Source organism: Acinetobacter sp. GWC1_38_13 (genome assembly GCF_001767535.1).
In the GTDB taxonomy this organism is placed as follows: domain Bacteria; phylum Pseudomonadota; class Gammaproteobacteria; order Pseudomonadales; family Moraxellaceae; genus Acinetobacter; species Acinetobacter junii.
The window spans coordinates 1-53,853 of the sequence record NZ_MELG01000032.1 but is presented as its reverse complement, the minus strand read 5'-3'; the positions used below and the strand labels follow the sequence as shown (position 1 = coordinate 53,853).

45 protein-coding genes and 7 pseudogenes are annotated in these 53,853 nt (G+C 40.4%); 18 read left to right on the top strand and 34 right to left on the bottom strand.

Going from position 1 to position 53,853, the window contains the following annotated elements:
* From A2003_RS03225 to A2003_RS03215, 3 genes and pseudogenes are all read right to left on the bottom strand, one after another.
* The coding region (locus A2003_RS03225; RefSeq protein ID WP_286686786.1) for a glycine betaine transporter at nucleotides 1–1,924 on the bottom strand (1,924 nt) is incomplete at its 3' end.
* A gap of 159 nt (nucleotides 1,925–2,083) precedes the next feature.
* Nucleotides 2,084–2,773: an ion channel gene (locus tag A2003_RS03220; RefSeq protein WP_286686785.1), complete on the bottom strand. Its 690-nt coding sequence runs from the start codon at nucleotides 2,771–2,773 to the stop codon at nucleotides 2,084–2,086.
* 35 nt (nucleotides 2,774–2,808) lie between these two features.
* Nucleotides 2,809–2,907, bottom strand: a pseudogene (locus tag A2003_RS03215) (TetR/AcrR family transcriptional regulator); the annotation flags it as partial.
* Here A2003_RS03215 and A2003_RS03210 point away from each other — a divergent pair.
* On the top strand, nucleotides 2,907–3,287 hold the full coding sequence (locus A2003_RS03210; RefSeq protein WP_353743755.1) for a tyrosine-type recombinase/integrase: 381 nt from the start codon (nucleotides 2,907–2,909) through the stop codon (nucleotides 3,285–3,287). The pseudogene A2003_RS03215 and the gene A2003_RS03210 sit on opposite strands and share 1 nt — an antisense overlap.
* Before the next feature lie 176 nt (nucleotides 3,288–3,463).
* Here the strand turns inward: A2003_RS03210 and A2003_RS03205 are convergent.
* The 5 genes and pseudogenes from A2003_RS03205 to A2003_RS03185 form a co-directional block, all read right to left on the bottom strand.
* A pseudogene (locus A2003_RS03205) lies at nucleotides 3,464–3,616 on the bottom strand (IS982 family transposase); the annotation flags it as partial.
* Between the two features lie 12 nt (nucleotides 3,617–3,628).
* Nucleotides 3,629–3,819: pseudogene (locus tag A2003_RS03200) on the bottom strand (IS982 family transposase); the annotation flags it as partial.
* 9 nt (nucleotides 3,820–3,828) lie between these two features.
* On the bottom strand, nucleotides 3,829–4,299 hold the full coding sequence (locus tag A2003_RS03195) for a transposase family protein (RefSeq protein ID WP_243308838.1): 471 nt from the start codon (nucleotides 4,297–4,299) through the stop codon (nucleotides 3,829–3,831).
* Entirely contained in the window at nucleotides 4,247–4,642 is a 396-nt protein-coding gene (locus A2003_RS03190; RefSeq protein ID WP_243308839.1) for a transposase family protein, read from the bottom strand. The genes A2003_RS03195 and A2003_RS03190 overlap by 53 nt, the downstream gene beginning before the upstream one ends.
* A gap of 86 nt (nucleotides 4,643–4,728) precedes the next feature.
* Nucleotides 4,729–5,416: pseudogene (locus tag A2003_RS03185) on the bottom strand (IS982 family transposase); the annotation flags it as partial.
* 221 nt (nucleotides 5,417–5,637) lie between these two features.
* On the opposite strand from A2003_RS03185, the pseudogene A2003_RS03180 reads away from it, so the two are divergent.
* Nucleotides 5,638–6,555 (top strand): annotated as a pseudogene (locus A2003_RS03180) (IS5 family transposase).
* Nucleotides 6,556–6,862: 307 nt separating this feature from the next.
* On the opposite strand, the gene A2003_RS03175 reads toward A2003_RS03180, so the two are convergent.
* The 4 genes from A2003_RS03175 to A2003_RS03160 form a co-directional block, all read right to left on the bottom strand.
* The gene (locus A2003_RS03175) at nucleotides 6,863–7,672 is read right to left on the bottom strand and encodes a DUF6671 family protein (protein ID WP_108675646.1); all 810 of its coding nucleotides are present in this window, start codon (nucleotides 7,670–7,672) and stop codon (nucleotides 6,863–6,865) included.
* Nucleotide 7,673: 1 nt separating this feature from the next.
* Nucleotides 7,674–8,594, bottom strand: a complete 921-nt coding sequence (gene cysD, locus A2003_RS03170; RefSeq protein ID WP_228206856.1) for a sulfate adenylyltransferase subunit CysD — start codon at nucleotides 8,592–8,594, stop codon at nucleotides 7,674–7,676.
* Nucleotides 8,595–8,707: 113 nt separating this feature from the next.
* Nucleotides 8,708–11,155 carry a YbcC family protein gene (locus A2003_RS03165; protein WP_157980307.1) on the bottom strand — a complete coding sequence of 816 codons (2,448 nt, stop codon included), beginning with the start codon at nucleotides 11,153–11,155 and terminating at the stop codon, nucleotides 8,708–8,710.
* Nucleotides 11,139–12,839 carry an NADH-quinone oxidoreductase subunit L gene (locus A2003_RS03160; protein ID WP_108675648.1) on the bottom strand — a complete coding sequence of 567 codons (1,701 nt, stop codon included), beginning with the start codon at nucleotides 12,837–12,839 and terminating at the stop codon, nucleotides 11,139–11,141. The genes A2003_RS03165 and A2003_RS03160 overlap by 17 nt, the downstream gene beginning before the upstream one ends.
* Before the next feature lie 110 nt (nucleotides 12,840–12,949).
* On the opposite strand from A2003_RS03160, the gene A2003_RS03155 reads away from it, so the two are divergent.
* Nucleotides 12,950–13,843 carry a LysR family transcriptional regulator gene (locus A2003_RS03155; protein WP_108675649.1) on the top strand — a complete coding sequence of 298 codons (894 nt, stop codon included), beginning with the start codon at nucleotides 12,950–12,952 and terminating at the stop codon, nucleotides 13,841–13,843.
* A gap of 114 nt (nucleotides 13,844–13,957) precedes the next feature.
* Here A2003_RS03155 and A2003_RS03150 read toward each other — a convergent pair whose 3' ends face one another.
* A complete protein-coding gene (locus A2003_RS03150; protein ID WP_108675650.1) occupies nucleotides 13,958–16,795 on the bottom strand; it encodes a DEAD/DEAH box helicase family protein in 2,838 nt (945 codons plus the stop codon).
* On the bottom strand, nucleotides 16,788–17,846 hold the full coding sequence (locus tag A2003_RS03145; protein WP_286686784.1) for a DNA methyltransferase: 1,059 nt from the start codon (nucleotides 17,844–17,846) through the stop codon (nucleotides 16,788–16,790). The genes A2003_RS03150 and A2003_RS03145 overlap by 8 nt, the downstream gene beginning before the upstream one ends.
* Nucleotides 17,847–17,922: 76 nt before the next feature.
* On the opposite strand from A2003_RS03145, the pseudogene A2003_RS03140 reads away from it, so the two are divergent.
* Nucleotides 17,923–18,489 (top strand): annotated as a pseudogene (locus A2003_RS03140) (IS30-like element ISAba125 family transposase); the annotation flags it as partial.
* Here the strand turns inward: A2003_RS03140 and A2003_RS03135 are convergent.
* Nucleotides 18,489–18,989: pseudogene (locus tag A2003_RS03135) on the bottom strand (TetR/AcrR family transcriptional regulator); the annotation flags it as partial. The pseudogenes A2003_RS03140 and A2003_RS03135 overlap by 1 nt on opposite strands.
* Nucleotides 18,990–19,074: 85 nt before the next feature.
* Between A2003_RS03135 and A2003_RS03130 the strand changes: the two are divergent.
* Nucleotides 19,075–20,280: an oxygenase MpaB family protein gene (locus A2003_RS03130; protein ID WP_286686783.1), complete on the top strand. Its 1,206-nt coding sequence runs from the start codon at nucleotides 19,075–19,077 to the stop codon at nucleotides 20,278–20,280.
* Nucleotides 20,281–20,332: 52 nt separating this feature from the next.
* Here A2003_RS03130 and A2003_RS03125 read toward each other — a convergent pair whose 3' ends face one another.
* Together A2003_RS03125 and A2003_RS03120 are read right to left on the bottom strand one after the other, a co-directional pair.
* Entirely contained in the window at nucleotides 20,333–22,048 is a 1,716-nt protein-coding gene (locus A2003_RS03125; protein WP_004905491.1) for a cation acetate symporter, read from the bottom strand.
* 1 nt (nucleotide 22,049) lies between these two features.
* Nucleotides 22,050–22,382, bottom strand: a complete 333-nt coding sequence (locus A2003_RS03120) for a DUF485 domain-containing protein (protein ID WP_004956538.1) — start codon at nucleotides 22,380–22,382, stop codon at nucleotides 22,050–22,052.
* 185 nt (nucleotides 22,383–22,567) lie between these two features.
* Here A2003_RS03120 and A2003_RS03115 point away from each other — a divergent pair, with 185 nt between their 5' ends.
* Both A2003_RS03115 and A2003_RS03110 read left to right on the top strand, forming a co-directional pair.
* On the top strand, nucleotides 22,568–26,068 hold the full coding sequence (locus tag A2003_RS03115; protein WP_171488078.1) for a hybrid sensor histidine kinase/response regulator: 3,501 nt from the start codon (nucleotides 22,568–22,570) through the stop codon (nucleotides 26,066–26,068).
* A gap of 345 nt (nucleotides 26,069–26,413) precedes the next feature.
* On the top strand, nucleotides 26,414–27,175 hold the full coding sequence (locus tag A2003_RS03110) for a hypothetical protein (protein ID WP_004905498.1): 762 nt from the start codon (nucleotides 26,414–26,416) through the stop codon (nucleotides 27,173–27,175).
* Between the two features lie 46 nt (nucleotides 27,176–27,221).
* Here the strand turns inward: A2003_RS03110 and A2003_RS03105 are convergent, their stop codons facing one another.
* From A2003_RS03105 to def, 3 genes are all read right to left on the bottom strand, one after another.
* Nucleotides 27,222–29,318: a TonB-dependent copper receptor gene (locus A2003_RS03105; RefSeq protein ID WP_286686782.1), complete on the bottom strand. Its 2,097-nt coding sequence runs from the start codon at nucleotides 29,316–29,318 to the stop codon at nucleotides 27,222–27,224.
* Nucleotides 29,319–29,391: 73 nt separating this feature from the next.
* Nucleotides 29,392–29,829, bottom strand: coding sequence for a DUF2946 family protein (locus A2003_RS03100; RefSeq protein ID WP_004967052.1), 438 nt, complete (start codon nucleotides 29,827–29,829; stop codon nucleotides 29,392–29,394).
* Nucleotides 29,830–29,850: 21 nt separating this feature from the next.
* The gene (gene def / locus A2003_RS03095; RefSeq protein ID WP_004905508.1) at nucleotides 29,851–30,381 is read right to left on the bottom strand and encodes a peptide deformylase; all 531 of its coding nucleotides are present in this window, start codon (nucleotides 30,379–30,381) and stop codon (nucleotides 29,851–29,853) included.
* A gap of 120 nt (nucleotides 30,382–30,501) precedes the next feature.
* On the opposite strand from def, the gene A2003_RS03090 reads away from it, so the two are divergent.
* The 3 genes from A2003_RS03090 to tsaC are packed head-to-tail and all read left to right on the top strand — an operon-like array spanning nucleotide 30,502 to nucleotide 33,397.
* A complete protein-coding gene (locus A2003_RS03090; protein WP_004905510.1) occupies nucleotides 30,502–31,653 on the top strand; it encodes a LysM peptidoglycan-binding domain-containing protein in 1,152 nt (383 codons plus the stop codon).
* Nucleotides 31,654–31,662: 9 nt separating this feature from the next.
* Nucleotides 31,663–32,790: a DNA-processing protein DprA gene (gene dprA / locus A2003_RS03085; RefSeq protein ID WP_199956056.1), complete on the top strand. Its 1,128-nt coding sequence runs from the start codon at nucleotides 31,663–31,665 to the stop codon at nucleotides 32,788–32,790.
* A 37-nt stretch (nucleotides 32,791–32,827) separates the two neighbouring features.
* The gene (tsaC, locus tag A2003_RS03080; protein WP_004967050.1) at nucleotides 32,828–33,397 is read left to right on the top strand and encodes an L-threonylcarbamoyladenylate synthase type 1 TsaC; all 570 of its coding nucleotides are present in this window, start codon (nucleotides 32,828–32,830) and stop codon (nucleotides 33,395–33,397) included.
* Nucleotides 33,398–33,791: 394 nt separating this feature from the next.
* On the opposite strand, the gene A2003_RS03075 is transcribed toward tsaC, so the two are convergent.
* Nucleotides 33,792–34,712 (bottom strand): DMT family transporter, encoded by a 921-nt coding sequence (locus A2003_RS03075; protein ID WP_004905522.1) that lies wholly within the window; start codon nucleotides 34,710–34,712, stop codon nucleotides 33,792–33,794.
* 103 nt (nucleotides 34,713–34,815) lie between these two features.
* Nucleotides 34,816–35,481 (bottom strand): TetR/AcrR family transcriptional regulator, encoded by a 666-nt coding sequence (locus A2003_RS03070; protein ID WP_004967048.1) that lies wholly within the window; start codon nucleotides 35,479–35,481, stop codon nucleotides 34,816–34,818.
* A gap of 116 nt (nucleotides 35,482–35,597) precedes the next feature.
* On the opposite strand from A2003_RS03070, the gene A2003_RS03065 reads away from it, so the two are divergent.
* The 4 genes from A2003_RS03065 (at nucleotide 35,598) to A2003_RS03050 (ending at nucleotide 39,014) form a co-directional block, all read left to right on the top strand.
* Nucleotides 35,598–36,818, top strand: coding sequence for an MFS transporter (locus A2003_RS03065; protein ID WP_112986696.1), 1,221 nt, complete (start codon nucleotides 35,598–35,600; stop codon nucleotides 36,816–36,818).
* A 15-nt stretch (nucleotides 36,819–36,833) separates the two neighbouring features.
* Nucleotides 36,834–37,607, top strand: coding sequence for an AraC family transcriptional regulator (locus A2003_RS03060; protein WP_004967045.1), 774 nt, complete (start codon nucleotides 36,834–36,836; stop codon nucleotides 37,605–37,607).
* 118 nt (nucleotides 37,608–37,725) lie between these two features.
* The gene (locus A2003_RS03055) at nucleotides 37,726–38,271 is read left to right on the top strand and encodes a glutathione peroxidase (RefSeq protein WP_004956561.1); all 546 of its coding nucleotides are present in this window, start codon (nucleotides 37,726–37,728) and stop codon (nucleotides 38,269–38,271) included.
* A 104-nt stretch (nucleotides 38,272–38,375) separates the two neighbouring features.
* On the top strand, nucleotides 38,376–39,014 hold the full coding sequence (locus A2003_RS03050) for a phospholipase D family protein (protein WP_286686781.1): 639 nt from the start codon (nucleotides 38,376–38,378) through the stop codon (nucleotides 39,012–39,014).
* 137 nt (nucleotides 39,015–39,151) lie between these two features.
* On the opposite strand, the gene A2003_RS03045 is transcribed toward A2003_RS03050, so the two are convergent.
* The 11 genes from A2003_RS03045 to A2003_RS02995 all read right to left on the bottom strand — a co-directional run bounded on the left by A2003_RS03045 (nucleotide 39,152) and on the right by A2003_RS02995 (nucleotide 49,820).
* Nucleotides 39,152–41,329 carry a hypothetical protein gene (locus A2003_RS03045; RefSeq protein WP_112987356.1) on the bottom strand — a complete coding sequence of 726 codons (2,178 nt, stop codon included), beginning with the start codon at nucleotides 41,327–41,329 and terminating at the stop codon, nucleotides 39,152–39,154.
* A 324-nt stretch (nucleotides 41,330–41,653) separates the two neighbouring features.
* Nucleotides 41,654–42,073, bottom strand: coding sequence for a F0F1 ATP synthase subunit epsilon (locus A2003_RS03040; RefSeq protein WP_004905537.1), 420 nt, complete (start codon nucleotides 42,071–42,073; stop codon nucleotides 41,654–41,656).
* Nucleotides 42,074–42,090: 17 nt separating this feature from the next.
* The gene (gene atpD, locus A2003_RS03035; protein ID WP_004798063.1) at nucleotides 42,091–43,485 is read right to left on the bottom strand and encodes a F0F1 ATP synthase subunit beta; all 1,395 of its coding nucleotides are present in this window, start codon (nucleotides 43,483–43,485) and stop codon (nucleotides 42,091–42,093) included.
* A gap of 30 nt (nucleotides 43,486–43,515) precedes the next feature.
* Entirely contained in the window at nucleotides 43,516–44,385 is an 870-nt protein-coding gene (gene atpG, locus A2003_RS03030) for a F0F1 ATP synthase subunit gamma (RefSeq protein ID WP_004905540.1), read from the bottom strand.
* A 77-nt stretch (nucleotides 44,386–44,462) separates the two neighbouring features.
* Nucleotides 44,463–46,007: a F0F1 ATP synthase subunit alpha gene (gene atpA, locus A2003_RS03025; RefSeq protein WP_004777723.1), complete on the bottom strand. Its 1,545-nt coding sequence runs from the start codon at nucleotides 46,005–46,007 to the stop codon at nucleotides 44,463–44,465.
* Nucleotides 46,008–46,049: 42 nt separating this feature from the next.
* A complete protein-coding gene (locus tag A2003_RS03020) occupies nucleotides 46,050–46,586 on the bottom strand; it encodes a F0F1 ATP synthase subunit delta (protein ID WP_004905545.1) in 537 nt (178 codons plus the stop codon).
* Nucleotides 46,587–46,598: 12 nt separating this feature from the next.
* Nucleotides 46,599–47,069, bottom strand: coding sequence for a F0F1 ATP synthase subunit B (locus tag A2003_RS03015; RefSeq protein WP_004905548.1), 471 nt, complete (start codon nucleotides 47,067–47,069; stop codon nucleotides 46,599–46,601).
* A gap of 39 nt (nucleotides 47,070–47,108) precedes the next feature.
* On the bottom strand, nucleotides 47,109–47,354 hold the full coding sequence (gene atpE / locus A2003_RS03010) for a F0F1 ATP synthase subunit C (RefSeq protein ID WP_000424060.1): 246 nt from the start codon (nucleotides 47,352–47,354) through the stop codon (nucleotides 47,109–47,111).
* A gap of 82 nt (nucleotides 47,355–47,436) precedes the next feature.
* On the bottom strand, nucleotides 47,437–48,312 hold the full coding sequence (atpB, locus tag A2003_RS03005; protein WP_004905552.1) for a F0F1 ATP synthase subunit A: 876 nt from the start codon (nucleotides 48,310–48,312) through the stop codon (nucleotides 47,437–47,439).
* A 99-nt stretch (nucleotides 48,313–48,411) separates the two neighbouring features.
* Complete coding sequence (locus A2003_RS03000; RefSeq protein ID WP_112987355.1) at nucleotides 48,412–48,810, bottom strand: ATP synthase subunit I; 399 nt, start codon at nucleotides 48,808–48,810, stop codon at nucleotides 48,412–48,414.
* Between the two features lie 170 nt (nucleotides 48,811–48,980).
* Nucleotides 48,981–49,820, bottom strand: a complete 840-nt coding sequence (locus A2003_RS02995; protein ID WP_112987354.1) for a metal ABC transporter substrate-binding protein — start codon at nucleotides 49,818–49,820, stop codon at nucleotides 48,981–48,983.
* 165 nt (nucleotides 49,821–49,985) lie between these two features.
* Between A2003_RS02995 and A2003_RS02990 the strand changes: the two genes are divergently transcribed.
* Genes A2003_RS02990 through znuB form a run of 3 tightly spaced genes read left to right on the top strand, consistent with a single transcriptional unit; the run spans nucleotide 49,986 to nucleotide 52,066 of the window.
* Nucleotides 49,986–50,483, top strand: coding sequence for a transcriptional repressor (locus A2003_RS02990; RefSeq protein ID WP_004905556.1), 498 nt, complete (start codon nucleotides 49,986–49,988; stop codon nucleotides 50,481–50,483).
* On the top strand, nucleotides 50,456–51,244 hold the full coding sequence (gene znuC / locus A2003_RS02985; protein WP_004956570.1) for a zinc ABC transporter ATP-binding protein ZnuC: 789 nt from the start codon (nucleotides 50,456–50,458) through the stop codon (nucleotides 51,242–51,244). The genes A2003_RS02990 and znuC overlap by 28 nt, the downstream gene beginning before the upstream one ends.
* A 3-nt stretch (nucleotides 51,245–51,247) precedes the next feature.
* Nucleotides 51,248–52,066, top strand: coding sequence for a zinc ABC transporter permease subunit ZnuB (gene znuB / locus A2003_RS02980; RefSeq protein ID WP_004905559.1), 819 nt, complete (start codon nucleotides 51,248–51,250; stop codon nucleotides 52,064–52,066).
* Here the strand turns inward: znuB and A2003_RS02975 are convergent.
* Nucleotides 52,063–52,689 (bottom strand): LysE family transporter, encoded by a 627-nt coding sequence (locus tag A2003_RS02975; protein ID WP_004956574.1) that lies wholly within the window; start codon nucleotides 52,687–52,689, stop codon nucleotides 52,063–52,065. The genes znuB and A2003_RS02975 overlap by 4 nt on opposite strands.
* A gap of 158 nt (nucleotides 52,690–52,847) precedes the next feature.
* Between A2003_RS02975 and A2003_RS02970 the strand changes: the two genes are divergently transcribed.
* Nucleotides 52,848–53,768: a Dyp-type peroxidase gene (locus tag A2003_RS02970; RefSeq protein ID WP_112987353.1), complete on the top strand. Its 921-nt coding sequence runs from the start codon at nucleotides 52,848–52,850 to the stop codon at nucleotides 53,766–53,768.
* The last annotated feature ends 85 nt before the right edge of the window (nucleotides 53,769–53,853 follow it).

The window sequence follows — 53,853 nt, the reverse complement described above, 5'->3', positions numbered from 1 at the left end:
GATCAATAATGTCCTGAATTAAATCTTCTTGCGTCCAATCCATTACATCATAGTTTTGACCACCCTCTCGCAAAAACACTTCGGCTTGGAAATATGAAGAATCGTCGATCTCAGATCGACCGAGCATAAAACTCGGTGGAAGCGTTGCATGTGATATGACTTTATAAATAAAGTTAATTTCATGCTGATGGTCAACATGTAGCTGCAAACCCTGTTCAGTCTCCTGAATGTCAACTTCTAAATGTCGACGTTTGAATTCTCGTTGAATGCTTTCAAAGGCATTGCGAACATCATTAGCAATATAATTTTTCACCTCTTGTTCTGTATGTGGATAATGCATAATCAATCCTAAACGTTGCTGCCAACTTCGTGGGTTGTTGATTGCGCGTGGTGTGATACGTGCCTCTTGGATAGCTCGAGTTTTGGTTACATCCAAATTCAATGCTTTTAAAAGCCCCCAACTCATCAACAACATCACAATCGTAAAAGGCAATGCACTCATAATAATGGATGACTGTAATGCGGCTAGACCACCGACGAGTAAAAGCGTAATCGCCAATAGCGCCATCAAGATAGTCCAAAACAAACGTTGCCAAGTCGGTGAATTTTCGGTTTTTGAGGTGAGATAATCCGTCACCAATGCACCCGAATCAGCTGAGGTAACGAAAAAAAGTATCACTAAAAGCGTGGCAACAGAACTTAAAACTCCTGAGAATGGAAGATGATTTAAAAATTCGAATAATGCGACCGAAGAGTCTAACTGTACCGCCTGAATTAAATTGGTATTGCTTTCTTGCATGATGCTAAAAAGTGCCGCATTTCCTAAAAAGCCCATCCAAATAATAGTAAAGCCTGTAGGAATCAGTAATACACCAACAATAAACTCACGAATTGTTCGTCCTCTTGATACTCGTGCGATAAACATTCCCACGAATGGAGACCATGAAATCCACCATGCCCAATAAAGGATTGTCCATCCTCCAATCCAACCATTGGGTTGATAGGCATAAAGATTAAAAGTCATCGCAAATAAATTTGAGATGTAAGAACCTGTATTTTGAATCGTGGTCTGTAACAGATAGATACTCGGCCCTGCAATAAATACAAAAGCAAGAAGGGTTAAAGCGAGAATTAGATTTAATTCAGAAAGGCGTTTCACTCCTTTATCGAGTCCTAGAAAAACAGATAAAGATGCCAAAATACTGACAAATATAATAAGTCCAACTTGGATATTTGTACTTTGTTCTATCCCAAATAAATAATGCAAGCCTGAATTAATTTGCGTTACCCCAAAACCTAATGAAGTCGCGACACCAAATACAGTTCCAATCGTTGCAAAAGTATCAATACTATCGCCCAAAGGGCCATGAATCCGTTCACCGATAATAGGATAAAGTGCTGAACGTGTTTTTAAAGGCAAATTATGTCGATACGCAAAATACGCTAGAGCTAAACCCACCAAGGCATAAATTGCCCATGCATGAAGCCCCCAATGGAAAAAGGTAATTCTTAATGCTTGTTGAGCTGAGGCGACACTTTCAGGATCACCACTCGGCGGACTGACATAGTGCATGACAGGTTCAGCCACACCAAAAAACATCAAACCAATCCCCATACCTGCCGTAAATAGCATGGCAAACCACGAACCATTTTTATATTCAGGTTGGCTGTGATCAGGTCCGAGTTTGATTTTCCCACTGTCCGAACAGGCGATGTAAATCAGTAGAATAAGGAAAACGGCGACTGATAATACATAGAACCAACTAAACGAGTCAGTGATCCACTGTTTCAGTTGTTGAGTTAAAAACTCAAACGAGCTTGGGGCAATTATCACAATTGCTAAGAAAATTGCGATAATAATGACTGTGCTAAAAAACACATTTGGATTCACATTCGCAAACTGCGAAGGAGTCTTGGAAGACATAATTCACCCATATTATTTTAATGATCATGACAGACCTATAGGTCAAATAAGACATTCACTTAATGTGAACAAAAGCGAGTTCAAAACAAGAAAAACTCAAACAAAAGTATATAAAACGTGAAAAATAACGCAGTTGTAATGCTGTAACAGGATTAAAGATTAATCTTGTGAATTTTTCGGTGCATGAGGAATATATTGCAGCGCAATTAATCTCGAAACAATCACTGCAAAATACATCACACCACCAAACATCTGTAGCATGGTTAATACTCGAGCGGCTGGACTGAGTGGCATAAGATCAGATAATCCTGTGGCTGATTGCAAACTAAAACTCAAAAAGAGTAGGTCTAACCAACGTTGTAAGGCTTCAGGATGGTTTGGATTTTGAAAACTATTCGGCAAAATAATCTGACAAATACTATATAAAAAAGCGAATGCCCAAGCGATCAAAGTAAATACGGCACCAGCCGCAAATAATTCGTCTTTTGTGAGATAACGATCTGAAAACATATACTTTAGTAAACCATACGCTGCATAAAAATAGGCTAAGGCTTCAAAACTGTATGCCGTAATCTGTATTGTATGATTGTCAAAACCGACAAAGATCAAAATAGAAAATATAAATGCACCACTGACAAAGAATAGTCCCCAAAATGCAAATACTGGGGTTTGTCGAATGACTTTTGCAATAATAAGTAAGGCCAAAACACCTAATGACCAGGTTAATGCACGATAGGCACTATCGTCATAAGTGATTGTGGCTAAAATTAATAAAGCCAATTGCACCAATAAGAGCCAAGCTGATGGCAACAATCTAAATCCATTCCAAAACTGTTTTATTGTTTGCATTACTTTTCCATGTCCAAATTATTGTTTTTCTGAACTCATGATACGGCATCTAAATAAGAAATAATCATATTGGTGAGTTCTTGTTGTAAGCGTTGTTCTTCGATTAAAAACGTATTCTTACTGGCATAACGCCATCGTACCGATTGGCTCGAAAGCAATACAAGCCTTAGAATTATGGCTACTTGAACGTAATCATATAATGCAAAAGAATTTAAGCCAGAATCATGATTATGTCTTTACAACTACTACAGGTAAGCAACTTTCTCGAACCCAAATCAATGAACGTGTAAAGAAGTTATTTAGGGATAAAGGCATAACTCAGAAATCAAATCCTCATACCTTAAGACATACATTTGCCACACATTTACTGTCATCTAAAGTAGGTATTCGGGATATTCAGGAAATGCTAGGCCATGCGGATCTCAATACTACGCAGATATACACTTATGTCGATGAAACAACCATGAAAGAGGAATACAACAATAGTCATCCAAGAGCAAAAAGCCGAACTTGATAAACCGTAAAGTAGGCTAATTATGTTAAATAAAATATCTAAGATTGTGATCTACACAATACTGTCGTTCATCATACTAAACTTGTTATTACTTTCTTACTCAACTTGTAAAAGACATAAAATATTAAATTATTAACTCAACACTCTTTGTATTTTCTAATTGACCCGAATCCTGTTTAAGCCAATGATTCCACAACTCGAATGATTGGCTTGTTTTGATGACATAATTGGTAAGCACATAAAGAGGCATAAATACCAGCTAAATAGCCTTCAACACTTCTCGCGTTACTTGTTACCAAATTATATTTCCCTTTGAGCAAACTAAATAACCGGAATCCTGTTTAAGCTAGCGCTTCACTCACTTGAATTGTTGGCTTATTTTGATGCCAAAGCTGATAAGCACATAATAATGCATAAATCCCTGCAAAATATCCTGAGACACTTCGAGCTTTACTTGTTAATAGATTGTATGTTCCTTTGAGCAAGCTCTAAATAAAGTTTCTATTTTATTCCGTTGTTTTAAGTAGACCTCTTTCATAAATCATTTTTTACTCAACTCTAAGTTATAGATTCCTGCGATTAAATTGAACCTCAAACCGAGTCTCTTACCTCTATTTCGGTAACGTTCAGCAATGATTTTAAAGGTTTTAAGACGACTAAACACATGCTCAATCCTGATTCTTCTTTTGTTGATTTCCTGATTATAGATTTTCAGTTCAGGATCTAGTTTACAGCGTCTTTTGGCTTTTAATGGTGATAGACTATTGGGATACATAGCATAAATTCCCTGATAGCCTTTATCCGTAAGGATAAAAGCACCAGGTGGAATCTGCTTTAAATTGCGTTTGAATAGTTCGAAATCATGTACCGCACCAAGATCAGCACATAAACTCAGAATTTGCTGAGTTTTGTAATGGATGATGGCTTGTACTTTAAAGGTATGAGTCTTTTTCTTGCCGCTATAGCTTTTCTTCTGTTTTTTTAGGTCGTTGAATTGGAATTTCTGTGGCATCCACGATTACCACATGCCAGTCGATTCCTTCACCTTCAGGCAAATTCTTCGATAAATTAAATAGTTTGGACTGAATCAGGCAATCTTCGACATGACGTACAATTCTTGAGGCCGTTGGCTCTGAAACCCCATAACTTGTAGCAACGTGAAATAAGGTTCGGTATTCTCGCCAATAACTTACACATAGCAGAACTTGATCCTCCGCACTTAACTTGGGTGGTCTACCTTTCGCTGGAACATGCTTCTGCAATTGTGCAACCATTAAATAAAAGGTTGACCATGAGATGCCTGTATATCGCTTAAACTGTGTTTCAGAAAGCTTTTTTGAATCGATGTATTTCATCCAAAAATTATGCACGAATGCAAAGAAAATTAGAGCAGAAATATCAATCAAAGATTGGTTGTTTTTTGATTTATGAAAGAGGTCTAGTGATATTCATCTTCTTTTGATAATTGAACCAACTGCATGTTTTACGATGATATGTAATCAAATCAATGTATTGATCCTTCAGTTTTAATTTGAGTTCTTGACTGATATATCCACGATCAGCATAGAGTTTTTCTTTTAGTCTTTCGAGTAACTGCTCAACCATTTTGATATCTGCTGTATGCCCATTCGATAAAGCTATACTCACAATGTCACCTGACTAATTCATTATTAAATGTAACTTACAGCCAAAGAACCAGCCCATTGAACTTTTACCGCGCGTTGCAATCAATATCATAGATTTATGTCTTTGAATCCGCTGATTTTTGCAAACAGGTAATGTTGTTGAATCAATCCATAGATAATGACTTTTATGCTTTTTCATCAAAGCATAATGCAAGGCATGTAAAGCCAGTTGATGTGTATTGATCAGATGAATCATACCTTGGTAACAAGGTAGGCTTTTGAATAAATGGGAATAATATGCTTCAGCGCTGTAAAGAATGCTTTGAAGTTATTGAAGTGAGAGCATTTATACCAAATTGCAATAAAGACAATTTCAGAAATACTGAGCCGTGCGGAGCGAATTCTTAAGCATCTAAAGTTCTGCTTTAAGAATTTCCAATAAATAGGTTCAAATTTTAGAAAGAAATCATCAATTAGACAGAATAATTGGGTACTATCGAACATAAGGACTAGGGTTGTGAGTTTTGTGAGGTAACTCAACTGATGGCTCTAGTCCTCTTTTTTTTTCAAGTCAATTTAGTATCCGCGATTCAAGTTATTACTGCAAGAAAAAATTTGAGTTGTGGTGGCATATTAAAAACATCTCAGATTTTCCATTTTGACTTTTTCATGGATTTGTTGCACAAAACTATTCTTGAAGACTTCTTCAGCAATATAATTTCAAGATGAAGAAGCCTGCACCTAAAATTTACCGTACAACCAATTGGTCCTCGTATAACCAAGTTTTAATTTAGGGAGGGAATATTTCAATCTAGTTTGATCCTAAGACCCGATGGTATGCACAAGCACGAACGAAATCAAACTTATTCCGATACAGCGATTGAATGCTGTTTAATGATCAAATCTCTATTCCGTCTTTCTTTACGTATGGTCACTGGCTATGCTCAAAGCCTGATTAAACTCAGTGACTTAAATTGGACATCATCAGATTACTCCACCCTCTGTAGACGACAAAAGCATATTGATATTGCGATAAGCTATCAGAAAAGTCGTGATGGGTTACACCTACTCGTCAACTCTACGGGTTTAAAATTTTTAGGTGAAGGCGAATGGAAGCGTAAGAAACATCAGCCTGAATATCGTCGGCAATGGCGTAAGCTGTATATTGATATAGATGCTGAAACACTGCAAATACCTGCCGTTCAGCTTACGAAAAATAATGTCAGGGATTCACAATTACTAGGTGATTTACTGGATCAGATCCCACCAGATGAGCGAATCTGTATATACCGATGGGGCGTACGACACGAAGTGCTGCAGACAAGTGATTTTTAGATCATCAAGCACATGCAGTAATTCCTCCCAGAAAGAATGCCAAGCACTGGAAAGATTCTAAAATCAGTTCAATAGAACGAAATGAGTTACGTGAAACGGTTAAACATTTAGGCAGAACACTATGGAAAAAATGGTCGGGCTATCACTGTCGAAGTTTGATGGAAACCAAAATGCATTGCATCAAATTATTAGGAGATAAGCTGACGGCAAGACCTTTTCAAAGTCAGGTCAATAAAATTCATGCGCGTGTGGCAGTTCTGAATAGGTTTACGGAATTAGGTAGATCTCATACCCAAGTTGTCACTTAAATTTGAATAGATTGGAGAAAACTCAGCTTTTGAATGTTTATGCATCAAAGCCACACTCATTCATGATAATAAACTATGGATAGGTCATAAAAGTGGCAATATTAAATTCAAAGTACCTAGTCACTATGAATTTGAAGAAACATGCTACTAGCAGGACCATACTGGACAAAAATGACCTAGTTTTGGAATTCTTTATTGGTGTCACAATCTTGAACATGCCAAACGGTATGAAGAATTGATCTTGTACTGTAATTATAATTAGCAAGATTCTCCCAAATATAACAATTATGATGCAATTGACATCTACTTAGGGATTACAATATTGACATTGCCCCTGCGTCGCTCTGGTATCGATAGTTTGAATCTGCTCAAACTGGCAAAGTGGACAATGCCACACCGAGGCTTTGGGCATGGTGGTGGGCAGGTGACAATATTCACAGAGTGCGCCTGCAATATGCTTTGTGATCGCAAATCCCGCGGCATGGCATTGTGGACAGGCACAATTTAATTTTTGTGCCAGTGCCTCGGCACAGCGTGCAAGCATTAGTCTGCGTGTAGGGTTACGGTTGGCACGCATGTCCGTGTTTAAGTCAATAGGATCGCCGCTTAGTAATAATGGGGTCAGATAGGCTGCTAACGCTGCATCGCTATTGAGGTCTTTATTAAAGATGGGTTGGTTAGCCTGACCCACAATAATACCATGCAAGGGAAAACCGATCCTGTTGGCAAACTGCTGTGCCTGCTGCATGGTGGTTACTGTGGTATGGTTATAGTTTGTTTGTGCACCCTGCACCCAGCCATAAATCGCATAGTTGAGTTCTGCATCCCAAAATGCGAGCACTTCAGTACCCCACGGTAGCATCCCCAGCATGGGGTCAGCACCAAAACAGCCTTCACTGCCTAGTCCAAAACGGTTGCCACTAAGCTCACAGGCCATCTGTGCTTTTTTAAGTGCCGTGTCTGATTGCGAGTCAAGCCGTGCAATTTCGCCAGTAAAAGTACCAAATGTATCAGTATCAAAATCGTCAACCTCATACACCAGATACCCCGTATTAGCCAGTGCAATAGCCACCGCCTGCTGTTTACGGTGCTGAGTTAAAAACGCTAGAGAAAGCATATTAAAAGTACCCCTCTTGTTTTTTCTTTTCCATGGAACCAGCCTGATCATGGTCAATCATGCGGTTTTGTCTTTCACTGGTGGTACTTTGCAGCATTTCACAAATAATTTTAGGCAAGGTATCTGCGCTGCTGTCCACCGCACCCGTCAGCGGATAACAGCCCAAAGTACGAAAGCGGACTGAGCGGGTTTGAATGGTCTGCTGCTCTTTAGGACTTAAATGGCTTAGAATCCGCTCGTCATCAATACAAATCCAGGTATCATCCTTCCATACCACTTGCCGAGGTTTGGCAAAATACAGTGGCACTATGTCAATATTTTCCAACATGATGTATTGCCAGATATCAAGTTCTGTCCAGTTGGATAAAGGAAACACGCGAATATTTTCACCTTTGTTCAGCTTGCCGTTATAAATATTCCATAATTCTGGACGCTGGTTTTTGGGGTCCCAGCGCTGTCTATTATCCCGAAAGGAAAAAATACGCTCTTTTGCACGGCTTTTTTCTTCGTCACGGCGGCCACCACCAAAACAGGCATCAAACTGATAGAGGTCAAGTGCCTGTTTTAATGCTACCGTTTTCATCATGTCGGTGTATTTGCTGGAGCCATGTTCAAAGGGGTGAATATTTTGTGCAAGGGCTTCGGTATTGACGTGCACCAGAATATCAAGCCCCAGCGTTGCGGCAAGGCGGTCACGAAACTGTGCCATTTCAGCAAATTCCCAAGTTGTATCCACATGCAGCAAGGGAAAGGGAACTTTGGCGGGGAAAAAGGCTTTGCGTGCCAAATGCAGCATTACGGTAGAGTCTTTGCCGATAGAATAAAACATGCACGGATTACTAAATTCGGCGACTACTTCACGCATGATAAAAATAGCTTCTGCTTCAAGCTGACGTAAGCACGACAGCCGATGAAGGTCAATAGGTGCCAAGTCTGGAGCGCGTGGTGCGGGTTGCTTTAAATTCATCATTCATTGTCCTAAAGCAGAGTTTTAAATAATCAATATATTAGTGTGTTAGACAGCGCTTCATAGTCTCATACCACAAGATGATGTTGCGTATGCCATTGCCATGTATGATTTTCAAACATCAAACGGTCAATTTGACCGCCATCAGGGTCAATAGCGTTTAGATAGAGCCACTCACCCGCCACCAGTTGCTGTAGGCTGGTATGCTGTTGCACAACTTCCAAAATGTTGGTTTTAGGGGCTTCCACCCACACGCATAGGCGCTGCGGCGTATGTATCCACTGTTCGCCATCATGTAGTGATTGCATGGGCAACCCAAGGCGCAAATCGCCGCCATTGCCTTCAAATACCCCAATATTACCGCCAACAATGTTGTGCAATACCTTATTGCCGCTGCCCCAGTGCTGGTTATCCACGGTTGAGGTGTAATACTGCATGTTGATCCAGTGCGCCACGATCATGGGTGCGGTTAAAATCAGCTCAAGCAGTTTTAAATCGCTATCGGTTTGATAATTATAGTCATGTAAAAAGCAGCGACCTTGTAGGTCAATATGCTTGCTACGCTGACGTGGTGCGGCAATAAAGCCTGCATTGTTAGCCAGCCCCCATTCTGGTCTTACCTGTGCCCAGTCCTTTGCCCGTTGTTGCAACTGCGGTAGCAATGACGTACCTGTTTTTAATTTAAGCTCACTGCTACGTTCTATCCGTACCAGCTCGCACGCCTGATCAAGCCAGCCAAGCAGTTGTTGTAACTGTTGCTGGGGAAATTCGGCTGGCACATCAAAAAGCTGGATATGATCGGTGGTGGTGTCGTGCAAGGCAGCAATAAACTGCGTTGAAGCCGGAATGTTGATGTGATGATTGTATTTCAGCGTCACCTGAATATCGGGATGATTGAGCAAACTGGCCAGCAAGCGTACGTTGACTTCACCACTATGACCACAACATGCTCCGCAATCCAGTCCGGCAGCATGCGGGTTGTTGGTGCTGCTGCTGGCATGTGCCGTTAATAATACCACAGGCGCAAGCTGATGGTTTAAGCCCATGGCGACCAGAATATTGGCACATAAAGCCGCTTTATCCTTTAGATCAAGGTCATTGAGTGCAGGTGCAGTTGCCGGATTGCTGATGGAAGCTAATGACTGAGCCGATTGTCTGGAAATGCTGCGTTGAATTAGTTTGAACGCATAACCCAACCCCAGCGTTTCTACAAAGCCAAAACCGCTACTGGCAGATTGCTTAAACTGCCGTAACAGAGCAAGCTGGCTGGCTTGAGTTTCTCTATACTGCGACAAGTCATGCAGGTGTGTCACTGAGGTGCTATGTTCCTTCACCTGAAGGCTTGCGCTCAACAAACCTGGCAGTTGCGGGCTAAACTGGCTGGCACCTGCTGCCTTGTATTCAATCGGCAAACCAAAAAAACCAGCAAAACCATGAGTACTAATCGCAGATGATTGTTGTTCAAGTGCACGCCGTACCCGCTCAGAGCGCACATCAATACAGAATACGGCTTGCAGTGCGACTGCTGTGTTAGCCTGTAGCGTACTGGTTGGCGCCAACAGTTGCAAATTGATGTCCTGCTGCCAGCTTAATTCCAGTGCGGTCTGGTATAACCACTGGGTTTTTGCCTGATCGACAGGTGGGCAAGACAGCTGATCGTACCACTGTTGTAATAGTGGCTCGCTGGCGAGCTGCTGTGACAAAATCCAGTCCCATGCCAGCCGCATCGCCAGTAAATCAATTAACGTCGATGGTGGCAAATTTGATGGTTGCAGATGGTCTAATGGTAAATTCCCGATTACATTACCTGCCTGCTGATCGTGATAAGCGGCAAAACTGGCCCAACCCTTAATACTCAGCAATAACGCCATAAAATAAGGCATTAGCTGGTCGGTATTGAGTTTTAGCTGCTGAATCACGCTAACAATCAGGCTGCCCGGTTGTTGGGGTAAATGAGCAATGCATTGACCAAGATCATCTATGCCAGTGCTTAGGGCCAGACCTGCATCATGCTGTGCGGTGACTTGCCACGCCTGATACAGTGAAAGATGCGCATTATTTTTCCACAATGCCTGCCCTTGATCAAACCATGAACCACAGTGCTGGCCAATATGCTGTAAACCCAACTCGGTTAAGGTGCTTAAGCGCTTATGTGGGCTGTTTTGATCCAGCCACTGGCTGATCAGCAAGTTTGACAATGGATTAACATTTTCAGGGTATGGATAGTTGTCCTGCTGTTGCTGTAGTCTGGCAACAATGGCTGGTTTAATTTTTCCTTTACGCATAGCCTGCTGATACCATTCAGGCGACATGGTGCATTGCCCTCCATTCCACTGCATCAGATTTGTTGCAGCCTGCGTGAGTGGCTGGTCAATCAGTCCCCACCAGGGGTTAACCGCAATAAAGCGGTCAAGTGGCCAGGTGGGTGCAATCCGTGCACAGGCTTGATAGGCGTGCTGTAAAATCTCATGGGCACTTACACAAATATTGGCTTGCAGGTTAACAGTCGTATTCATGTGAGCACTCCATTTTTTGCTGAATAGTGTTTTGCTTAGGATCATTTGGCTTAGGGCTGGTTTGTTTAACGCTTAACCCATACAGGCTGTAGCGAATAATCGGCGAGATGATTCGGGTGATGTATTCATCCAGATAAAATCCTGCAAAGGCATGTGGATGTAACCAGCTTGCTAGCTTACCCTGCGTGCGTAGTAATACACTTTGTTGTAACCAGAGCAAAATGCCAAAACCAATCAATGGCAACACCAGATGAATGATAGGTGGTGTAAGGGTTGAAGATGTAACTACTTCGGCAAAGATAAAATGCAGCAAACCATAACCGATGATGGCAACAACTGCCACGAGGATAACAGTTTGCATGGTGATCTGGTGCTTGGCATGGCGGCTATGCTGGCTGGTCAGTACCGAAACTAGACCTGCCGCAAAACACAGACCAAGTACCTGACTGGCTGCACTGATAGGTAAGTACCAGATAAGCAAGCCTGCCACCAGCAGAACAATCAGGCTGCCTGCAAATGTCTGTAACTCTGTCTTTAACTGGCTCTGTACCTGTAAAGGTGACTGGTTTAAAGGTGCACCAGAATCACGTTTTTGATAATTGTTTAAATGGCTGACCTGCTGGCTGGTTTGACCTGCATCCAAAAATGTATAAGCCTTATAAAGTGCATGAGCAATCAGGTGTAGTAGTGCCAGTGAATAAGCACCCAGCCCGATTTCCAGTAGCATAAATCCCATTTGCGCACAGGTTGACCATGCCAGCATGACTTTGACGCTGATGCGCGTCATCATGACCAGACTGGCAATACATGCCGTTAGCGTTCCACTGGCTACCAGCAACAACTGCACATCAGGCAAATGATCAAGCACGCTGCTTAAGCGCAACAACAAAAAACCGCTTAAATTAATAATACCCGCATGCAGTAGTGCCGATACAGGAGTTGGTGCTTCCATTACCTGTAACAGCCAACCATGCAAAGGCAACGGTGCACTTTTAAGCACCATGCCAGCAAATAATGCGAACAATCCGATATGCGTGCCAAGCGATAAGTGAGGCAAGCCTTGCAACTGCTGCAACAATACATCAATGTGCAGGGATAAGCCTTGCTGAAGCAGCAACAAAGCGCCACCAAGCATCAAAGCATTGGCAAACATGCAAAATATAAGGCGCTTGGCAGCCGCCACAGCCGCCGCTTGACGTTGGCGATAAAAGGTCAGTAGCCGATGCAGCGCCAGATCATTGACCAGCCATAACAACACCAGCACTAGCACATGATTACTGATAACAATTAACCAGATACTTAGCAAAGTCAGGGTTAAGGCATTTAAGTACTGTTCAAGCTGTTTTTCACCCTGCAAATAATGATCAGAAAATCTGGTAATCACCCAGCCAATTAAACTGGTTAGCGCCAGCATTAGAGAGCTTAATGTATTTAACTGAACCAATTGCAGCCAGAGGTCAACTGGCGCTAAAACATGCGCTGCACGACCAAAAAACAACGATACGATGGCAAGCCCAAACATGCTGAGGCAAAACACCGATAACACATGGCATTTTTGGGCAAAACCTATACCGCGTTTGGCACTTAAACCAATGCTTATGGCGCATAGCAACACGATTACCAGTGCGCCATAAGCCAGGAGTTGACTGGATATAAATAACTCATGTGGCACAATGCTTAGCATGATCAACTTCCTATTCTTGACATTTGATTAGTTTGAGATCATTTTTTTATTCTGTAAAATTCATAATAAAGACCAAAACGTTCTTTTTATTAGAACAATTAGGAGACCGCATGGCTTACTTAAATTATCATCACTTAAATTATTTTCGTGTTGTGGCAAAAACAGGGCACTTGAGCCGTGCTGCACAGCAATTACATATTGCCCAATCGGCACTATCGAGTCAGATTAAACAGCTTGAGCAGCAACTAGGACAGGCTTTATTTTTACGTCAAGGCAGACGGCTGGAACTTACCGAAGCTGGACGGATTGCGCTAAGTTACGCCGAAAATATTAACGCGCAAGGCAGTGAACTATTATCCCTGTTTCAGGAGGGTGATGCAGTCACGCGGCAAATCCTGCGTATTGGTGCTGTTGCCACCTTAAGCCGCAATTTTCAGGAAAGTTTCATTGAACCTTTATTGCACCGGCAGGATGTCAGGCTGGTCATGCAATCAGGCGGCATAACTGACTTGTTAAATCGTCTTGCTGCCCACCAGCTTGATGTTGTGTTATCCAATCGGGAGGAGTATGCCAGTAGTGTGCAGGCGTGGCGTTGCCAGCGTATTGCCAGACAAACCGTTAGCCTGATTGGCAAACCTCGATCGGTTAAAACTCCATTTTGCATCACCAGTGATCTACAACATACAACATTGATTGTGCCGGGTCATGAGAACGCCCTGCGCGGTCATTTTGATTTAATGTGTGAAAAATTGCAGGTTAAACCAACCATTTTGGCGGAAGTGGATGATATGGCCATGATGCGGGTGCTGGCACGCGCCAGTACTGCCGCCATCTTGGTACCCCCTGTGGTAGTACGTGATGAACTCAAACAGGGGGCTTTACAAGAGTACACTGTGTTTCCTGATTTATATGAAGATTTTTTTGCTATTACTATACAGCGCCAATACCAGCATCCGCTGCTGACCGACCTACTAGCACGCAGCGAAAAAGATATATTTGGTTAGATGGGTACAATCATGCTATCTATTGATATTTGCACTTTACTGATATTAACGATATTAAATCGTAACCGCACAAAAATATAATAATCAATCACTTATAGCTAGAAAAAGCCGAGATTAACTCGGCATTCTTGTACAGAAATCAATAGCGAAATCAGATTCATCTCTAGGATCAGTATTATAAAATTTAAATCCTAAACATTTAATCTCTTTATAACCATGCGATTTGACTTCATTTAAGAACTCAACGTAGTTTTGTGAATCATCTTGTTCTGCATCAAAAGCAATTTGGCTTTCATCATCCAAACTAATCAATACTTCCTCTTTCCATGTATCCTTTTCAAGTAAATGACCGCCTTTAGGCTCAATTAAGCATTGATAGTACATTTCACTATTTTCAGCATCATTAATGATCAGCATGTAGTCAGGGCTGAATCTTCGGCCATCTTTAGGACTAAACAACCAATAATCGAGTTCATTGCGAATAAGGTAAATCTCTGCACCCTTGTAGCGTGATTTAAGCTCATCAATTTGAGTTGCAACAAACTTAACAAAGCGTTTTTCTTCACTTGTGCCATAGTTTTCACTGTAGGCATACCAATCGGCAGTTTCAACATCAAACTGTAGATCTGGATTGTCATGGCTTGACTGTGGTTTTGCACGTTCATCAGGTGCATGATCACTTGTTTCGCTATCTAAGTCTTGGATAGGGAAGGAAACCAAGTAGATGTTCTTTTCTTGCTGAAAGATGGACGATAGTGATTTGGGTTTAAAAATATGACTACCTGTAATCTTCGGCATGTGCCGATCTATGGCTTTACGTACTTCGGGTAGAATCACACCGACCAATAATTGCAGTTTTTCATGCGCTTCAAGTTGATGAATGTCCTTGCCTTCTGAATAAGAATATTTAATTTCATATAAAGGGAGGTATTTTTCAATCAATTCATCAATGCTTTTTATCCCGACAATATGATTTTTCAGATGGTTAAATCGAAAGAAATTATTTTCCGCTGACATTAATGCCTTACGGATAATCAACGGTGAAAAGTATTCATCGGTTAAATGAATGGTTTTATACTGAATCCCTGCCTGAATTTTATTTTGCTCTTTGTCCGTTAAACTTCTTGTGTGAAGTCGGTAGGTACTGGCTTTGATTTCCTTTTTAAAAGTGGCATCAATTTCTGTATCCGTTGTTTTACTGCGGTATAGTTGCTGATTCACCAATACAAAACCTTTTTTATAGGTTTCACTATTGAGGAATTCGGACTTGAGCTTAATCGTCCGTTTTTCCATACTTTTATTGACAATTCCCTCATCGAGTAAGGCATATTGCAAGTTATCTAAGAACGTACCTGTTTTAACAAAGTGGTAGAAGAAAGTTTCTAAAATACGTCCATGCTCATGCGGTGCATTATCAAATTTACGTTTGAATGGATCGAACTCATAACTATGTTCTTCATCAAATAGCCCTCCACTTTGAGATATCTTATAAGCTCTTGGCAGTTTGTATGGACACAATCTTGCACCACGACCAATCAACTGAATATCTTGTAGCGATACTTTTTTTGTTTCTGAAATATCAAAATGAATAATGTCAAATAGGCTAAGTACATCCCAACCTTCATTAAGGGCATTAACAGAAAAGATTGCCCGAATGACATTTCTTGGGCTATCTAATAAAGGTAGTAAATCGGCTTTCTCTTTTTTCTGACTGTTATACGTCATACTGTTGTCTTCACGGAAACGCATCTTAATTTCCGCAATAAATGCATTTAAACCATTAGGGTCTTGAGTTGATACCAATCCTGATTTTCGTGAAGCAAGCCAACTGAACATTTGAGAGATAAATCGGTTTCGATCTTCTTCTATGAGGGATTGCTGTGTGCCTGAACTTAAGTTTTTTAAATGATCTAAATCACTTACTTTGAGTGAACTAATCACTTTATGGAAAAACGCCCGATCTTCCTCACTCTTGGCAATTTTGGTTGATTTAATCAAAATAATAGGATTAACCTGAACATTCATTTCTCGTTCAGCTAGTAATCTACGGTATTCACTCATCACGACTGCATTGATAACCAATAAACGCTTTTGATCTTCAATCTGTGTTTCTTCGTTATAGAGGAAGCCGACTTCTTTACTGTATCCATCCTTATTGAATTGCAGAAAATCGTAACGATGAATCAACTTATCACGGTATTTTTTATGAATGAGTGGATTTTCTAAATCTACGGTAGCGGTAAACTCTAACAGTAAATTATCGGGACGAGCATAGATTGCAGATTGAACAGCCGTTTCCCAATTGCGAATATCTTCGTCTTCGGTTTTCTTGAGTTTTTTACGGGTATCCACATTTAAACGGTGTGCTTCATCGGCAATAACAACAACAGCATTGTCCGCAAAATCCTGGGAAGTCAGGCTATTTTCATTGTATTCTGTCAGGCGATTATATAAAAGTGCTGTGCTGAAAAACATGAAGTTAATCGCATCTTTTTGGGCATCTTGAAACCGATCAATCGCACGAATATTAATGGTTTTACCGTTTAATTTAACCCCTTTAGGATTAAATAGATATTTGGCAAACTTATAATCTGTGAAGTTTTTTACCGCCTGATTTTTAATTTGCAACTGGTGTACCAGGAACACAAAATTGCGATAGCCTTTTTGATATAGATACAGGATAGCAGCAGCCATTGTGAGCGTTTTACCTGTACCTGTCGCCATATTAAACAACAAATGCTTAGCTTGACTTGGGTCTTGCTCAAATAGCCAAATAAAGTGCTTGATGGCAACTTCCTGATAATCTCGTAATGTCTTTGAAAGATTATCGGTGATGTAAGTCGGGAGTTGATAATCTCTGACCCACTCCTGATATTCAGGATTCGATTCAATTTGATTAAACAAGAACTGCGACAATGTATCCTTGACTTTGGTTTTTGTGCTTTTAGTCATTGTTCGCCCCATAGAATAGATCGGTTAAAGCCATTTCTTCATCTGTGACATGGTAACGGCTATCACGCATATCTGCATGATTCAGATAAAGTTGGTTTTCATCCAAAATGCCAATCAGTAATTCTTTGCGTTGATCTAAATCTAGTGAACGGAAGTTTTCATCTTTTTCAAATTCGTTTTTCTCGAACCAAAACTTCAAGAAGGCATTTTTAGCCATTTCATTGTAGACTTCATCTAGCTCACCTTTACTATTGGCAATCATGATTTTATCTAAAAAGTCTTGGTTATATTTTTTAAGCTCAAAATAAACAAATGAACCACCACCTTGCCAATTCAAGGCCTTAGAAATACCGCTTTGCTCACCGTCAATAACTTTTGTTAATCGCTGTAATGTAGTGTCTTCGATATAGTCCATTTGTTCAATGCCAATCCAGCGACGATTCATTTTGTGGGCGACAGCACACGTTGTTCCTGAACCTAAATGGTAGTCAAGAACGATATCGCCTTCATCAGTTGCTAGTTCTATTATTTTCTTAAGTAATTGCTCTGGTTTCTTTCCATTAGGGAAAAGAACGTCACCTTCTTTTGTTAGGTTATTTAGTGGAAATCCATCCCAATAAGTTCCTAATTTTTCTAATTTGATAAGTTGTCCATTTTTCTTAACAGCTACATCTTTAAGCCATGCAATGAGGTCACAATTATTTCCTTTATAATATAGAGTTGTTCTTTTTCCTTTACTTTTCCCTGATATTGGAGTGTAGTCAATACTTACGAAATCATATTCACCATTAATAGCATCCATTACTCTTGTTCTAATAGAGCTTTGAGCATTTGTATCACGGAATATAAAATCAAAATATTTCAAATAACATTCTTCTTCTGAAATATTTTCTTCTTTACTTATTTTAGATATTGGTTCAATAACAACATTATCGTGTGTGTATAAATCAATAGGTTGACCTGAACCATCATGGATGGTCTTTAAGAGTTTTCTAGTTCCTAAGCTCTTTATTACTCTGGTATATTTCCAACTTTTACCTTCATCACGCATTTGCTTAATTACGCTAAAGAGGGGCAGAGTAAAACTTGAAGTGCGACATAAACCACCTAATTAATTTAAAGGGTTTATGGAGTATATAAAATTGTCATACCATCATCTTAACTTTGAAGATCGTACTGCATTAATGCTTGAGTCAAGAAAAGAAGGCTTTTCAGCCAGAAAATTTGCTGAACTCATTAAAAGACATCCTAGTACGATCTATCGTGAGCTTAAAAGAAATAGCATCAATGACGTTTATCAAGCTCAATATGCTTCTGATAACACCTTCGCTAGACGTAGACGTGGTCACAGAAAACTCAAAATCGATTCAATCCTCTGGAAATTTATTGTTGAAGCGATCCGTTGTTTATGGTCTCCTCAGCAAATAGCAAAACGTTTAAAGACATTTCCTGATTTGGATCAAACAATGAATGTAAGCCATACAACGATTTATTCAACGATACGAGCATTACCAAAGGGTGAGTTGAAAAAAGACTTATTATCCTGTCTGCGTCATGAAAATAAAAAGCGAAAAGCTAACGGTGAACCTAAAAAAGATTCTATATTACAGGATATTAAAACTATTCATGAGCGCCCAGCCGAAGTTCAAGAAAGAAAAATACCGGGTCATTGGGAAGCTGATTTAATTAAAGGTATTGTAAATAATGTACTATTAATAATCACAAAGGACTTATGTTTTAAAGTTTCAAAATCCCAATGCGGATAATAACGCCCAAATAAATACATCCCTATTTCTAAAAAATGCTGTTCTAAAACTTGCGCTGCATCTGAATCACTATAAGCATGCCAGTTTTTTAAAATTTCAATGAAAAAACCTTGATCGGATTTTAGGGACTCAAAACCAAATGCAATACTCAATCTGATGATATCTTGAATCGCAGTCTGTTGTTGAAGCATCACCAGCTGTTTCAGTGCTTGTCCTAAATTTTCACTTTTTCTTAACAGCAGTTCAGAAACGATCTGATCTTTATTTTCAAAGTATTGATAAATCGAACCAACGCTTACACCTGATTTTTCTGAAATTTTTGGTGTTGTGAGTTGCAGAATCCCCTGTTCGGAAATGCATTTTTGCGTACCTTCCAAAATACTTTCAACGATCATTTTGGCGCGTTGTTGTTGTGGGCGTTTTCTCATCAAGAGGCTCTGTTGAAATGCGAATTGAATGCGAATAAATATTCATATTATGCTTTGATTAAATAACAATCAAAGGTGTTTTGCAATGCTAAGCATCCCTAAGCCAAGTCGTTTAGCTGCATTTGAAACTATGGTGCAGTCCAATTTAAAAACCAAAATCTTGGGTTATATGACCAATCAACATCTACAACCAAGCTATGCTGAATATTTACAACTCAATGAAGCGCTTCAAGCAGGTGATGAGCCGATGGATCAGGTGATGCGATGGGTATTACAAAATCCCAAACTTCATCGAAAATACTTTGAGACGGCGTTATATGAAGGTTTAGATAAACTGCCTCATGACGTTCCTGAACTGACACAATTTTTTAGCTTAGTTGAACGAAAACCCACTTGGTATGACCAAGTCAAAATAGATAAAGCTCTGCAATTCACTTATCGATTGGGAGCAAATAATGGTCTGATTCTTAGAGATCTCTCTTTAATGGCGGGCTATATGTATCCTGGTTTTAACCAACCGCTAATCCTCACAGGTGCATTAAAAAAACAAGCAGCTACGCGCCTTGCAGAAACCACAAAATGGTGGGTTGATATCACAGAGAAAGAGGGCTTTGAACGTTATAACAAGGGCTTTTGTTCCACAATTTATGTTCGTTTCATTCATTCTTTAGTACGGCATCAGCTACAAAAATCAGAAAAATGGGATGCTGAAACATGGGGCTTACCAATTAATCAATATGATCAAGCCATGACGAATATTGCCTTTAGTGGTGTGGTGCTATTAGGAATTCGAGCCTTAGGTATCTTTCCAAGTGCGGAGGAAGTCGACAGCTTTTTACACTTTTGGAAATATGCAGGTTGGTTGATGGGAATTGAGGAAAAATGGTTGGTGGATCAGGAATCTGAAGGATGGAAACTCATCTACTGGATGCAATTCGCGCATCCAAAATCGGATGCAAGTAGTATTTCACTTGGCTCAAGTCTTTCCAAAGAACCTTTTGAACGAAAATATCGTTATTTGCGCACTTTTCAACAAAAATTGGCATATAAACAACACTTAGAACTGACTCAGTTCTTTGTAGGACGTAAGAAGATGAAATTGTTGGGCTTAACCCCTCAGTCAGCCTCTTGGTTTGCCTATTATTTGATTGGCCGAAACTTGGCACTTTACTCATGTGCTAAGCATATTCCACGATTGAATCAGTTTCTTGAACTTAATGGACGCCATCTGCAAAAACTTGGCTTGTCTCTTTATCGCAATCAAGCACAACAACTGGCCAGTATGCATTAGCAATTAAAAAGCCCTCAATGATGAGGGCTTTTTAATAAAGCGTAGAATCTACTTAGTGATCAGATGCACCTGAGATTCCAATACCTGTTTGTGAGCGAACAAACTGTGCGTCGAATGCTTTGCGTTCTTTTTGAGCGCGTGCCGACTTGTCTGTTACAGAGAAGAACCAGCAGCATAAGAACGATAATGGCATAGCAAATAATGCAGGACCATTAAATGGGTTTGGTGCTGTTTCTGAGATCGCAAGCGTATCTACCCAAACTGCTTTTGATAAGATAATCAGAGTCACTGCACCAACTAAACCAACAACACCACCGATAACCGCACCACGAGTCGTTAAGCCTTTCCAGAACATTGATAAAACAAGGACTGGGAAGTTTGCACAACATGCTACAGAGAATGCTAAACCAACCATGAAGGCAACGTTTTGTTTCTCGAACAAAATCCCCAAGATCATTGCAAAGATTGCTAAGCCTAAAGTTGCAATTTTAGACATACGCAATTCTGATTGTGGAGTCGTTTTACCTTTTTTGAATACGTTTGCATAAAGGTCATGAGAAATTGCTGAAGCACCTGAGAGTGTCAAACCAGCAACAACCGCCAAGATTGTTGCGAAAGCCACTGCTGAGATGAAGCCCATGAATAGGTCACCACCCACAGCATCACTAAGGTGAACCGCAGCCATGTTGTTACCGCCGACCAACTCTAATTTTCCTGTCATAGCAGCTTTTGCAACATCAAGGAATTGAGGGTTGTTTGCAACAAACAAGATTGCACCGAAACCAATGATGAAAGTTAAAAGATAGAAGTAACCAATAAAACCAGTTGCTACAACTACAGATTTACGTGCTTCTTTTGCATCTTTAACTGTGAAGAAACGCATTAAGATATGTGGTAAACCAGCAGTACCAAACATCAAAGCAAGGCCTAATGACAGTGCATCAATTGGGTTTGCAGCGAGTTTGCCTGGCCCCATGATTTTTGCAGCTTCTTCCCAGCTCATACCATGCGCTTGGCTATAAACACCAATCGCTTGGTTAAACATATTCGTGAAACTAAATCCAACGGCTTTCATTACCATAAATGCCATGAAAGTCGCACCACTGAGTAACATCACCGCTTTGATGATTTGTACCCAAGTGGTCGCCAACATACCACCGAAGATTACGTATGCCATCATCAATAAGCCAACGATCACAACAGCGATGTTATAGTTCAGACCAAACAATAATTTGATTAACTGACCTGCACCCACCATTTGAGCAATCAAATAGAATGCAACAACAACCAATGAACTAAATGCTGCTAAGGTACGGACTGGCTTCTCATCTAAGCGGAAAGAAACCACGTCAGATAAATTGTATTTACCCAAGTTACGTAAACGCTCTGCAACTAAGAATAATACAATTGGCCAACCCACCATGAAACCAAGTGAGTAGAGTAAGCCATCAAAACCTGAACTAAAAACAAGTGCGGAAATACCCAAGAACGATGCTGCCGACATATAGTCACCCGCAATCGCCAAACCATTTTGGAAACCGCTGATACCACCGCCTGCCGTATAGAAATCACTAGCATTTGTTGTCTGTTTTGCTGCCCATTTAGTAATAAACAGCGTAAAACCCACGAAGATCATAAACATAATGATCGCGTGCCAGTTGGTTGCTTGCTGCTCTGCTGCTCCAAGGTCTGGTCCAGCGTAGGCGATTCCAGAACTCACCAAGCTTGTGAGAGCGAAGAGTTTCGCTTTTATTGACGTCCCTTTCATCTCAGTGCATTCCTTTTTCATGTGTGATCGCCTCAACTTCCTTGAGAGCCTCTTCATTTAAACGGTCTAATTTATTGTTGGCGATATATGAATACACACCACATAACAAAAAGGACAACACGATAATGCCCAAACCAAGAGGCATCCCCCATGTTGTTACACCACCGCTAAATGAACTTGCTAGAAATTCTTTGTTGTAGCCAACTAAAAGCATAAAGCCGACGTAGATAAACAACATGATTGCTGTTAATGTCCAACTTAAAGTACGCTTCTTGCTCACCATCTCTTGAAACTTTGGATTACGTAGAATTCGTTCTACCTGTGAATCATCCATAACCGACTCCTTATTTTTGTGTCCAACCATGGACCCCTTTTTCAAATGGGATTTTTCATAATTAAAGTTAACAAGATTATGCTTGACTCGTAACTTAGACTTTGGTCTCTAAATGCACATCTCAACTCATCATGCAAGCGAAGCATCGGGTATGATAAAAAATGGAATTTGAACACGTGGGCAATATGAACAGTTGGCTTATTATCGGGGTACTCGCCCTCTATATCGTGCTACTTTTCGGCTGTGCTTTCTTCGGTGAAAAACACGCTAGCCGCTTGAGTCCACGTGGTCGTATGCTGTTGTTTAGCCTAACGCTCGGCGTGTATTGTTCATCTTGGACGTTTTATGGTGCTACAGGCGCTGCTGTTCGAGAAGGTGTTATTTTCCTCCCGATTTATCTGGGTCCTTTGCTATTTATTTGGTTTGGCTACGATATTTGGAAACGGTTGGGACGTATTCGCCAATACCATGCCATTTCATCTATTGCCGATTTTGTTGCTGCTCGTTACGGTAAAAGTGGAAGTTTGGCTGCACTCGTCACGATTTTAGCAGTCATTGCTATTGTTCCTTATTTGGCATTGCAATTACGTGCTATTGCACTCAGTGCATCGGTCATTCTAGAACAAAATGCACACGTCACTACGACAACAAACAGTGTGTTAATGCTGACAGCCCTTTTGGCTATTTTGGCTATGATTTTCGGAACACGACATATTGCACACACAGAACAGCATGGCGGTTTGATGCTGGCGGTTGCCTTTGAATCCTTTGTGAAATTATTCGCCCTCCTCTGTGTTGCAGGATTTTTCTTATTGCAATCGCCTGAAAATATTAAACAAGTCAGCAACGATGTCAGTCAACATTTTCATGACTTACAACAAGTTGGCGTTCCAGAAACCTTTTGGGTACAAACGCTACTGGCTGGTTTAGCCATGATTTGTTTACCTCGTCAGTTCCACGTTGCAGTGGTTGAGTTACGCGATGAAAAACATATCCGTGGTGCTCGACGTTGGTTTGCAGCGTATTTGATTTTGACCATCATCGCGATTATTCCTATCGCAAGTTGGGCATTACACTCATTGCCTGAATCATTGGGCACACCTGATATTGCGGTGCTCGCACTACCGCTCAGTTATCAACAAGAATGGCTTACATTACTGGCATTTCTAGGCGGATTTTCGGCTTCTACAGGAATGTTATTGGTTGCATCAGTGGCACTGTCAATCATGCTCAGCAATGATTTGATCATGCCTGCACTTTGGCGATTTAAGATCATTTCTCGTCAAGATCAACAACTGCCACGTGTTTTGAAATTAACTCGTCGGATTAGTATCGTTGGTGTCATGCTGCTCGGCTTTTTGTTTTTCCATTTTTTCAATGATATCAACCAACTATCAGTTTTTGGCTTACTCGCTTTTAGTGCAGTTGCACAATTTTCACCTGCTTTGATTGGTGGTTTGTACTGGCGAGGAGCTAGTCGTCAAGGAGTATACGCGGGACTGATTGTTGGCTTTGTGATGTGGAGCTATACACTGTTATTCCCAACAGTTTTACGTAGTCTTCCTGAGCATTATCAAAATTTTGCTCAACATTTATTGCTGTTTGGTCCTTTTGATATTAATAGCTTACGCCCAGAAGCATTATTAGGTTTTGAATCTTTTGTTCCATTAACACATGGTGTTTTATGGTCTTTAGGACTAAATATCGCCATGTATATTTGGGTTTCACGCTTGTACCGCCCAAGTATTGCTGAACAAATTCAGGCTGAAAGTTTCTTTTATTACGAAAGCAAACCTCTACCTTCAGCACAGACTTCAACAGATCTCAGTGATTTACATCAAAATGCCGCACGATTAAAAGTCGGTGACCTACTCGCTCTCGCGAAAAGAATTACAGGTGAAAAACCGACAATCCAAGCCTTCCAGCAATTTTGTGAACAGAATCATGTGGTTTTAAATGAAAATCATGTCGCAAATGGGATGTGGTGGCGTTTTACTGAACAATATTTAGCGGGGATCATTGGTGCAGCATCGGCACGAACATTATTGACCACTGCTTTGATCAATAACGGTTTAGCTTTAGGTCAAGTCGCCAATATCTTAGACCAAGCCTCCCAATGGCAGCGTTTCAACCAAAACTTACTGATGACCATGATTGATCACATGACTCAAGGGGTGAGTGTGGTCGATAAAAATATGTGTTTAGTTGCATGGAACAATCAATATCTAAAACTGTTTGATTACCCTAAAGATTTAGTTTATGTCGGCTGTCCAATTGCTGATCTTATACGCTATAACGCCGAACGTGGTGAATGTGGTCCAGGACCAGTTGAGGAACATGTTCGTAAACGTATTCATTGGATGAAAGTTGGAAGTGCTCATGAATTTGAACGGATTCGTAAAGATGGTCTTGTGATTCAAATGCGTGGTAATCCAATCGAAGGTGGTGGTTTTGTCACGACTTTCGCAGATATTACGGCGTTCCGTGAAAATGAAGCTGTTTTAGAAGAAAGAGTCCGTGATCGTACCCGACAGCTTGCCGATGCATTGACAGAACAGCAATTAGCACTTGAACAAGCCGATAAAGCCAATCAATCCAAAAGTCGATTCTTGGCTGCTGCAAGCCATGACTTATTGCAACCGATGCATGCGGCACGACTGTTTAGTACCGCACTTGAGCAAAGTATTGATAATCCAGATGATCAACTCACCCTACAACAGCTAGATCGTGCACTCTATGGTGCAGAGAGTATGTTATCCGCACTTTTAGATATTGCTCGCCTCGAAGGTGGAACCATTCAACCGAAGCGCCAAGCATATTCATTACATGATTTGTTAAGTGATCTCGAATTGCAATTTAAATCCATCGCAGCTCAACGCAATATTCAACTCAAAGTGCATGACACTAAGTTTTGGGTAGACACTGATCCACAATGGATGCGACGAATAATCCAAAATTTTGTCAGCAATGCATTACGTTACACCGCTCAAGGTCGTGTTGTAGTAGGTGTGCTACGTTCAGCTCAACGTCCGAATCATATTCGAATCGGTGTGTGGGATACAGGACCTGGTATCAATGAACAACAACGCGTAAAACTTTTCCAAGAGTTTGAACGTTGTGGACATACTTCACCATGGGGTGAACAAGGACTTGGTTTAGGTCTAGCGATTGTGCAACGTATGACGAGCTTACTAGATTTCCCTGTTCAAGTTTATTCTGAGTTGGGTAAAGGTTCTTGTTTTATGATTGAAGTACCTCTAGCAGAAGCTCCAAAAATCCAAGTCGCCTCACCACAAATGACCGCCTTACAACATACGGCTTATAAAGTTTTATGTTTGGATAATGATGAAACGATTTTGGAGGGTATGCGGACTTTACTCAGCAAATGGGGTTATCAAATCTTTACTGCCACTGAACCAGCAGAAGCATTAGAGCTGATCCAACATGAAGATATTCAGGTTTGGCTAATTGATCAACATTTAAATCATGATCAACGTGGACTCGATTTTATCGAACAGCATCGCCCTGCCCACATTCCTGTTGCACTCATCACTGCGGATTCTGACCCAGAGTTACCGCAAAAACTTAAACAACAGAATATCATCTTACTGAAAAAACCACTAAAACCAGCTGGCCTGCGTTCGTGGCTTTCGGGATTAAAAATTATGCCGATGCACAAAGATTGAGTTAGAAGGGTCAAACGCCCATTAATGATCAGCGACTAGCATAATATTTTTAGATATAGGCAGAAGTGATCAACAAAAAGCATTTTGGTTGCTAAAAAATTGACCAAAATGCTCAAACAGTAGTTGACTATGGCAAAATAAACCACTTACATTAGTGAACGTTTGTACACTTACTTACAATTATATATATCATTGATTTTAATTGTTTTTATAACATAAAAATCCACATCTACAACTTTAGTCGTATTCTACTTGCTTTTTAAATCACGCATAAATTGATCAAATTGCAAGAAACCAATGCATCAATCCTTTGGTTTCTTACTCTCGCCAAAAAGGACATTGATCATGAATAGCAATACAGCCACTTCAGAGCATACCGCATTACAATTTTATCGCCAATATAGTGCAAATGCGCTACTTCCAGAACTTGACTGGCAACAAATTTTCGAACAAAGCAAGCTCAGTGAATTACACACTCGTGCATTAAACACACTATATCAAGCTGCTGTTCCTCTGGCGCTAAAAGTGTTTCACGAACTGAATTTTGATGTTTTTGCACCAGCTGCATATCATCCACAAGGTTTAGGGCTTTTTGATAAATTAGCTCAGCAAGAAGAGAATCTAGTTAAAGCCTTGGAAAATGAATCTGCACATCTAGATCACGATACACGCCATCAAATGTGGAGCATGCTACTTCGTGGTGGTGCAGTTCTCGTCTTTAAAGCATGGTTAGGGCACGTTAAAACAGGTACACATCAACTCGATAAATCACAATTTGATGAATTGACCGATTTACTGTTTATCAAAACACGTCCTTTAGAGCTTGCACAACGACTCAAAGTCGATACGAATGCAGACTTAGACCATGTATTCCTGATGTATGAAAATGACGTATTTTTAGATCATTTTAATAGCTTAGAAACTGCTGCTTTATTTGTAGATTTAGGAGTTTACGATGCAGCATTCTTAAGTTTAAGAGATGATCGCGTTGCAGAATATCTCAAAGCTAAAGGCTATGTGACCCAAGAACAAATTGATGACCTACAATGTGCTTTAAATCCGTTGTACTGCGATAGTTTGATGCCAAAACAAGATTGCTTGGCTTAACTACAAAATAAAACAAGGTGGAATTCCCACCTTGTTTTGTTATTCCTTAGAACTTCATACTCATACGCATCCAATAATTACGTCCAATATTATTGAATTGCTCACTGGCTGCATAACCGAACATCGAAGCGCCTGCTTTATTTAAATGCTCGGTGTAAGCCTTATCTAAAAGATTATCAACGCCTACCGAAACATCGACAGTATCGGTCAATTGATATGTTCCATTGATCGCCAAGGTATTAAACGCTTTACTTTCATTTATATCATAACCAACCACACTCCCTTCATTGAGACTGATACGATCCTGTTTTGCAACGGCACGCCATAGCAATCCTAGACTATATTTTTCATCCACATAACGAAGATTCATACGCGCTTCAAAAGGCGCTATCTGTGGCAAAGCACGATCATCTGACCTATTTTCACCCCACGCATACATTGCTGAAATATCTGCTTGGAAATGATTATTAAATTGATAACCTACCCCAGCCTCTGCCCCAGCAATTGTGGCATCTACATTACGCGCAAGTGGTTTTCTTTTATCTGGTGTATTGTATTCAAGTAGGATGAAATCTTTGATTAATCCAGCATAAACTGATGCCCAAGTACTCCATGCACCATGCTCTGCTTGCAAACCGAGATCCAATTGTGCAGTGCGTTCATTGTTCAGATTGTCTAGATTATCCACCATTTTATATGTGGTTTTACCCATCATATCTGTGGAACCTACACCATGATCTGTCGTGGTGCTATACAACTCCCAAAAGTCAGGTGTACGCTCCACATATCCCAAACCTAGATAAGTCTTTAAACCATGTTCTGGGAGACTCTTTTCCAAGCGTACAAAACCACTTGGTACAGTATCTTTACGATTTTTAGCATTTTGCAGATTGTCTATTTTGACTTGATCGACACGCGCTCCTGCTACGACTTTTTGATCTTGATCAATCGCATAAGTCCACTCACTAAATGCACCATAAGATTGAAACTTCAAGTCTTCCGCATATGGCATGTTCATCTTCGGCATGGCATACATCACCATATCGCCACCATGCTTATTCTGTTGCGTGTCTACACCCGAAATCACGCTAAATTTGTCCCACTCGGTTGTTACTGCTAGACGTGTATTTAAGGTACGACGATCAACACGCATCGACATTTTGTTCGGTACAGTCATCTCCATACCGTGCATTTTCATCGTGGTCATCGGAGGTGTGCGTAGACTAAAATTATCCATCACATGATCGTTATAACTGTAATCAATCTGTGCTTGAAGCTTCTTAATCACCTCACTGATATTCTTTTGTTCCGCATGCAAAGCTAAACTTTCGCGTTTAAATTGCGAACCATCCATAGTACGACCTGCATATGCCGCTTCGCCATCTGCTTTACCCGCACGAAACTCTAGCCAAGAATCTTCTGAAGGCTTCCAGCCTAAGGCAAGATCGGCATTCCAGCGCTCCCAATTTGAATGAACCGTCTGACCATCACCATCTTGATAATCATTTGAGACAGAACGATTAGCATTTAATCGCGCATATTTGCTCTCATCCCCAATCGCAGCCTCTACATTATGATCGAGTCTCCCATATGAACCGATCAAGACGCTCGCTTGTCCACGATAAGGCTGATCTTTGCTCAAATTCTCTGGTTGGCGCTCAAAAATCACAGTTGCTGCAGAGCCAGGCGTTGCGTATTGAACAGTTTGTGGACCTTTCACTACCGTAATTTTGTCAAAACTTTCAGGCTGAATATATGAAGTCGGAGCATCCATTCGTTGTGGACAAGCACCTAAACTCTCACTTCCATCCACAAGCATTTTTATCCGAGAACCAAACATTCCTCTAAATGTAACATCACCATTCGTTCCGCCATTTTTGATGGCGCTAAAGCCTAAGATGCTTTGCAAATAATCAGCACCATCAGTTGCTGGTACAGGTTGTATGGGTTGTTTAGGATCAGCTTCAATGACTAAACCATTATTTTGGTTCGGTTGTTGAGCAGTCACAACAATAGGTGCAAGCTTTGCTTCAACACGTTGCTGAGTCGATAAATCTTCAGAATTTGCCCAAAGTAAGCTCGAATTTGAGGCAGCAAGAATCGCAACCGTTAAGGGTTGTAATAAAAATTTAGGCTGTGCCATGAGATGTCTTCTCTTAAAACATAAATAAAACGGGCTTAGAGTTCATACAAACCCTAAGAAAAAGTGCTTTGATTTATGCAAAAACAGGTGGGGCTCGCCCTTGTGGCAATAGAAAAAGTCGTTGTAGTGCAAAATAAACATGGTGAAATGTTTGCTGAAATGCGACTAAACGTACTTGAACGCGAACTAAAATTTCTTTGACACCAACATCAGGCGGCAATACTAAATTGGCATATACCGTACAGTACTGACATTGATGATTGGGATCGTGATGATCGTGCGAAGATGCAGATGCGGGTGCTTGTTCGAGTTGATGTGAATGATGATGAGCATGATGCTGTGATTGACTTTGCTCAGCTTGTACCTGAGGTAACAGTAAAGCTTTGGTAATCGTTTCACAGACTGGTGCGATTTGATATTGCTTCGGCAGTAGAGGCTGCAAAAACACCGCAATCTGCAAACAGACTGCGGTAAATGCGAATAATAAACCGCTGCGAAACAATAATGGCATCACGAAAAACCAACGATGAGCTTAGCGCTTCACGGCAACTTTCTCTTTTTCACGCTGGCGTACTACTTTCTCAACCTTTTCACGTGCACGCTGACGTTTTAATGGCGATAAATAATCAACAAAAAGTTTGCCATTTAAGTGATCCATTTCATGTTGGATACAAACTGCGAGAAGTTCGTCAGCTTCTAACTCAAATGCTTGACCATCAAGGTTAATTGCTTCAATTTTTACACGTGACGGACGCTCAACTTTGTCGTATATTTGAGGCACAGAGAGACAGCCTTCTTCGTACGGCTGAGTCTCTTGAGTCAGTGGAGTGACTTTGGGGTTAATGAACACCATCGGTTGATTTTTCTCTTCAGAAAGGTCCATGACAATAAGCTGAATATGATGATCAACCTGAGTTGCCGCTAAACCTATACCCGGTGCCTCGTACATGGTTTCTAACATATCTGCTGCAAGCTGACGAATATCATCAGTGACTTCTTCGACTGGCTTGGCAATGGTACGAAGACGGGGATCAGGAAAACTTAAAATAGGTAATAAGGCCATACTGTTCCTCATTTATGCCATTGATCAGAAAACCAACTGAAGGGAATGCTTGATCAAAAAATTGTGTGTAAAGTCGTTATTATAGCGCAACTACACACATAATTTTTAGGAATTATGATAATGAAAAAGGTTTTAAACGGCATACACTCATTTCATGCCTTGGGGTTAAAAAAACAACTGATTGCTGTTGCCATCTGTGCAGGATTAGGCATGACGGTAAATATAACGCATGCAGCAAGCCCTAATGTTAGCCCACCCTCCGTCAAAGCTGGGGCACCACATGTCTATGTAGTGAAAAAAGGCGATACCCTTTGGGATATCTCAGGCAAGTTTTTAAGTAAACCATGGCGCTGGCCAGAAATTTGGGCAAGCAATAAACACGTTAAGAATCCTCACTGGATTTATCCAGGTGACCGCTTACTACTCTGTAGTTTGAATGGCAAACCTTTAATCGGCAAAGATGAAGGTGACGGCTGTGACGGTATTATTCGTCGTTATACAGGTGGCGGAACAACTTTACGTCCGCAAGTACGTATCGAAGCATTGAACAATAGTGTGCCAGTTATTCCATTGGCTCATATTCAACAATGGTTAGAACGTAGTTCAGTATTACCAGCGGATGCGATTGCGAATACCCCTTATATCTTAGGCACAGCTGACAATCGCGTGCTTGCAGGCAAAGGACAAAGTGTTTACGTCCGTGGTCAAGGTCTAGAAAATGGTCAGCGTTATGGCGTTTACCGTGAAGGTGAACCTTACATCGTTGTCGATGAGCAAGGCAAAAAGCAAAACCTAGGTGTTGAATTACTTCAAGTCGCATCTGGTGTTGCTGTGCGCAATGAAAACGACATTACTACGGTTGAACTGACTGATAGTTATAACGGCGAAGTTCGTCGTGGTGATCGCGTGATGCTTGAACAAGAGGCAATGTTGCCAACCTTGTTCTATCCTATCGATGCAAAACAAGTCCGCGATGGCGGTAAAGTGATTCGTGTATTAGGATCGATTGGTACAGCCGCTAAAAATGGTGTTGTCACTGTTGATCGTGGTACTGCTGATGGCGTTGAAATTGGTCAAGTCTTTAGCACTTACCAAGAGGGTGAGATCGTACAAGATCCAAAAACTAAAGAGAAAGTTAAATTACCTGGACAATATGTGGGTAGCTTGATGATCTTCAAGAGTTTTGATCGTATCAGCTATGCCTACGTTTTAGAAAGTGAACTACCAATCAAGGTCGGTTCAAACATCCAACCACCACGCTTGGATGACTAAGAACAAACTATGTTGAATCAATTATCACCCCACCACTACCATACCGTGTTGGTGTGGTATTTGGTTCAACACTCCCTATCCAGCTTTCACAAAATTCTGAAACATTTTGGAAGTTGTGAACAAGCAACACAAAGCCACCGATTCTCTGAGTGGTATCAACTCGGTTTACATGCAAACCATCTAAAACGCTTAGAAGAATTTCAAAGCACACAAGGTCAAAAACAATTTGAACATATAGTTCAACTGATTTTGAAGCACTGTGACTTTATCCTGACGCCACACGATATTGACTATCCCAAACAACTCATACCTTATGCAGATCATCCACCCATATTATTTGGTCAAGGTCATCTTCAAGCTTTACTGCAACCGCAAATTGCATTAGTGGGGAGCCGCAAACCTAGTCCACATGGTCGCCAAGTGGCTTATGATTTTGCTTATTACCTTAGTGAGAAAGGATTTTATATTACCAGTGGTCTTGCACATGGGATTGATGAAGCTGCTCATCGCGGTGGCTTAGCACATCATCGAAGTATCGCTGTCACAGGTACTGGGTTAGATACCGTTTATCCCACTCAAAATAAACCATTGGCACAACAAATTGCTCAATCAGGTGCCATCATCACAGAGTTTCTTCCTACGACACTCCCATTACAACAACATTTTCCACGACGAAATCGGATTGTTAGTGGCTTAAGTTTAGGTGTCTTAGTGGTTGAAGCAGCACTAAAAAGTGGATCTTTGATTACGGCGAATGAAGCAGCCAATCAAGGTAAAATGGTATTTGCTATCCCTGGTCATATTTACAGTGAATACCATCAAGGCTGTCATCAACTTATTCGTGAAGGGGCTGTTTTGGTCGATCATCCTGAACAGATTATTGAAGATTTAGCATTACCTACACATTGGCAGACCCAACAACACACTAAAGATGCTGTAGAACAGCACTCAACACTTCCACCACATTTGATTAGCTTGTATCAGAATTTAGATTGGATTGGACAGGATTTAGATTTACTCAGCCAACGCTATCCAGCACCAATCTCTGAAATCACATCTCAATTAATGGAATTAGAGTTACTAGGTTTGTGCATACAACAAGGTGGTCGCTATTTACGTTGTCGTCCAATCCATTAAACTATAGCCAATCTTTTCTGTTAGTACCTACCTAGACATGATTACAAACTCGATTGCTGAAGCCGCTGATTGTCTAAAACAAGGACAAGTCCTCGCCTATCCAACAGAAGCCGTTTGGGGTTTGGGCTGTGATCCTTTTAATCAACAAGCATTTCAAGACATTCTTGAGTTAAAACATCGTCCAGTTGAAAAAGGCGTGATTTTATTAGCTGGGCATCTAGAACAAGTAGAACATCTACTACAGAACCTAGAGTCCAACCTCCGCAACCAAGTGATTGCCAGTTGGTCAAATCGTCAAGAGACCGAACGTGCCACAACATGGCTACTTCCAGCCGACCAACACATCCCGACTTGGATTAAAGGTCAACACCCTTTGGTTGCTGTTCGTGTAACAACACATCCTTTGTGCGTAGAGCTATGTGATTCATTTGGTGGATTTATCGTATCGACAAGCGCAAATCCCGCAGGCTTAACTCCAGCAAAAAGTTTAGAAGAAGCACAAGATTATTTTGGCTCATCTCTGCATTATCTAGATGGTAAATTAGGCTTGAGCCAAGAACCAAGTCGTATTCTCAATGCGTTAACAGGTGAAGTGATTCGCGCTTAATTACATGAATAGCAGATAAAAAAAAGCTCAGTTATATAGGGATAACTGAGCATAAAAAGGATGTGTATCATCACATCCAGAGGGTTCGCAAATTTGGTAAGCAACTCATTCATTCTAAAACGAATCATCTTGCTGTGTTGAGTATTATGGATCAATCATTCATCTTATACAAATATATTATTTATCTAACAAAAAAAGTGAAAAGCGTACCTTTTTTGTCAGTTTTAAAGATCCAATAAAAATATATTTTTATTTTTATTGATCTTTTTCAGAATCACAAATGAGGCACTCTTTTAAAATATATTTGTAAATCATATAGAAAGAATAAACAGTTAATAAAAAAATTACGTTCGTTTGTTGCTCTTTTAAGCAAAACCATCTCATTTATGCGCAACTAAGTCGCCGTTTCCAACTGTGATTGAACAACTTTTTTTGTCTTTTTTTGGGCCAAAATAATCCCTATGAGAATCATTATGCCGCCAACCGAGTGATAAATTGTCCATTGTTCAGCTAACCAAACACTGGCTATCACTGCCGTAAATACAGGCATAAGATTCATAAAAATACTGGTTCGATTTGGGCCAATCGCTTGTACTGCCATCATCCATAACAAGGGAGCAATCAAAGATGGAAACATACCAGCATAAAGCACACTCATGGCATTCTCTGCATCAATCGCATCCAAGCCTAAATATAATAAAAATGGGACGTGATATAACAATGCAAACCCTATTTGTACATATAGACTGGTCATCAAGGGTAACTGGACTTGCCATTTTTTGAGAAACACCCCATAAAATGCATAGAATCCTACAGCAATCACCATGACAGCATCTCCCCAATGCCCACCTTGAGCAAACAAACTAGAAAGCTGACCTTGGCTCATCACATAGATCAATCCAGCAAAGGACAATAAACTACCAAAGATCGCAAAACGATTAGGTTTATCCTTTAAAATCAAATATGAAATAAATATAGTAAAAATGGGAACAAATGCATTGACGATGCCCATATTGGTCGCCGTCGTATAATGTGCCGCGGTATATGATAGACCTTGATATAACACCATACCAAAAGCACTTAACACAGCTAAACGTCCAATCAAAGGTCGAATCAAAGCACGTTGTTGCCAAACTTTGGGTAACATGAATGGCGTCAGGATAATAAAAGCGACAAACCACCGATAAAAACTAATACTGGCAGGTGAAATATAATCTGCAACATAACGAGTCACCGCAATGTTCAATGACCAAATGAAAACAGCAATGAGAGGTAAGATAAACACCCATTTTTGATATTTGCTTAGCAGACCCATCCACTTTCCCGCATTTTCTAAGTAATGCGAATATTCTGAAAGATGTCTAAATCAATTTAAATATCGTATTTCAGACATTTATATCGCTGTTTAGACATCAAATTTAGAATAAGTCCCAGCTACGCATTGCGTGTTCAACCACCTTATGCAATTGTTGAACCGTTGCACCATCTCGTGCTTGCACAGTCAATCCTTGTAAGACTGTCGCATAGAAATCTGCTATCTCTTGTAGAGAGGCAGAATGGGCAATGTCACCATTTTCTACACCCTGTTTTAAACGCTCAAGCATTTTCTGTTTGGTCTTCAGACGCCTTTCAAGAATAGTATGCTGCACTGTCTGCGCATGATCAGAACAATTCATGGTAGCAACGACAAGCATACAACCTGTAGGTTTATTGGGTTGAACCAAACGTTGTACATTGTCATAAAGAAATAATTCAAATGCGACTTTGGCAGTTTTCGCCTCTAAGAAAATCGCTTCAATTGGACATGCTTCATGAGCCAAATAGTAGTCGATACACTTATAAAAAAGTCCCACCTTATCACCAAAGCTACTGTATAAACTTGGTGCAGTTAACCCTAAAGCTTGAGTTAAATCACTCATCGATGTCGCTTCAAAGCCATGTTCCCAAAACAATAGCATGGCTTTTTGTAAGGCTTGTTGTTCATCAAAACACTTTGGGCGACCACGTTTCTTTTTAAAGCTATTATCACAAGGCATTAGGTGAGATTCATGCGTATCTTTCATAAAAGCCACAGATATTTTCATAACGATCATTATTAAATTAATTGACGCATCTATTTTTATTTTATAACGATCGTTATAAAAATTTAACCAGTATTCGAAATTTTATTGTTATGCATCTAACAATAAAAGAATTTTATATGGAAAACTCTTACTCTCCCGAATCTAGTGGCGCATCATCAACGAAAAATCAAGGGAGTTGGTATGCGATTCTCGCAGTCGCGATCGGCGCTTTTGCACTTGTGACCAGTGAATTTCTCCCTGTAGGTGTACTCAACAGTGTTGCAGCTGATTTGAATATTTCTATTGGCACAGCGGGTTTGATTATCACTCTACCAGGCGTCATGGCAGCATTTGCAGCCCCCCTTCTCCCGATATCAGTGAAACAACTAGATCGTCGTTATGTCTTAATTCTACTGACTGCGATCATGGTGATAGCAAATACCATTACTGCATTTGCTGAGAGTTTTAATATCCTCTTACTGAGTCGGTTAGTATTAGGAATTGCAATTGGAGGCTTTTGGGCAACAGCAATTGCTTTGAGTGGCAAACTTGCTCCTGCTCATTTGCCCATCGCTAAGGCAACCGCAGTCGTCATGGCAGGTGTAACCTTTGCAACGGTATTAGGCGTTCCTATCGGCACATGGCTCAGCGAGTTCTACGGATGGCGTAGCGCATTTGGAATAACGGCAGCAATTGGCTTAATAGTCCTCTTATTACAAATCATCTTCTTACCCAAATTAAATCCTGAATCCGCTATTCACCTGCGTGATCTTCCTGCGCTGTTAAGAATACCCAAAGCACGTAGTGGCATGTTGATTGTACTCTTGATTGGTTTAGCACATTTCTGTGCCTATAGTTATTTAGCCCCTTTCTTTAAAAATATTGCAGGTTTTGATGGCAACACCATCAGTTCTCTATTGTTACTTTATGGAATTGCTGGTGTATTTGGGAATGCATTCGCAGGTTATAGTGGCAATTTAAATGTTCGCTATACACTTGCTTTTGTGGGTTTCTGCTTTGCAGTTGTGTTCTTTGGCTTCCCAATATTTGCAGTGCATGAACTGGGTGCTGTCATCCTCACCGCACTTTGGGGTTTTGCCTTTGGAGCTTTTCCAACTTCCGCGAATATTTGGATGTTTGTTCATGCACCCAATGCTGTTGAAAAAGGAATGCCTCTATTTGTTGGCATGTTCCAGGTCTTGATTGCTGTTGGCTCATTATTAGGCGGTTATGTCGTTGATCACTTTAATGAAAATATCTTAATTTATGGTGTAATTAGCTTTGTGGCTTTAGCCTTGATTAGCATTTTTACTTTAGCCAAAGGCTTAAATAATCCAAAAGTCACTTGTGAAAATTAAAAGTTGAGAATCCAAATGAAGTTTGACGGTACCCAACAATTTCCATTATTAACAGGTATAGAGGTGCATGAATTTCTCTATCAAAAGAATGACGTTGTTAGTCCTCACTCTTCACTTTGGGGTGACTTTAATTTTAGTTTAAATGGAACACTAGAGTTTGATATTGAAGGAAAATATTACTTATCACCGCCAAGCTATGGGCTATGGCTACCACCACGCACAGAACACCAATCACTGCCTGTTGAACATGAAATTCATTATATTTGCATCCGACTTCATCCTCGTTTCGGAAATGCATTAGGCGATGTCTGCCGCTGTTTTAGTATTCAACCTTTTTTTCGCGCCTTGGTCATTCAAATTCTAGAGCAACAAAAGCAAAATCCTGCGCCTGAATATCTTGAACATTTATTACAAGTGTTATTCGATCAACTAAAGCAAGCCCCAGCATATACACATTATTTGCCGCAAAGCACGCATCCAACCTTAGCTCCGATCCTCGATCAACTTGCGAATCCTGAATTATTTCATATGAGCCTACAACAGATCTTACAGCACTTTACATTCAGTGAACGTCATCTGTTTCGCCTCAGCCAACAAGAGTTACAGCTATCTTTAGCAGAATGGCGCAATCGAGCTAAGATCATCTATGCGATCAATCAAATTCGCCAAGGGATGACCATTAAACAACTTGCGTTTTCTCTAGGTTATCAACACAGCTCAAGTTTTATCGAATTTTTTAAGCGCTATACAGGACAAACACCTATTCAACTCAAAAATGCATCTACCTAATTCAGCTTTCTTCTTTTGCTCATTATTTGTATTGATTACTATGAATAAGATTGCACTCTGATAAATAAGCAGTTAAAACAAACAAGTCTTGTCACAACAACAAACTAGGACGTATTCCATGAGCCAATCGGTTTATCACATTCCTGTTAAGGATATCAAAGGTCAGGAAGTCGACCTTGAACAATACCAAGGTAAAGTACTTTTAATCGTCAATGTCGCATCTAAATGCGGCTTAACTCCCCAATATGAAGGTTTGGAAAAACTGTACCAAGCGAAGAAAGATCAAGGTTTAGAAATCTTAGGTTTTCCAGCAAATAACTTCTTAGAGCAAGAACCTGGCAGTAATGATGAAATTCAGCAATTTTGTTCATTGAATTATGATGTTCATTTCCCTTTATTTGCAAAAATCTCCGTTGCTGGCGATGACAAACATCCACTCTATCAAACACTAACTCAAGCAATCCCTGAACGTATTGGTGAAGGTCCTTGGTGGAAAGATTTAGTTGATTATGGTTTAACGCCAAACAATCCGCCTGAAGTTTTATGGAATTTTGAAAAATTCTTGGTAAATAAAAATGGTGAAATTGTGGCGCGTTTTGCACCAGATATTACAGCGGATGATGAACGCATCGTAAATGCAATTGAAGCTGAATTAGCAAAATAAAATAAAAAATTAATAAAGAGAATAGTTTAACTATTCTCTTTATTAAAATAAATATTATAATTTTTTTACTTTAATTTTAATATTTACATAAATGTTGGAACGACATGTCTAAATTTCTTAATACAAGTGCAACTAATTTTTATCTAGAAGAATTAATTAAAAATGCAAAAGAACGCCTTATTCTAATTAGCCCTTTTTTAAAACTAAATGATCGTATAAAGGAACTTCTTGAAGATAAAAATCGTCTTAAAATTGATATTCGTATAATTTATGGCAAAAGTGATTTACATCCTGATGAAATCAAATGGATGCAAAAACTTGATTATGTAAGGGTGAGTTTCTGTAAGAACCTTCATGCTAAATGTTACATCAATGAATCAACTTGTATAATTTCCAGTCTAAACTTATATGAGTTTAGCCAAGTGAATAATAATGAGATGGGGATTTTGATTGAAAAAGATCATGATGAATCGGTGTTTAAAGATGCTTATGAAGAAGCCCAACGCATTATTCGAATCAGCGATGAAGTTAGAATTTCTCTTGATGAGGTGAGAGATACAGAAATAAGCCAAGAAAATAGTGAACAAGATGATTTTAGCAAATTAACAACTTCGAAACTTGCTGCCAAACATAAACTGAAAACAAATGAGCTTTTAGAAAAATTTGTAGCTAAAGGCTTTCTCATAATTAATGATAAAGGTAGGCACCAATTAACAGATGAAGGGAAAAATATTGGTGGTTAATTTAAATTTAATAGCTACGGTGGTTATTTCCTCTGGCTTGCTGATATGAGTATTTAAATTCTTGAGCTCAAGTATCTTTATTAGAAATACTTGAGCTTTTAGAGAATGAGAATACTAATTACATGATCTTAGTAATATCAAATCTCATAACTCATTTTGATGGGTTGTATCTGATACGATGGCATAGAAACTGAAGTATTAGCTTTCTGCTTGCTTAGATTTGGAAAATCATGCCCCATTTGAGTCATCTTTTTATATTGATCTAATACAGTATTTAATTGATTAAGACGTTGCTTCAACTCAATCGACATAAACTGATCTGATTGTGCTAATGCCACCCAACCTGCTTGAACTTTGCGTTTGGGATTGTCATGTGTCAATTGTTGCTGCATCCATTCATACAACTTTACCGCTCGATGATGCGCTTCAAACTTATAGGCAAACAACAAAGTAGAAAGAGACAACTCAGGTATCTGTCCCATCAGCTTCATTTCAATTTGTCTGAGTTGGTAAGCATATAAATCAATCCGATACTTGAGTAGGTCGTGAGTAAACCATTCCGCAAAATCAATCAACAAATCCATGACTTGGTTTCTTTGCGCAATGATTTGTTGTTTCTCATGAGCCGATTTGGTTTGTTCTTTATTCTGAACACGCCAAGTTCGATAAATCGCTAGTCCCCCAACAAAAAAAGCACCGATCGAACCTGAGACAATCCCACCGATTGCTGCTCCTAAAGCCAAACCATTTTTCATAGTAGAGTTAGACGATTTGTATTGCAGAAAAGGGCGTACTGTTTGTCTAGTTTGTACTTTATTAAAATTACGATAGACAGCAAAACCAGTATTCATTAAAGGGATTGGTAAAAAATTCTCACGTCCAACGACTTGCTGTAAGCTTTGCTGAGCAGTGCGTTGGACCGACTCATAACTAAGTGCTAAATCAGCAAAAACCGATGGGTATTTTTCTTGCAAATGAGCCAGTTCAATATTCACAATGATTGCAATATGTGGATAGCTCTGCGCAAATTTTTCGACTTTTTCAGTATCAAGCGTGCATTTAACCTGCATCGGTGTACCATCCACAATAAGGTCAAATCCAGCTAAATGTGAATGCTCTACAAACTCAATGCTATGTCCCTGCTGACTCAAGTTATATGCTACTTGTTGTTTAGCCAAATAAGATGAAATCTGCTGCATAGCAGCATCATGATTATAATCAGGCGCTGGAATCTGTTTTAAATTATAAAATGCTTCTGGATCACCCTTTGAAGCAGTGACAAGCGCATCTAAAACCAAAGGGTTTATATGAAAATAATTCCAAATAAATCCTAAGCTATGATTTGCAGCGTTAATCCCACTAACAAATTTTAAATCTCGCCCAGTTAATATTTTCTGTAGTGCTGCATTTGCTGCTTTATGGCGATCTAAATGCATAACAACCTCTTGGTTATTGAGCAATTTAGGTGCTTGTTCAATTCTATTTTTATAATAAGGTACAACAAACTCATCAGCCGATAGCCAATGATTTAAAGAGTATCCAACGAACTTTAGCTTATGCTGAAGATGTATAAATGGTTTTGGAGATTGCACAATATGCGAGTTGAGATTCTCAGGCAATAATAAGCCTACAGCTCGTCGTGTCAGTTCATCGTGTAGTTTTTGCTGTTGAATCTGATCAAGATTTCCTAGTCGATCCAAAGCCTCAACGATATCACCATGACCATGTTCATTCGAATAATGATTACGATTTAACAGACTTTGAATGTAATCGTAGTGAATATCTTCATGCTGTGTAGGTTGTTGCTGGAAGACACGATCATAGATTTCTATAGCTGCATGCCAATTTTCCAAACGCACATACAACTTCGCAAGATTCAATTTGATTTCAACAATATCGTATTCATCACACAATTGTTTCAAAACACTCAGTTTTAATTCACCGTCTTTGCACTCTGATAACTGCAACAAAATCGTTTGAATTTCATTTGAGCTAAATTTTTCTTCTGAATATTGCAAACGAAATGCTAAACACTGCTCTAGCCATGCATTTTTTTGTGCATGGAACTTATAAACAGGAATAAAGGTCTCTGTAATTAATTGAATTAAACGTAAAGCACAATGAATATCTTCTTTGGTGGAATGACGAAAATTCCAAATCTTGGGTAAAGTAAGATTAAATATTTGTGTGTAAATATTTGCAGTTAAATCAGGTTGGGTGAGCGTTACCAGCTTCAATTGGTCTTTGACAGATAAATGATGCCCTTGTTGTTCGATGCGATCTAAACGCAACTTTAAGACATTACTCGGTAACATATACTTCCTAATTGAATTTTTATAAGATCTATTCGTTATTGCAAATATAGAAAAATCAGCAAGCTCTTACTTCCGATCACTATTGTTAAGCGAGTTGCTAGATTGTTAAATATATCCTTAATTTATGCTTCACGCACAGATTACCAAATAAAAAAAGTTTAAATAAACTAAGCATTATTTTCTTATATCTTTAAGAATATCTATTCTTGATCGTATTGCTACTGAACCTTTTTATAAAGGCAATTGTGATAATTGTCAGATTCATAAAGCCAATCCAAATAAAAAAGCCACCTGACGGTGGCTTTTTCAATCTTAAATCTGCAATTACATTGCACGATTCTTGATTTTACGGATCGTTTCAAGCTGAGCAGCTGTTTCAGCCAACGCAGCAAGTGCAGCAGCAGAATCCAAATCACTCTTTTGATTTGCTAGCAATTGTTCAGCTTGTTTACGAGCTTCCATAATTGCAGCTTCATCCAAGTTGTCTGCACGGATTGCACTATCTGCAAGTACCGTAACAACATGAGGTTGAACTTCTAACACACCGCCAGATACGTAAACAATTTCTTCCGTACCATTTTCCAACTGAACACGAATCGGTCCAGGTTGGAGTAAAGTTACAAGTGGTGCATGTCCAGGTAAAATACCTAACTCACCACCCGCACCTTTTGCGATTAACATCGTAACTTGTCCAGAGTAAATAGACTCTTTAACACTTACGACATCACATTGCATAGTCGCCATGAGATGATCTCCTTAAATTAGAGTTTCTCAGCTTTAGCAATCACTTCGTCAATACCACCAACCATATAGAACGCTTGTTCTGGGATGTGATCGTATTCACCAGCTAATAGACCTTTAAAGCCACGAATAGTTTCTTTAAGCGGTACTAATTTACCAGGAGCACCAGTAAATACTTCAGCTACGTGGAATGGTTGAGAGAAGAAACGTTGGATTTTACGCGCACGGTAAACAACCAATTTATCTTCTTCAGCTAATTCATCCATACCCAAGATTGCGATAATGTCTTTAAGCTCTTTATAACGTTGCAATACGTTCTGTACAGAACGTGCAATTTCATAATGCTCTTGACCAACAACCAATGGATCTAACTGACGTGAAGTTGAGTCAAGTGGATCGATCGCTGGATAAATACCAGAAGATGCGATGTCACGGCTCAATACTACTGTTGCATCTAAGTGAGCAAACGTTGTTGCAGGTGATGGGTCAGTCAAGTCATCCGCAGGTACGTATACAGCTTGGATCGATGTGATCGAACCAGACTTAGTAGACGTAATACGCTCTTGAAGAACACCCATTTCTTCTGCAAGTGTCGGTTGGTAACCTACTGCAGATGGCATACGACCTAACAATGCTGATACTTCAGTACCCGCAAGTGTATAACGGTAGATGTTGTCGACGAATAATAATACGTCACGACCTTTACCATTTTCGTCTTTTTCATCACGGAAGTATTCAGCCATAGTCAAACCAGTTAACGCTACGCGTAAACGGTTACCTGGTGGCTCGTTCATCTGACCGTAGACCATTGCTACTTTGTCAAGAACGTTAGAATCTTTCATTTCGTGATAGAAGTCGTTACCTTCACGAGTACGCTCACCAACACCAGCAAACACAGATAAACCTGAGTGTGCTTTCGCGATGTTGTTGATCAACTCCATCATGTTAACGGTTTTACCAACACCCGCACCACCGAATAAACCAACTTTACCACCTTTCGCGAACGGGCAAAGTAAGTCAATTACTTTAATACCAGTTTCTAAAAGATCAGTAGAAGCTGCTTGTTCAGCATAAGAAGGTGCTTGACGGTGAATCGGCAAACGTTCTTCAGTCGCTACAGGACCTGCTTCATCGATAGGGCGACCCAATACGTCCATGATACGACCAAGCGTAGCAGGACCCACTGGAACAGAAATCGGTGCATTTGTGCTAGTTACATTAAGGCCACGTTTAAGACCTTCTGTAGAACCCATTGCGATGGTACGAACAACACCATCGCCAAGCTGTTGCTGAACTTCTAAAGTAGTTTCAGTACCGTCAACTTGGAGAGCGTCATAGATCTTAGGAACGCTATTGCGCTCAAACTCGACGTCGATAACCGCGCCGATGATCTGAATGATACGACCGCTACTCATTGCTGTCTCCTCAATTCAAACTTAATAATGTTAAACGGCAGCGGCACCGCCAACGATCTCGGAAATTTCCTGAGTAATCGCGGCTTGACGCAGCTTGTTGTAAATGAGTTGTAGGTCTTTAATCAATTGGCCTGCGTTGTCTGTCGCTGCTTTCATTGCGACCATACGAGCAGACTGCTCACATGCAACGTTTTCAATCACACCTTGATAAACCATAGACTCGATGTAGCGAACCAACAAACCATTTAACAATTCTTCTGCTTCTGGTTCGTAGATATAGTCCCAACCATAAGTACGGTTGAGATCATCGCCTGCTTGCGCTGGTGCTAAAGGAACAAGTTGTTCTACTTTAGGCTGTTGAGTCATCGCATTGACGAAACCATTTGAAACGAGATAGATACGATCTAATTCGCCTTTATCAAATGCATCAAGCATAACTTGTACAGAGCCAGTTAACTGTTCCAAACTCGGCGCGTCGCCAAGTTGGGTCGTTGCACCAAGCACTTTACCGCCGTAATTCTTAAAAAACGAAACCGCTTTTTGACCAATCAAAGCAAATTCAACTTCAATTGACTGCTCTTGTTGTGCTTTTACATGCTGCACAACTTTCTTGAACAAGTTAATGTTCAAGCCACCTGCCAAGCCACGATCTGAAGACACCACGATATAGCCAACGCGCTTAACAGGGCGATCAACCATATAACGGTGTTTATATTCAGGATTTGCTTGAACTAAGTGAGCAATTACACGGCGCATATTATCGGCATACGGACGGCCTTGAGCCATGCGCTCTTGCGCACGACGCATTTTAGAAGCAGCTACCATTTGCATCGCGCGAGTAATTTTCTGCGTGCTTTTGATACTAGCTACTTTGGCGCGAATTTCTTTTAAATTTGCCATACGCTTAACCTAGTATTCGAAAGCTCTTTCGAGCTTCCGAAGGTTGATCCGTGAACCAAACTTAACTAAAGATAAACTTAGTAAGTTTGAGTCGCTTTGAAGCTCTCAATACCTGCTTTGAATGCTGCTTCGATGTCTTTGTTATAATCACCAGTTTCATCGATCTGTTGCATTAACGCAGCATGTTCTGAACGGAAGTAAGCAATTAACGCAGCATCAAAGTCTACGATTTTCTTCACTTCAACGTCAGCCATGTAGCCTTCGTTAGATGCATAAACAGATACAGCTTGATCAGCAATTGAGTAAGGAGCATATTGTTTCTGCTTCATTAACTCAGTTACACGTTGACCATGCTCAAGTTGCTTACGAGTTGCTTCATCAAGATCTGAAGCGAACTGAGCAAACGCAGCCAATTCACGGTATTGTGCTAAAGCAGTACGGATACCACCAGACAATTTTTTGATGATCTTAGTTTGAGCAGAACCACCAACACGCGATACAGAGATACCCGCGTTCACTGCAGGACGAATACCTGCGTTGAATAATGATGTTTCTAAGAAGATCTGACCGTCAGTAATCGAAATTACGTTCGTTGGTACGAATGCAGATACGTCACCCGCTTGAGTTTCAATGATCGGTAACGCAGTTAAAGAACCAGTTTGACCAGTTACTGCACCGTTCGTGAACTTCTCAACATAGTCAGCTGAAACGCGCGAAGCACGCTCAAGAAGACGTGAGTGAAGATAGAATACGTCACCTGGATACGCTTCACGACCTGGTGGACGACGTAATAACAATGAAATTTGACGGTAAGCAACAGCTTGCTTAGACAAATCATCATAAATAATTAACGCATCTTCACCGCGGTCACGGAAGTATTCACCCATTGTACAGCCTGAGTACGGAGCTAAATACTGCATAGCTGCAGGATCAGCTGCCGCAGCTGCGACAACAGTTGTATACGCCATAGCGCCAGTTTCTTCTAGCTTACGTACAACGTTTGCAATTGTTGATTGTTTTTGACCAATCGCAACGTATACACATTTAATGCCAGAGTTTTTCTGAGCGATGATCGCATCGATCGCCATTGCTGTTTTACCAGTTTGACGGTCACCAATGATCAACTCACGCTGACCACGACCTACAGGGATCATGGTATCAACTGATTTATAACCAGTTTGAACAGGTTCGTCGACAGATTGACGCCAAATTACACCTGGTGCTACTTTTTCAACAGCATCAGTTAGTTTTGCATCAATAGGGCCTTTACCATCAATTGGGTTACCCAAAGCGTCTACGACACGGCCAAGAAGTTCAGGACCTACCGGAACTTCTAATACACGACCTGTACAACGAGCTTTTTGACCTTCTTGAAGGCTTAGGTAGTTACCTAAAACAACGGCACCCACTGAATCCTGTTCTAGGTTCAGTGCCATACCAAATAAGCCGCCGTCGAATTCGATCATTTCACCGTACATTGCATCCGCAAGACCGTGAATACGCACGATACCGTCAGATACCATGACGATGGTACCTTCATTCTTAGCGGTCGCGCTGGTGTCCAGATCGCCGATACGCTGTTTAATGAGCGCACTGATCTCGGATGGATTCAGTTGTTGCATTGCGCTATTCCTCAATCTTTTTTAAGTTCAGTCTTTTTGCTGTTACGCAAGAAGACGAGTCCGCATTTTTTCAAGCTTGTTAAGCGCAGAGTCATCTATCACTTGGTCGCCTGCACGAATCACAACACCTGCGATTAACGCTGGATTAACGCTAACAGTCACATGTACAGTTCTGTTAAAACGTTTTTCAAGCGCATGAGCTAAAATATGCTCTTGTGTCGCATCCATTGGAAAAGCAGATTCAATCTCCACCTCCAACGTGTTGTTGTTCTGCGATTTAAGTAATTCGTATTCTGCAGCAATTTCAGGCAATAAAACTAAACGATCGTTATCTGCAAGAAGTGTCAAAAAGTTAGACACTGATTGAGATTGATCTTCACCTAAAACTTTCGCAAAAAGACCTACTTGTTCCGCAGGAGTCAGCTCAGGGCGATTTAAATAAGCGGAAAATGCTTCGTCTTGCACCGCAGCACTGAGCAGTTGTAACGCATTTGACCAAGCGTCAGTTGCATTCTGCTCAGATGCATAAGCAAATGCTGCTTTGGCGTACGGGCGTGCTAACGTCAAGAGTTCAGCCATATTTCGCCTCGCTTATAGTTTAGCAGCCAGCTGAGTCAGCATGGCATTATGAGCTTCTGCGTCAACTTGTTGGTTCAGAATTTTTTCTGCGCCAGCAACTGCCAAAGCAGCAACTTGTTGACGTAATTCTTCGCGAGCAGCATTGATGTCTTGATCAACAGTTTCTTTCGCCTGTTGACGAATACGCTCACCTTCAGCCGCAGCCTGGGTACGCGCTTCTTCTACCAATTGTGCTGCACGACGGTTCGCTTGTTCGATCAATTGAGCCGCTTGTGCTTTCGCTGCATCTAACTCTGCCTTAACTTGTGCTTGCGCATCAGCAAGGTCAGCTTTAGCTTTTTCAGCAGCGTTTAAGCCATCAGCGATTTTACGCTGACGCTCACTAATCGCATTGATTAGTGGTGGCCAAACAAACTTCATGCAGAATGCGACGAACATCGCAAATGCAATTGCTTGACCAATCAATGTGAGGTTGATATTCATTTCGCTATTCCTCAATATGTGGATTTAGGAATTAAGCTATTAACCTACAAATGGATTAGCGAAGATGAAGAACAAGCCAATACCAACACCGATCATAGGCACAGCATCAAGAAGACCCGCGATTAAGAACATACGAGTTTGAAGTTGTGGAGCCAATTCTGGTTGACGAGCAACAGCTTCTAAGAAGCGACCACCTAAAAGACCAAAACCAATCGCAGTACCTAAAGCACCGAAAGCGATCAAGATAGCAGATGCAATTGCAACTAGACCTAAAGTGAGTTCCATGAAAAATTCCTCAGAGGTTAGGTTATTACCAAATTAAACTAAAATTTAAGCCCAACCATCAGGTGATAGTTAGGCAATACCATTAATGCTTTTCGCTTGCCATGCTCAAGTAAACGATGGTCAGCATCATAAAGATAAATGCTTGCAGCGTGATTACAAGAATGTGGAAGATAGCCCAAGGCACAGATAACGCCCACTGGATCCAGAACGGTAATAACGCGATTAAGATGAAGATTAACTCACCTGCATACATGTTACCGAACAGTCGTAGAGCCAACGAAACTGGACGAGCAAGGAAAGTTACTAATTCCAAAATCAAGTTCACTGGAATCAATAACGCTTTTGCAACTGGGTTACTTGGATTAAACGGGTTAAGTGCCAACTCGCCAACGAATCCTCCAACACCTTTTTCACGGATGCTGTAGAACAAGATCAACACAAATACCGACAATGACATACCTAAAGTAATGTTCGGGTCAGTAGATGGAACAACCTTGAAATAAACGTGGTGAGGGTCCATACCAAATACACTTGCACCAATCTGTTGAGCTAGATAAGGAATCCAGTCTACAGGAATCAAGTCCATTGCGTTCATGAGGAAAATCCACACGAAAATGGTCAATGAAAGTGGAGCAATTAAACGTGATTTGCCGTGGAAAGTATCACGAACACTTGAGTCAACAAACTCAATGATCATCTCGATCGCTGATTGGAATTTAGTTGGTACACCTGCATTCGCAGCTTTCGCAACTGTCCAGAACAACAAACAGAAAATAACACCAAGTCCGATAGACCAACCCATTGAATCCAAGTGAATTGCAGTGAACCCCATCGATTGAGCTTCTTCAGCAGTCTCAGCCAATTTCCATGTACCATCAGGCATTTTGCCATAGGTCATATTGGTCAAGTGATGCTTGATATACTCGGTCGAAGTCAGGGCATGTTCTTCAGCAGCCATAAATCACACCTGGTCAATGTCAATCATTAAAAAGAAGTTAAACGAACCATGCGTACTGCAATAATCTCGTTTTTACTTCCAAAAATCTCAAAATGTGCTTTATCCACGTTTTTGTAGACGCGACGCCCAAAACGGCGCGACCCACGACATCGCTTGTACGAGGATAAATCCACTAAACAATGCAACCGGTGACAGCGGTTTAACATTGCTTAAAATTAATATAAAACCAACGATCACAATCGCAAACTTCCCAAGCATGCCTCGATACATGTTTAGCATGACTTGTTTTGATGCTCTGGCACCTGTCGTTCTGAACGACTGCCAAGCAAAATAACAGTGTGCTAACCAACAGACCAAAGCTCCAAGCGCAGCACTTAAAGCAGCAGTTGTATCTTTAATCAGCCAAGCCAATAAAGCTGCCACTGGAATCATACACGCTTGTAAGAAGACCAAAGCTTTTGCTAATCGTCGGTCAATCATGCGACTAGTTCGGCTCATTTTTTACCCACTTACAGCGTAACTGCTTGACAAGTTTTATTGATGATCGTTTCGAATCGCAGGCATTATAGAGTTACACCCCTGAACATGCAATCTTTTCTCGACTTAAGTCTGTTTTTTTCGTTACCATATTTTCTGACGATAGAGTCAACTCAATTAATTTTTTTTCATCATTTTTGCGCACTTAATACGCACTTATCGGTTTTTGAAGCCAATTTTTTCCAAGCAACCACAAAATCATCCTCCCCTCTCATGCTTTCATCTACCGATTCAAAGATGATGGGATTCAGCTTCTGATATTGGCTTGAACTTGCTGAAGTTTCAGCCAATAGGCACATTTTTGACTTTGGTCGACTATCTTTTAAGTACTTTATTTGTGCAGCTGTAGGCGCAATATGCGGATCATCAGTTAATGCTCCAGCAAACTTCAAATTCAGCGCCCGCTCTAAATATTGATAGGCATCATGATAAGACCAATATGGTTTTGCCTTATTAGTACTCTCGTATATTTGCGAAGCCTGTAGCACTTGTTGTGCAAAGTTTTTTGCATTTGACATATATTTATTTTTATTTTCTGGATTTTGCTGTGATCGCAAAGTCGCAATAAAGAAAGCAATACGAACTGCATTATTTGGTTCCAACCAAACATGACTATCCATCGTATTCGCTAAAGCTGCTCCACGTAAACTACGCTGAGGAAGTATCGTTAAAATTCCTGAGTCCAATAAAGCAATCGCTTTTCGATTTTGACCTAAGAGCTTTTCTAAAGGTGCTTCATGTGCCTTGCCTAGCCATATCACTAAAGAGGCATCCTGAATCGCTTTGCGGTGAGCAGGTGTCAATTGAACATCATGTCCAGTTTGATCATTTAAAAGTAATACAGGTTCTTCAATTCCTTGTGTTACTTCCTTAGCGATCAAATAAATTGGATGTGTCGAAACCACTAAACTTTGAGTCCACCCCCATGTACTAAACATTGAAAAGAAAACAAAGATTAAAAGGCGTGACATTACAGTAGTACTCAACTTAGCGAAGCATGTTATAATATAACAAAAGTTAAAAATTGCATATGTCTATTTTCTACCCCCTTTGTCACCATAATCATCAAGATCACGATATAGATAGTTATAGATCATTTGCATGTTATGATATGTGCAAAACAATGAGGTCAAGTTATGAGTTCTTGTTCACATGAACATGATAATGCTTTGCACGGTGTCCACGGTCATCACGATATTAAAGCAAGAATTGCGGAAGCAGAGCTTTTATGTACTGCGGTTGGCGCACGACTAACACCTTTACGCAAAGAAGTTCTTGAACTCATTCTAAATGCCTCAGCCCCTATGGGCGCCTATGATCTGCTGGCAAAAATAAAAGGTCAAGCTGATCGCCCTGCTGCACCACCGACGGTGTATCGAACATTAGATTTCCTGCTAGAGAAAGGTTTAATCCATCGTTTAACCTCAATCAATGCTTACATCCCTTGCTGCCATCCACGTGAAGGACATCAAGCTGCTTTTTTGATTTGTACAGAATGCCACTCTGTAAAAGAAGCATCTGCTCAAGGCTTAATTCAACAGTTAGATCAATTGGCGGCATCTGATCAATTTATCGCGCAACACAGCATTATTGAAATCTCTGGAAAATGTCATCAGTGCAGCACTCGTCAATAAGCCCTTCATTGATTGAACTTGAAAATATTTCGGTTCGACGAGATGAACGAGACATCCTTAGAAATGTTAATTTTGCTTTACAAGCAAAAGAAATCGTCACATTAATAGGTCCGAATGGCGCTGGTAAGTCTACGTTGATCAAAGTATTGCTTGGCATCATGCAACCCAACGCGGGCAAAGTCACTTTTGCTAAAAAGCTAAAAATGGCATATGTCCCACAAAAATTTAATCCGTCTAGCAGCCTACCCTTACGTGTCCAAGACTTACTTGATCTAGAAGCATGTGCAAGTGATCTTCGCAAAGAAATTATTCAGGACACTGGGATTTCAAAACTACAATTATCTAAAGTTCAGCAGTTATCTGGAGGAGAACGTCAGCGTGTTCTCCTTGCTCGCGCCTTATTACGTCAACCTGATATTTTAGTTCTTGACGAACCCATGCAGGGTTTAGACATCCAATCAGAAGCCGAACTGTATGAATACGTACGTAGTTTGCCAGAGCGTTATGGTTGTGCTGTTTTAATGGTTTCTCACGATTTACAGTGGGTTATGCAAGGTACGCATCGTGTAGTTTGTCTCAATAAGCACATTTGTTGTAGCGGACTACCTGAAAGCATTCAACAGCATCCTGAGTATCAAGCAATTTTTGGAACTCAACGCATGTTTTATCAGCATCACCACAATCATTGTGGGCATAGCGATCATGTTGAACCCTGTACGCATGACCCTCGTCCACATATCCACCCAGAACCAAAGGTCTAAGCGATGATGGAATGGTTAGAGTTACTGTTACCTGCTTGGATCATGGGGACATTACTAGTATTTCTCACAGCACCTTTAGGCTGTCTGATGCTTTGGCGCAGGATGTCATTTTTTGCAGACACTATGGCGCATGGCACATTACTCGGTGTTGCTATAGCAGGAATGCTTCAACTGCCTTTTTGGTTAGGTGTTGGTTGTTTAGCAGGACTCTTAGTCGCTATTTTATGGGTTCTACATGATTCAAGATTGCCAAATGATGCCTTATTGGCATTGTGTTCAGCGACATTACTGTGCTCAGGCCTACTTCTAATACAGCATTTACCAAGTTTAAGACCTGAACTATTAAGCTATTTATTTGGCGATCTGTTGAGTATCGAATGGGCTGATTTACCTTTATTTGCGATTGTTATCGCTGCAGCATTGGTTGTTCTTTATCGCTCATGGTCCGCACAAATTCAGATTTCTATTGATCCTGACATTGCGATCAGTGAAGGCGTGAATGCTAAATGGCAACGTCTAGTTTTTATGTTGCTTCTCGCTTTATTTACCGTGTTGGCACTTCGCGCAGTAGGCTCTCTACTGATGGGTGCTTTGCTGGTCATTCCCGCATTGAGTGCTCGCTTACTGGCTCACTCCCCTAAACAAATGGTGATTTGGGCATTTATGCTTGCTCAATTTGGAGTGACCGTTGGATTATGGTCAAGTGCAGCATTGAATATTGCTACAGGATTAAGCATCGTTTTGTGTATGGCACTGACATTCGCAGCTATTTTTGCAACACAAAAATTTAAATCTCTTAGCGTGTCTTCAGCAAAAGATTAACTCGTTTGCTGAATTGCACTCAACAATGCAGCTGCACAACCAAACATCACCGCAAAACTTCGATTTAAATATTTTTGCTGTCGAGGTGAACGCAGTAATCTCAAGATTTTTGATGCAAGTCCTGTATATGCCGCCATCACCATCAAATCAATCACGACCATTGTAATCGCCATGATCACATATTGTATCCACTGCGGTTGGTTTAAATCTAAAAATTGCGGGAGTACAGCCAACAAAAAAACGATAGCTTTAGGATTACTCATGTTGACGATAAATCCTTTAAACACTAGTACTAAAGCAGGTGTGTTTTTCTGCTCGGTTTGAATATCAATATTTTGAGCTGGGGCAGTCCACTGAACATAAGCTAAGTATAATAAATAAATGACCCCAAACCATTTCACCACCTGAAACGCCCACGGTGTCGTCGCAAAAAGAACTCCCACCCCTGCGGCTACAATCATAATTTGAATAATCAAAGCCAGCTGCAAGCCAATCGCATTCCAATAGCCATGCTTAAAGCCATAGTTTAAACCACTCGACATTGAAGCGATCGCCCCCGCCCCTGGAGAAAGACTAATCACCCAGCATGCCAACATAAAGGCGAACCAAACATGGAAACTCATATATAAAAGAGATAAATAAAAGTGGAATTATACTGTTTTATTGCTGAAATTTTCTGCTAATTCATGAGGTAAAAAAGAATAAATAAACTATTAAACAGTTATATCATCAGGCACAATATTGTTTTTTGCTGTATTAAAAAATAATTAAGGAGATTTTAATGACTGCTCAATCTGTAATTCTTCCACTACCTTCAGATCATGCACGCTTTATCGTGCTTCGCTTAAAAGATCTTACAATTTCTGAATTAAAACAACAGATTGAAGCTCTCCTGTCAACTCGCGACCGCCTCATCACCCAACATCCAAATGATCAAATTAAAACTGCTGTGGCGTTTGGTCCTGAGTTGTGGGCACAACTCAGCACTGAAACACCAGAAGGTTTTAAACAACTCGACCCTCAAAGTGGCGCATTTAATATGCCTGTTGTACCAGCAGATGTATTTATTCATATTGCAAGTGCACGTGCTGATATTTGCTTCTCAATCAGTCAAGCTTTCTTTGCAGGTATTCAAGACAAAGTAGAAGTCTTGGATGAACGCCATTGCTTTAGATTTTTTGATGGACGTGATATGACAGGGTTTATTGACGGCACTGAAAACCCTCAATTTCCTGACGATCGTGCTGAAGCCGCGCTGCTACCTGAGCAAGCAGGCAAATTTGCGGATGGAAGTTTTATTTTTGCTCAACGTTATGTCCACGACTTAGCGAAATGGCAACAACTCAAAGTCGATACGCAAGAGCAAGTATTTGGTCGTACCAAATTAGAGTCAATTGAACTTGATGATGATATCAAACCTGAAAACTCTCATGTTGCACGCACAGTCGTGGAGGACGATGAGGGTGAAGAAATGGAAATCCTCCGTCACAGCTTGCCATATGGTGATGGCAAAGGTGAACAAGGTTTATTTTTCGTCGCCTATACCAATGATCTAAATATTATTGATGCAATGTTACAGCGTATGTTCGGAACTGCTGGTGATGGCATTCATGATCGCCTATTACATTTCACTACAGCAGTTGATGGTGCCTATTACTTTGCGCCTAGTGATGAACTTCTAGAGGAAATATTGGCAGCATAAAAAAAGGAGCGTTACGCCACTGCTGTCCCACAAATATCACAAGAAGAACCTCAATTGAGGTTCTTCTTGTTTTCGCCATTTTTTA

Coding starts and splice junctions, on each gene's coding strand:
- A2003_RS02990 (WP_004905556.1), top strand. CDS start 49,986: ATGAGTTCTTGTTCACATGAACATGATAATGCTTTGCACGGTGTCCAC.
- A2003_RS03075 (WP_004905522.1), bottom strand. CDS start 34,712: ATGGGTCTGCTAAGCAAATATCAAAAATGGGTGTTTATCTTACCTCTC.
- tsaC (WP_004967050.1), top strand. CDS start 32,828: ATGATTACAAACTCGATTGCTGAAGCCGCTGATTGTCTAAAACAAGGA.
- atpB (WP_004905552.1), bottom strand. CDS start 48,312: ATGGCTGCTGAAGAACATGCCCTGACTTCGACCGAGTATATCAAGCAT.
- A2003_RS03065 (WP_112986696.1), top strand. CDS start 35,598: ATGGAAAACTCTTACTCTCCCGAATCTAGTGGCGCATCATCAACGAAA.
- A2003_RS03045 (WP_112987356.1), bottom strand. CDS start 41,329: ATGTTACCGAGTAATGTCTTAAAGTTGCGTTTAGATCGCATCGAACAA.
- A2003_RS02975 (WP_004956574.1), bottom strand. CDS start 52,689: ATGAGTTTCCATGTTTGGTTCGCCTTTATGTTGGCATGCTGGGTGATT.
- znuC (WP_004956570.1), top strand. CDS start 50,456: ATGTCATCAGTGCAGCACTCGTCAATAAGCCCTTCATTGATTGAACTT.
- A2003_RS03195 (WP_243308838.1), bottom strand. CDS start 4,299: ATGCCACAGAAATTCCAATTCAACGACCTAAAAAAACAGAAGAAAAGC.
- A2003_RS03160 (WP_108675648.1), bottom strand. CDS start 12,839: ATGCTAAGCATTGTGCCACATGAGTTATTTATATCCAGTCAACTCCTG.
- A2003_RS03015 (WP_004905548.1), bottom strand. CDS start 47,069: ATGAATATCAACCTCACATTGATTGGTCAAGCAATTGCATTTGCGATG.
- A2003_RS03125 (WP_004905491.1), bottom strand. CDS start 22,048: ATGAAAGGGACGTCAATAAAAGCGAAACTCTTCGCTCTCACAAGCTTG.
- A2003_RS03040 (WP_004905537.1), bottom strand. CDS start 42,073: ATGGCGACTATGCAATGTGATGTCGTAAGTGTTAAAGAGTCTATTTAC.
- A2003_RS03165 (WP_157980307.1), bottom strand. CDS start 11,155: ATGAATACGACTGTTAACCTGCAAGCCAATATTTGTGTAAGTGCCCAT.
- A2003_RS03105 (WP_286686782.1), bottom strand. CDS start 29,318: ATGGCACAGCCTAAATTTTTATTACAACCCTTAACGGTTGCGATTCTT.
- A2003_RS02995 (WP_112987354.1), bottom strand. CDS start 49,820: ATGTCACGCCTTTTAATCTTTGTTTTCTTTTCAATGTTTAGTACATGG.
- A2003_RS03130 (WP_286686783.1), top strand. CDS start 19,075: ATGCTAAGCATCCCTAAGCCAAGTCGTTTAGCTGCATTTGAAACTATG.
- A2003_RS03100 (WP_004967052.1), bottom strand. CDS start 29,829: ATGCCATTATTGTTTCGCAGCGGTTTATTATTCGCATTTACCGCAGTC.
- A2003_RS02970 (WP_112987353.1), top strand. CDS start 52,848: ATGACTGCTCAATCTGTAATTCTTCCACTACCTTCAGATCATGCACGC.
- A2003_RS03155 (WP_108675649.1), top strand. CDS start 12,950: ATGGCTTACTTAAATTATCATCACTTAAATTATTTTCGTGTTGTGGCA.
- A2003_RS03150 (WP_108675650.1), bottom strand. CDS start 16,795: ATGACTAAAAGCACAAAAACCAAAGTCAAGGATACATTGTCGCAGTTC.
- dprA (WP_199956056.1), top strand. CDS start 31,663: ATGTTGAATCAATTATCACCCCACCACTACCATACCGTGTTGGTGTGG.
- A2003_RS03115 (WP_171488078.1), top strand. CDS start 22,568: ATGAACAGTTGGCTTATTATCGGGGTACTCGCCCTCTATATCGTGCTA.
- A2003_RS03175 (WP_108675646.1), bottom strand. CDS start 7,672: ATGCTTTCTCTAGCGTTTTTAACTCAGCACCGTAAACAGCAGGCGGTG.
- atpD (WP_004798063.1), bottom strand. CDS start 43,485: ATGAGTAGCGGTCGTATCATTCAGATCATCGGCGCGGTTATCGACGTC.
- A2003_RS03020 (WP_004905545.1), bottom strand. CDS start 46,586: ATGGCTGAACTCTTGACGTTAGCACGCCCGTACGCCAAAGCAGCATTT.
- atpA (WP_004777723.1), bottom strand. CDS start 46,007: ATGCAACAACTGAATCCATCCGAGATCAGTGCGCTCATTAAACAGCGT.
- A2003_RS03055 (WP_004956561.1), top strand. CDS start 37,726: ATGAGCCAATCGGTTTATCACATTCCTGTTAAGGATATCAAAGGTCAG.
- A2003_RS03090 (WP_004905510.1), top strand. CDS start 30,502: ATGAAAAAGGTTTTAAACGGCATACACTCATTTCATGCCTTGGGGTTA.
- A2003_RS03000 (WP_112987355.1), bottom strand. CDS start 48,810: ATGAGCCGAACTAGTCGCATGATTGACCGACGATTAGCAAAAGCTTTG.
- atpG (WP_004905540.1), bottom strand. CDS start 44,385: ATGGCAAATTTAAAAGAAATTCGCGCCAAAGTAGCTAGTATCAAAAGC.
- A2003_RS03145 (WP_286686784.1), bottom strand. CDS start 17,846: ATGCGTGATGAAGGTAAAAGTTGGAAATATACCAGAGTAATAAAGAGC.
- A2003_RS03110 (WP_004905498.1), top strand. CDS start 26,414: ATGAATAGCAATACAGCCACTTCAGAGCATACCGCATTACAATTTTAT.
- znuB (WP_004905559.1), top strand. CDS start 51,248: ATGATGGAATGGTTAGAGTTACTGTTACCTGCTTGGATCATGGGGACA.
- def (WP_004905508.1), bottom strand. CDS start 30,381: ATGGCCTTATTACCTATTTTAAGTTTTCCTGATCCCCGTCTTCGTACC.
- A2003_RS03050 (WP_286686781.1), top strand. CDS start 38,376: ATGTCTAAATTTCTTAATACAAGTGCAACTAATTTTTATCTAGAAGAA.
- A2003_RS03190 (WP_243308839.1), bottom strand. CDS start 4,642: ATGAAATACATCGATTCAAAAAAGCTTTCTGAAACACAGTTTAAGCGA.
- A2003_RS03060 (WP_004967045.1), top strand. CDS start 36,834: ATGAAGTTTGACGGTACCCAACAATTTCCATTATTAACAGGTATAGAG.
- A2003_RS03070 (WP_004967048.1), bottom strand. CDS start 35,481: ATGAAAATATCTGTGGCTTTTATGAAAGATACGCATGAATCTCACCTA.
- atpE (WP_000424060.1), bottom strand. CDS start 47,354: ATGGAACTCACTTTAGGTCTAGTTGCAATTGCATCTGCTATCTTGATC.
- A2003_RS03220 (WP_286686785.1), bottom strand. CDS start 2,773: ATGCAAACAATAAAACAGTTTTGGAATGGATTTAGATTGTTGCCATCA.
- A2003_RS03120 (WP_004956538.1), bottom strand. CDS start 22,382: ATGGATGATTCACAGGTAGAACGAATTCTACGTAATCCAAAGTTTCAA.